Below are 55,330 nucleotides of genomic sequence, written 5' to 3'. Positions count from 1 at the left end.
CACGATCGCGGAACTGCACGCTGGATGCGCGGCGGTTACGGTGTCGCCGAACTTCGGTGTGATTCAGCGGATGCCCGGTGTGCGCGGATCCGGACCGAGGCAGGCCAGGATTGCGCAGCCGGGTGCGGTGTCGGCGAACGGCGGGTCGAGTGGATAGTTCAGGCAGCTGAAGACATCGCAGCCCGGGTAGGCCGCGGGTCCGATGCCGAAGACCGCGATCAGCAGATTCGTATCCACGAACCGACGCGGATCCAGCCGCAGCGGCGGCTCGACATATGGACCCGGGTCGGGCACCGGGTGGTCTTCGAATGCTGCGAACAACCGGCGGAAGAATTCATGTGGTAGCTCTGCGGTGTTCTGCACGGTTCCGGAAATGCCCTCATTGCTGATGTCGCCGAAGAATCCGGTCCACATCACCGTCAAATCCAGGCTCGGCACGATGAAGATATTCTGCATGCCTAGTCCCGACATAAAGTACACATCGGCGGGCAGGAAGTCGGCGGCCTCGGCGCATCCCGGCCCGAGCCAGAACAGATATCCGTAGCACGCGTTCGTCGGTGACGGTTGGCGTGCCTTGTACAGATATGTCTGCGAGACGATTTGCTGCTCGCCCCAGCGCCCGTTATTGCTCACCAATAGACCGAGCTTGGCGAAATCGTTCGGCGGGATCATCAGATGGGCGTATCCGTAGGTGTGCCCGGCGCGATCGCGTGCCCAGTAATAATCGCCACGTTCGATGCCGAGCGGATCGAACAGTTCACGCTGCGCGAACTGCTGCAGCGGTTCCGCGACGGCTAATTCGATGACATAGGCGAGCAGATCGACGTTGCGCTGGCTGTAGCTGAATGCCGTGCCCGGCGGATTATCCAATGGCACTCCGAGCGCCTGCACGGCACTATTCGGATCGATCGGAATCACCCCGGTGGCCCCCTCGGTCAGCACGCCCACTTTCATGCCCGACGATTCGGTCAGTAGATTCTCCACGGTGATCGACCGATGCTGCGTATCACCGAGTCCGGGTGGCAGATACCGATCGATCGGCGCTGCTATATCGAGTTTCCCCTGATCCCAGGCTATTCCGGCGAGCAGGGAGACAACGCTCTTGGTCGCACTCCAGATATTCCAGGCGACATTGCCGGTCTGATCGTTCGTCGGACCCTCACCGATCAGGCAGTTGTGCCGGAACACTTGCACATTCAACCGATTACGCCCACCCGCGAAAGTCAAAGCCTGCGCGAGCAGTCCCGAATCCAGTCCGACCTGTTCCGGCGCCGCCCGTTCCGGCACCCGGCCGGACGACACTCGACACGACAGTTGCTCAGTAGGCGCGGCTTGCGCGCCCCCGGCGAAAACGCTCCCCACAACCAGCGATACGGCCGCGACTCCGGCCAGGAATCCGTAGATGCGCCCCATGCAATGAGGCTATCGCCACCGACCGCGCCAGGCGGGTCAACAGGCTGAATGCGGTTCAGTCGACTGTCGGTCGGGCGTGCCGCTCGACGTCATACATTCCGAGGTGCCTCTCCGAGGGCGTCAGCGGCGTGTTCGTATCGCGAACCATCCAGCGCCCAAGGCCAGGACCGCAAGCCCGGTCACCACCGACATCGTGGGCAATGAAAACCCAACGACCACACACCCGGCCGCGCCCACGAGCGGCACCCACCGCGGCGGGCGGTCCTGCGCCGCAGTCAATGTCGCCGCCGAAGCATTGGCGATCAGGTAGTACACCAGCACCGTGAACGACGAAAACCCGATGGTCGCACGCAGGTCGAAGGTTCCCGCGACCACCGCGACCACCGCGCCGACCGCCAACTCCGCCCGATGCGGCACGCCGAAGCGTGGATGCACCGTGGCCAGCGCCCCTGGCAGATATTTGTCGCGCCCCATCGCAAGCACCGTGCGCGAAACCCCGAGTATCAGCGCGAGCAGCGATCCGGCCGCCGCGAGCACCGCCCCCACCCGGACCAGCGGTGCCAGCCCCGAAGCCCCGGCCGTCGAGACGACTCTGGCCAGCGGATCAATCGCATGCGCGAGCCCCGCCGACCCGAGCACCGCCAGCGATGCGATCGCCACCAGCGCGTAGACCGCCAGCGCGAGTCCGAGCGCGATCATGATGGCCCGTGGAATCGTGCGTCGCGGCTCGCGCACCTCCTCGCCGAGGGTCGCGATGCGGGCATATCCCGCGAAGGCGAAGAACAGTAATCCGGCCGCCTGCAAGACCGCGCGCGGCCCGATCCGATCCGGCAAAGCTGTTGCGGTGGAATGGTTTCCGAATAATCCGACGCCGACGACCACCGCCAGCACCGCCAACACGACCCCCACGATGATCCGGGTGGCCAATGCTGATTTCTGCACGCCGGTGTAGTTGATCGCGGTGATCGCGACAACCGCCGCGACCGCGACGATCCGCGAATGGTCCGGCCACGCGTAGTCGCCGACCGTCAGCGCCATCGCCGCGCACGATGCGGTTTTACCAGCGACGAATCCCCACCCGGCGAGATATCCCCAAAACGCACCCAGGCGCTCACGCCCATACACATACGTCCCGCCCGATACCGGATACTGCGCCGCCAGCCGCGCCGAGGAGGTCGCATTGCAATACGCGAGCAGTGCGGCCACTGCCAAGGCCAGTAGCAGCCAACTACCCGCCGCCGTCGCTGCGGGCGTGAGCGCGGCGAAGATACCCGCGCCGATCATCGACCCGAGCCCGATGACCACCGAGTCGGTGAGTCCGAGCCTGCGCCGCAGCGCGTCGCCATGCGTTGCCATGGTTGCATCATCGACCACACCGCCGTCGACCACGAGTCGAGCCGCCCCGGAAATGCAAAACGCCGCCAGGTCGGTGAACCTGGCGGCGCTGAGCCGCCGGACGCCACGCCAACGTCACGACTCGGGTGCCGACGTCCCACAAGCGCCTCTCGGCGAGTGGTCGCTCGAAGCGACGAATGGGGTGAGGCCCGGGGCTGTCCGGACGCCGACTGCGGTGGTCAACGGTCTGTCGCCCCGATCTATTCCACGAAGCCCGATGTGATGTACGCGACGGTTGACCGCACACTGTTGTTTTCTTGACTAATTCCAGAAAACGCGCAAACATCGGATGTATGCACACCAACGTCACCGACCCCCGCGAGCAATTGCGCGCGGCCGGCCTGCGGGTCACCGCGCCGCGGGTCGCGGTACTGAATGCGGTCGCGTACCGGCCGCATTCGGACGCCGATCGACTGGCCGCTGCTGTCCGCGAATCCCTGGGCTCGGTGTCCACGCAGGCCGTCTACGACGTGCTTCGGGCCTGCGTAAACGCCGGAATCCTGCGGCGCATCGAACCGGCCGGTTCGCCCGCGCTGTATGAGACCAGGACCTCGGACAACCACCACCACCTGGTGTGCCGAAGCTGCGACACGGTCGTCGATATCGACTGTGTCGTGGGCGCAGCCCCCTGCCTGGAACCCGAGGACGCGCATGGGTTCGTGGTCGACGAGGCAGAAGTCGTCTTCTGGGGTCTGTGCCCGATCTGCCGTACGTCCGAGCCGGGACGTAGCCACTCAGAAGGAGGCCGCCGATGACCAACCCGACCACCACCAACACCGGAACGCCGGTACCGAGCGATAACGAATCGCTCACCGCGGGTACTCAGGGCCCGATCCTGCTGCACGACCACTACCTCATCGAAAAGCTCGCCCAGTTCAACCGGGAGCGGGTACCGGAGCGGATCGTGCACGCCAAGGGCGCGGGTGCCTACGGCGAGCTGGTGGTGACCAATGACGTGAGTCGCTACACCAAGGCCAAGCTGTTCCAGCCGGGTGCGCGCACCGAATCGCTGGCTCGGTTCTCCACCGTCGCGGGCGAACAGGGCAGCCCCGACACCTGGCGCGACCCGCGTGGTTTCGCGGTGAAGTTCTATACCGAGGACGGCAACTACGACCTCGTCGGCAACAACACCCCGATCTTCTTCATCAAGGACCCGATCAAGTTCCCGGACTTCATCCGCTCACAGAAGCGCCTGCCGGGTAGCGGACTGCGCGATCACAATATGCAGTGGGATTTCTGGACCCTGCGTCCGGAGACCGCCCACCAGGTCACCTGGCTGATGGGTGACCGAGGCATCCCGAAGACCTACCGGCACATGAACGGCTACGGCTCGCACACCTACCAGTGGATCAATGCCACGGGCGAGCGCTTCTGGGTGAAGTACCACTTCAAGACCGATCAAGGCATCGACTATCTGACCCAGGCCGAGGCGGATCGGCTCGCCGGCGCGGACGCCGACTACCACCGCCGTGACCTGTACGCGGCGATCGAGCGCGGCGAGTCGCCGAGCTGGACGCTGTACGTGCAGGTCATGCCCGTCGCCGAGGCCGAGGGCTACCGCTTCAACCCGTTCGACCTGACCAAGGTGTGGTCGCATCGGGATTACCCGCTGATCGAGGTCGGCAAGTGGACCCTGAACCGCAATCCGGCCAACTACTTCGTCGATATCGAACAGGCCGCCTTCGAACCCTCGAATGTCGTTCCCGGCATCGGCTTTTCGCCCGACAAGATGTTGCTCGGCCGGGTCTTCGCCTACGCGGACGCGCACCGCTACCGCATCGGCACCAACTACGCGCAGCTGCCGCCGAACCGCGCAAGGGCCGCGGCGGTGAACTCCTATTCCAAGGAGGGGGCGATGCGCTTCGACTACAACGACGCGAATGTGCCTGTCTACGCACCGAATTCGTTCGGCGGTCCGCATGCGGATCCCGAGCGGGCACCCGATGGCGGCAGCTGGGAATTCGATCCCGTCTTCGTACGCGCGGGCTATATCGAGCACGCCGAGGATGGCGACTTCACCCAGGCGGGCACCCTGGTCCGTGAGGTCTTCGACGACGAGCAGCGAGATCGCCTGGTGGACAACATCATCGGCCATATACTCGGCGGTGTGCGTGAGCCGGTGCTGTCCCGTGTCTTCGAGTACTGGAAGAACGTGGACGCCGAACTCGGCAAGCGCGTCGAGGAAGGTGTCCGCACCGGACTGGCAGGCTGAAAGCTCAGGTCCGAAAAAAGCTCCGCCCCTGACCATTTCGGTCGGAGGCGGAGTTTTTTTGTTTATGGGGGCTGGAATCCACGCCGCCCCGGGGCTCGGAACTACAGCAGGCCCCACCAGTAGAGCAGGCAAGCCAGCACCCAGACAACCACGGTTTCCATCGCCGCTCCCATTCTTCTTGGCGCCCTCATCCTCCATCATCCGCTGATTCGCGCCAGCGCGCCGCAAACTTGTCGGGATCTTCCGCAAAATGACCCGACTACCTGCGGTTTTTCTCCTGCAAGGTCTTCTTAAGTGCCCAACAAGCCCGTGACGGCATTGTTTGTGTCAACACCGCGAAACAAGCCACCACCTGGGGTGGGGAACCGGACTCGACCTGTTCACGAGGGGTAACAGGTCGCGTCACGGGGGTAGTGCCAGCCGGACCGGTCCACGAGGGGTGACCGGCCCGGCTGGCGCTTAATCGGGGGCGACCACTTCGGATGGCTCTTCCCGGAGCTGACCGGCGCATATAGTCGCCGCTGCCGAAGGTAACCATTGGGTGCGCGCCGACGATCCCATCCAAGGGTGTATGTGGCCGGGCCGGTTCACGAGGGGTGACCGGCCCGGCCGGGCCTGGAGCGGTCGGGCGATCGTCTCGAGCGAGTAGTCGGGCAGTTCGTAGCTCTCGGTCTTGGTGGGCATCTTCATCACGAGGGGTGGTGTCGAGTGCGTTCAGACGGGGGACATCGGTGGTGCGGATTTCGCCGGTGAACCGCGCCGATCTCTTCCAGTTGCCCGTGCAGCGGCTGCTCACAACGCTTTGGACCGCGTATTTCGTCGAGATGACCGCACGTTGACAAGCGGATAAGAGTCTGCTTACCACGCATTTGGGACGACCGGGGACATATCGGAACGGTCGCGCGTCGCCTCGGCGCGCCGCCTTCCGGAATTTCGCAGCGGCGGTGCACAGTGAGCAGGAGCAGACAGCAACACTTGGCAACGTCGCCGCACCACCGCAGGACACATCGCCGCGTCAGGTTGATGGCGGCCGGGCACCAGGTTGCGGATGTGGAGCGATCCGCCGACCGCCCTTCGCGCCGCCGGTCGGTGCCGATCCGTCGCGACGCCGGGTGCACCTACGAGAAGTCTCGGGAGGTACGGATGGATGCGTTTGTGATCGTTGGCTTGCTCGCCCTGGTCTGCGGGCTACTAGCGGTCATTGCCTGCGCGGTGTGGTGGCCGACCCCGGACCGCCAGGCCAAACAGCGCAAACGGTTCCGCCCCCGACCTATGCGGGCCGGGGGCGGAACCGTTCGTCTCAACCACGAGTCGGGGTGACAGGATTTGAACCTGCGACCTCTTCGTCCCGAACGAAGCGCGCTACCAAGCTGCGCCACACCCCGTGAAGCGAACCTGCAGTAGCTTACAACAGCTCACGTCCAGACGTTAAACCCGCAGGTCAATTAGCCTCCATGGGGTCTAATGCTGGTAAAGATGCGCATCGCGGTGGCCGCGTCGACGGCATTGGGGACACCGGTGTCGGCCGCGATCACCATGACGAAATTGCCGCTGTCGGTGGGGGTGGCGAAGGTATAGACCGAATACTCCGTCGCGCAGCCCGGATTGACCTTGGTCGCGGTCCCCTTGGTCTCCACGAACATGCCCTGTTGGGAGCCGTCGAGCGAGCGGAGCGGCTGCGCGGCGCCCGGAGTGCCACCCGGTGAGTTGGTGTAGGCGATCTTGGCGGTCCGGGTGCCGAGTTCGGTTGCCGCGGTTGCCGAGTCGGTGTCCTTGGAGCCGGTCAGGAAGGCCACGGTGCGGGTCGAGCCGGGGCAGTAGCTTTTACCCTCGGTGGCCAGCCCTTTGCCGGTGACGGCATTGGGTGGTTCCCCGAAGCCGCCGACCTTGCCGTCGGGCGCCACCGTCCAGTCGGCCGGTACGTCATAGGCGGCACCGAGATCCGAGGCCACCACGACCTGGTAGCCGGGCACCACCGGGGTCTCATGATTGGCGGGGGCGTGCTTGGTGGTGGTCGGCTGCGTCGAGGTGTGCGAATTCGTGGGGGTGAGTGCGCTCACCATCGACGGAACCGGATTCTGCGCGGTGGTGTCGACCGATCCGCGGTCGGCCGTGACGACCGCCGCTGTCGCCCCGCCCGCGACCACGAGCATCGCGGCCGCGGCGGCGATCCATGCGGTGCGCCGACTGCGGTTCGGTCGGTTCGTGCTAGACATGGCGGCCGGATCCGAGGCGAAACGATCACTGAAGAACGCATTCGAGCCACCGCCATGGGGTGCCCGCATCCCGCTGCTTGGTCCGAAGGGGGTTGCACCGGGCTGGAATTGCGTCGTCGAGCCCGCCTGCCATGACGAAACGGGTTGCTGCGGCTGCGGCATCCATTGCAACGTCGGATCGAATTGGCCCGGCGCATTTGCCGTTTGCCGTTCGGGCCGCCACGGTATCGGCAAATCCGGTGCCACACCGCCGTTCCACGGTATGGCCCTTGGTTCGGGGCCGAACGGCGACAGCACGGCCGGATCGACCTGGACCGGCGCGCCGAATGTGCCCTGCGACGCGTCGATCCCCGACTCAGTGGGATCGGGCGGCCCGAATGCGGGCTGTCCTAGCGCAGGGCCGAATTGCTCTGCGCCATAAGGCTGTTGCTGATATGGCGTACGAGCTTCGCGCCGGTCGTCGGAATCACTCACGACTGGGCCTCGTCGGCGCTCGCCGCCGTCGTGCACGATTGCGCGCTGTGTTTATGGTTCACTCGCTGGCGCTCGCTCACACTCTCCCCTGCCTGACGTCAGTCTCGGCAAAGGACCTTAGCGGAACTCAGCGGGCGATGGCTTCCGAGGGTGAAACGCCCTGTCCGCTATCGGTATTGGGACGCTTCGGCGGTGCGGCGACCAGGGTCAGCAGCGTCGCCTCGGGGCGGCAGCAGAAACGGTACGGCGCCCACGGCGAGGTGCCCAGACCCGCGGAGACGTGCAACTGGGTGTGCGCGCCCCACTTGGACGAGCCCTTCACCCGCGAGCGATCGATACCGCAGTTGGTGACCAGCGCACCGTATCCGGGCAGGCACAGTTGGCCGCCGTGTGTATGTCCGGCCATGACCAGGTCGTAGCCGTCCTCGGCGAAACGGTCCAGCACCCGGGGTTCCGGGGAGTGGGTCAGGCCGATGCTCAGCACGGCGAGCGGGTTGGGCGCACCCGCGACGGTCTCATACCGGTCGCGCTGTAGATGCGGATCGTCGACGCCCGCGCTCGCGATGCGAATGCCCGCGACCTCGACGTCGCGGCGGACGTGGGTCAGATCGAGCCAGCCGCGCTCGGTGAAGGCCGCGCGCAGATCCTTCCACGGCAGCGGCGCACCGTACACGCGGCGGTGATCCTTCTTGAAGTATTTCGCCGGATTCTTCGGTACCGGCGCGAAGTAGTCATTGCTGCCGAAAACGAAAAGGCCCGGACGGGAAAGCAATCCGCCGAGGGCCTGGACCACCGCGGGCACCGACTTCTGGTGCGAAAGATTGTCACCGGTATTGATGACCAGATCCGGCTCCAGCCGATCCAGCTCCCGCAGCCACTGCTGCTTGAGCTTCTGACCAGGCATCATGTGCAAATCGCTGATGTGCAGCACCCGTAGTGACGACGAGCCCGGCTGCAGGACGGGCATCGTGGACTCGCGCAGTATGAAGGCGTTTCGTTCGATCAGCGAGGCGTAGCCGATACCGGCCACCGCGGCCCCGGCGGCTCCCAATGCGGTTCGTCGGATGGCGGAGGTCCAGATTACGGGCATTTGCCCAGCATAGGTGACCCCGGTGCGGAACGCCGAGTGTGTTTCCGCACAAGCGGGCAGGTTATTCGAGCGACCTGCAAGCAATCGCCGGCGGCGAGCGTGCCGAATGCGGGTCGAACGCAGAATGTAGTGGGCCGGGAACGGGGAAACGGCTACCGTGTGGCACATGTCGGAACTCAAATCGCAGCTGCGTGCGGATATGACCGCCGCGATGAAAGCCAAGGACACGCTGCGCCTCGCCACCCTCAGGATGCTGCTCGCCGCCATCCAGACCGCGGAGGTCGCGGGCTCGCAGGCACGTGAGCTCTCCGACGCCGAGCTCATTGCCGTACTGCAGAAAGAGGCGAAGAAGCGCAGCGAGTCGGCCGAGGTCTACGCCCAGGCCGGGCGTGGTGAACTGGCCGCCAACGAACATGCCGAGGCGCGCATCATCGATGAATATCTGCCGACGCAGCTGACCGATGCGGAGGTGGCCGATGTCGCGGATACCGCGATCGCGCAGATCGCTCAGGAACTCGGCGAGCGGCCGGGTATGCGGCAGATGGGCCAGGTCATGAAGGCCGCCACCGCGATCGCCGCCGGTAAGGCCGATGGCTCCCGGCTCTCGGCCGCCGTGAAGTCGCGCCTGTAGCCGTCGCAATAACAAAGGCCGCCGATCCGGGATGCCGGGTCGGCGGCCTTCGTATTGTCGAGGTGCTGGGTTACCGAGGTGCTGGGAATCCCGGAATATTCGGCAATCCCGGAATACCAGGAATGCCCGGAATCGGAAGTCCGGGTGCCGGCGCGGGACCGGGTGGCGGTGCCGGCGCTCGTTCCGTCCCATCGCTGATATAGATCGTGATCACCGACCCGGGAATCGCCGAACCATTCGGCGCGGTCCCCATCACGGTTCCCTTCGGTGGCGCACCCGCGCCGTTCACCGCCGAGACCTGGAAGCCCGCGGACGCCAGCGCGGCGGTTGCCTGACCTTGCGTCATGCCCGCGACATCGGGGACCTGAGCCTGATTGGATCCACGCACATACTTGTCGTCCAGCGGTGGCAGCGCGGGCGGCGGGAAGTTCCCGATCACCGGCTTGACCGCATTGAACCAGGTGCGGGCGGGTTCATTACCACCGAAGAGATTGCCGTCGCCGCAACCACGCAGCGGGAACGAGCAGATTTCACCGGGTGTCGGGCTGTCGCCGTAGATGTAGGCCGCGGCCGCGAGCGCATTGGTGAAGCCGAGAAACGCCGAGGAGCGGTGGCTCTCGGTGGTTCCCGTCTTGGCCGACAGCGGCAGATTCCATCCGGTGGACTGTGCCGCACCGGCGGCCGTACCGCTGACGTCGTCCTTACTCAGGGCGTTGGCCAGGGTGTTCGCCAGTCCGGGATCGACGACCTGCTCGCACGCCTGCTGAGTGAGCGGCACCGTCTTACCGGTGCGGTCGATCACCTCTTTGATCGGCGAGGGCGGGCACCACCGGCCGCCGGAACCCAAGGTGGCGGCCACATTCGACAGCTCCAGCGGGTTGATCGCGACCGGGCCCAGAGTGAACGAGCCGAGGTTCTGGTCCTTGATCATGTCCGCCAGGCTCTGGTTGCCGTGGCCCGAGCTGCCTGCCTCGGTGTAGGAGCGCATGCCGAGGCGCACTGCCATATCGACGGTCGGGGTGACCCCGACGGCCTGGATCAGCTTGACGAACGCGGTATTCGGTGAGGTGGCCAGCGCCTCGGTCACCGACATCGGCGACTTGTAGTTACCCGCGTTCTGCACGCAGTAGGTCGCCGGCGGGCAGCCGCGCGCACCACCGTTACCCATGCCCTTTGCCTCGAACCGGCCGGGCACATCGAGTTGGGCGTTGATACCGAGGCCCTTTTCCATGGCCGCGGCCGTGGTGAAGATCTTGAAAATCGAGCCCGCGCCGTCACCGACCATCGAATACGGCTGTGGCTGCACCGTTTCGTTGGCATCGCGGTTCAGGCCGTAGGTGCGGCTGCTGGCCATGGCGAGCACCGGATGCGAATCCTGGCCGGGGCCGACCACCGACATCACCTGTGCGACGTCGTCGAGGTTCGGGTTCGCGGCTTCGGTCACCGAGCGCTTCACCGAATCCTGCAGCGCCGGATCGAGCGTGGTCTTGATCGTGAAGCCACCGGTATTGATCTGCTCGCGGCTGATACCGGCATTGGCCAGATATTGCAGCGCGTAATCGCAGAAGAAGCCGCGATCGTTGGCGGCGATACAGCCGCGTGGCAGCCCCTTCGGCTCGGGCAGCACGCCGAGCGGTTCGGACTTGGCCTTGCGGAACTCCTCGGCCCGGCTGGGGATGTTCTGGATCAGCGTGTCCAACACGGTATTGCGGCGCTGCAGCACACCCTCGGGATTGGTGTAGGGATTCAGCTTGGAGCTGGACTGCACCATGCCCGCGAGCATCGCCGACTGCGGCACATTCAGATTTGCGGCGTCGACGCCGAAGTAGGTCTGCGCCGCGTCTTGGATGCCATAGGAGGAGTTGCCGAACGGGACGAGATTCAAGTATCGGGTGAGGATCTCATCCTTGGTCAGCTCCCGGTCCAGGGTGAGCGCCATCCGGATCTCGCGCAGCTTACGCGCGGGCGTGGTCTCGATGGCGGCCCGGCGCTCGGCGTCGGTTTTGGCGACGACGAGAAGTTGAAAGTTCTTCACGTACTGCTGATCGAGGGTGGACGCACCCTGTTGCACCTCGCCGCTGCTCGTATTGGTGACGAAGGCGCGCATGGTGCCTGTCCAGTCCACCCCCGCGTGCTCAGCGAAGCGCCGGTCCTCGATGGAGACGATCGCCAACTTCATATCGTTGGAGATCTTGTCGCTGGGGACCTCGAAGCGGCGTTGCTCGTACAGCCAGGCGATGGGCGTTCCGTTCGCGTCGACCATGGTCGAGACGGCGGGGACGGTGCCCTCCACCAACTCCGCGGACACATTGTCGACGGCGTCGGCGGCGCGGTTGGAAACGAACCCGAAACCGCCTGCGAGAGGGAACAGCAACCCGGCGACGAGCACGGCGGCCAGCGCGCAGCTGCCGGACAGCCGCGCGAGCGTATGTGTGATCGGCACGAGCCCAGACTACGGGGTCCCGATTCGGCGCTCTCGGGTGTGTTTGCGAGTAACGGCGGATCCTGGAGTTCTCGCGCGACCGCGGCGAGTGAGCAATAGATACAGCCCGCATGGGGGCTGGCGGAGCCGAGTGCCGGCGAGGCGCAGCCTGGCCCGATCGGGCGTGTCGCGAGATGAATTCCGGCGTGTCGCGAAGGAGCGAGCGGCGGGGTCGAGTCGACCGCCCGGTTCTAGATCACGGTTGCAGGGACGGACGTACCAAAAAGTCTCGGGACGGTCTTGCGCAGAGCCCATACCTTTACCTAGATTGAGAACCCAGTGTGATAGAGCTAACACTCAAAGTGGAATGTGGTGCAGTTCGCAGTGGGGTTTGGGTTGCTGCGAGACTGACACGCGATTCTGGAGCGCCGTTGACCCGGTGTTCGGACTGCAAAGGGGCACACCAAATGCACATGACAACCCCCATCGCTCGATTGGACGTAGAGCAGGCCGAAGCAAGGATCGCCTGGGTAGCCCAGGCTCGATGCAAGGAAGTAGACCCTGATCAACTGTTCGTTCGCGGCGCGGCGCAGCGCAAGGCGGCGACGATTTGCAGGCACTGCCCGGTATTGATGCAGTGTGGGGCCGATGCGCTCGACAATCGAGTCGAATTCGGCGTGTGGGGTGGTATGACCGAGCGGCAGCGTCGTGCGCTGCTCAAGCAGCACCCGGAGGTGACGTCCTGGGCGGACTTTTTCCAAGCTCAGCGTCAACATCAGATCGCAATTTAATCCTGGAAATCAAACCGAGCCCGCGATTGCGGGCTCGGCTCAATTAACGGGTCTATATCAAACCGGCATCAGAATGATACGGCGGCACAGTCGATTTCGCCGCCGAGCACGCCTCAGACGGTCACCTCGGCCGGGTGCGCATCGGTGAGTTGCGCACCGACGGCACGTAGCGCCTCCAAATCGGAAACCTCGAAGGGCAGCGCGGTCACCGAGGTGATCGGCACCCGCGGATGTGCACCGGTGAACCGGTGCAGCAAATGCTGTTCGCGCTTCGCGGTGGCGACCCGCTGGGCGTGGATGCGCAGTACCGCGGCGGTCTGCGGATCGGATTCGGCGAGTTGATCGGCGGCGGTCACCGCGTGATCGGCGGACAGCGCGCTGAGCACCGGATGGGTCCGGTTCAAGATCAGTCCGGCCAGCGGCATGCGTTCGGTTGAAAGGCGGTCGACAAAGAAGGACGCCTCGCGCAAAGCATCCGGTTCGGCGGCCGCGACCACAAGAAAGTGCGTGCCCGGGTTGGACAGCATCGCGTAGGTGCGGTCCGCGCGATCTTGGAAACCACCGAACAGCGATTCCAGTGACTGCAGGAAATACGACGCGTCCTTGAGCATCTGGCCGCCGACAATGGTCGATACAGCGCGCACGGCCAGGCTCATCGCACCGGTGACGAGCCGAGTGACGCCGCGTCCGGGAGCCATGATTACCCGGATCATCCTGCCGTTCAAGAAGTTTCCGAGCCGCTTGGGCGCATCGAGGAAATCGAGGGCATTGCGCGAGGGCGGAGTGTCGACCACGATCAGGTCCCACTCCTTGCGTCCGGCCAACTGACCGAGCTTCTCCATCGCCATGTACTCCTGCGTACCGCTGAAGGAGGAGGCGACCGTCTGATAGAAGGGGTTGGCGAAAATCTGCTCCGCCTTCTCCGGACTGGTGTGTTCGAGCACCATATCGTCGAAGGTGCGCCGCATATTGAGCATCATCGCGTGCAATTCGCCCTTGGCCTCCGGGCCGAGCGCTACGCGCTGCGGAGCGTTGTCCAGATCGGCGACGCCGAGTGACTGGGCCAGCCGACGTGCCGGGTCGATGGTGAGCACCACAACCTTGCGACCCTGCTCGGCCGCGCGCAACCCGATTGCCGCCGCGGTAGTGGTCTTACCGACGCCGCCCGAACCGCAGCACACCACAACCCGCGCGCTGCGGTCGCCGATAATGCTCGAAATATCCAACGGCGCGGGCACATTCGGATTACTCATCGGACCCCCTGCTTGCTCAGATGTTCGGCGAGTTCATAGATGCCACCGAGGTCCATGCCGTCGGTGAGCGCGGGCAGATACATCCGCGACACATTCACCTTCGCGAGTTCGGCGGCGCTTTCGTCCTGCGCTCGCAAAGTGGCCGAATGCTCGACGGTTTCGGTGATCAGGCCCTGGAAGTCCTGGTCCGACAGGGAAATTCCGGCCTCGGTGAGTCCCGAGCGAATGGCGTCACGGTCGATATCGCCCCGCGCCGCCTTATTACGCACTTCGGCGGGGAGTTGGCCCTTGGCCGCCCGGTTCACGATGACGGTCCCGATCCGCAGGTCATTTGCGGTGAGTTCGGCGACCGCGTCGGCGGTTTCCTGTACCGGCAGCGCCTCGAGCAGTGTGACCAGGTGGATCATCGTCTGATCGGAGTGCAGCAGATTCGAGACGCCCTCGGCCTGCGAGGCGATCGGCCCGCCCTTCGCCACCTCGACCATGGCCTGGGTGACATCGAGGAAGCTGGCGATCCGTCCGGTAGGCGGTGCGTCGACGACGATTTCGTCGAATACGGGTTTGCCCTGCTTATCCACCCGGACCGCGCATTCCTTGATCTTGCCGGTCAGAATCACATCGCGCAGACCGGGTGCGATCGTGGTGACGAATTCGATGGCGCCGACCCGGCGCATCGCCCGCCCGGCGAAGCCCAAGTTATAGAACATATCGAGGTATTCGAGAAAGGCGTGCTCGATATCGAGCGCGAGCGCGACCACTTCACCGCCGCCGTCCGCGGTGGCGATCCTGGTCTCGGTGGGCGGCAGCGGCGGCAGATCGAACAGCTGGGCAATGGACTGTCTGCTCTCCACCTCGACCAACAGCACCCGCCGTCCGCCCGCGGCGAGCGCGAGTGCCAGCGCTGCGGCGACCGTCGACTTGCCGGTTCCCCCTTTGCCGGAGACATAGTGCAAGCGGGCCTTATCCGCGCGCTCCGGCCAGCCCGTTTCCAGCCCCGGCTCCGCCGAAAAGGGCACTGCTGTTGGTACTCCCACGATCGCGAGCCTATAACCCGTTGTGGGAGCGCGCCCCGGCGATATGGTCAGTGCCTCATTTTCAGCGGATTCTGCCTCAGACAGTTCGAGCGGAACTGGCCGCAAGGTGAGATACCTGACCACAACGGGGCGAGATGACCTGTTCGCGGACGCGAGTCTCGACGACACCCGCTACCGACTGCTTGCAGGTCGCTCGACGAAAGGGCCGGACGCGGGACAGAAGGGGGCCGCGAACACGCAGCGCCGAAGACGCTGCCAAAGTTAGAGGTATGAGTGATTCGAAGGTGTGGGAGTACGCCACCGTTCCGCTGCTGACGCATGCGACCAAGCAGATTCTGGACCAGTGGGGCGCCGACGGCTGGGAGCTGGTGACCGTGCTGCCTGGTCCGACCGGTGAACAGCACGTCGCCTACCTCAAGCGCCCCAAGTAACCGAAAGGACTTGCACCTATGACCCAGTGGGAGAAGAACCTCGCCCAGCTCGGCCTGACCCTGCCGCCGGTCGTCACCCCGGTCGCCGCCTACATTCCGGCGATACGCACCGGTTCGCTCGTCTACACCTCCGGCCAGCTGCCGTTCGTGGACGGGCAGCTCGCGGCGACCGGCAAGGTCGGTGCCGAGGTCTCGCTCGAACAGGCCAAGGAGGCGGCAAAGCTCTGCGCGCTGAACGCGATCGCCGCGGTGCACGAGCTGGTCGGGCTCGACGCGGTGGTGCGCATTGTGAAGGTCGTCGGATTCGTCGCCTCCGCACCGGGATTCACCGATCAGCCGCAGGTCATCAATGGTGCCTCGGAACTGCTCGGTGCGGTCTTCGGTGATGCGGGCGTGCACGCGCGCTCTGCGGTCGGCGTTGCCGAACTGCCCCGCAGCACCCCGGTCGAGGTCGAATTGATCGCCGAAGTGCGCTAGACAGGTTCGATGACGCTCACCCATCCCGCATACGGCCAGCTGCGGCAGGTCACGCCGACCGCGGCGGTCGTGCTCGCGGACAATCCCGGCCAGATGACACTGGAGGGCACCAATACCTGGCTGCTGCGCGCGCCGGGGCAATCGGAATACGTCGTCATCGATCCGGGACCGAAGGACAAGGCGCATAGCGAGACGATCGCCCGCGCCACCGACGGCAATATCGCGCTCACCTTGATCACCCACCGGCATCACGACCACACTGGCGGGATCGACCGGTTGGTCGAGCTGACGGGCACGCCCGTGCGGGCCAGGACCACCGAATTCTTGCGCGGTTCGGCTGCGCCGCTGGTCGACGGCGAGGTGATCGAGGCCGCCGGACTGCGGATCACCGTCCTGGACACCCCCGGCCACACCAAGGATTCGGTCAGTTTCGTCCTCGACGACGCGGTGTTGACCGGTGACACCGTCCTCGGCTTCGGCACCACGGTGCTCGATGCCAGCGACGGCACCCTCGCCGATTACCTGTCATCGCTGGACAAACTGGTCGAGGTGGGCGCGGGACGCGCCCTGCTGCCCGCACACGGTCCGGATCATCCCGATCTGGAACCGATCGCGCGGTACTACATCGCACACCGACAGGAGCGGCTCGATCAGGTGCGGGAGGCCTTGCGCGAACTCGGTCCGAATGCGGGTGCGATGTCGGTGGTGCGCAAGGTCTACGCCGATGTCGACAAGCGCCTGTGGCCGGCCGCGCGTAGTTCGGTGCAGGCACAGTTGGCGTATCTGCGCGGCGCGCAGAACTAGCGATACGGGAGAGCACCGAAGCGCGCTGAGTTCATTCGGTAGATGAACTCAGCGCGCTTTTGCGCTTCAGATGTCGCGGCGTCCATCTGCCAGGACACGTCTGTACGGCGGCCGGGCGTCCCGGTCGCCGATGGGTGCGAACGTCAGCGCGCGCGGCGGGCCAGGCGCTCGGAGTCGGAGATCAGCACGCTCTTGCCCTCGAGCCGGAGCCAGCCGCGATGCGCGAAGTCGGCAAGTGCCTTGTTCACGGTCTCGCGGGAGGCGCCGACCAGCTGCGCGATCTCTTCCTGAGTGAGGTCGTGGGTGACCCGCAGCGCACCCGCCTCCTGAGTACCGAACCGCTGCGCCAGCTGCAGCAACGCCTTGGCGACCCGGCCGGGGACGTCGGTGAAGATCAGATCGGCCAGGTTGTTGTTGGTGCGGCGCAGGCGACGGGCGAGGACGCGGAGCAGTTGCTCGGCGATCTCGGGCCGCTGGTCGATCCACGACTTGAGTGCGTCACGGTCCATGGTGACCGCACGGACCTCGGTCACGGTAGTAGCGGTCGAGGTGCGTGGACCGGGGTCGAAGATCGACAGTTCACCGAACATATCCGACGGGCCCATGATGGTCAGCAGGTTTTCCCTGCCGTCCGGGGAACGCCGTCCGATCTTCACCTTTCCGGAGGTGATGATGTACAACCGGTCGCCGGGCTCGCCCTCGTTGAAGATGACATGGCCGCGCGGAAAATCCACGGGCTGCAGTTGTTTGGCTAGAGCCGCCACTGCGGTGGGCTCTACGCCTTGGAAGATGCCTGCTCTGGCGAGGGCCTCGTCCACGAATGTGCTCCTTATGGGAAATGGCTCTGTCCTGGACCGAAGCAAATCGGCCAACAGCGCAGTCTACGCGGCATTACGGCAGCGTAGTGACAGACACCACGTTAACAAGCGAATGCGAATTCAGCTGGCGCGGGCGACGTCCATTTCTTCGCCACGGGAACGGCGCCTGCGCATCCGTGCCACCGCGGCGGGCAGTCCGAGCTTCGTCAGCTCCTTCACTTCGGCGTTGCTTGCCTTGTCCAGGTACTGCTGAACCTCTTCGTCGGGTTCGAGAAGTTTACGGAGCCGATTCTCGACCCGCTCCATGCCCAGTGCAAACAGCATCAGCACCACTGGGAAGAGCACCACAGCGAGTCCTTGCATGACGAGCAGTAAACACGGTCCAGGTCTCAGATGGAACACGGCAGGAGATCTAGGAGGGCACCGTTGTGGGGTGGTTCCGTATGGTGGACGCGTGCGTGTCTCCCCCTCCACTGCTGCCGTGAGCGGGCCTGCGCCTGCCGTCGAGGCGACCGATGCGCAACCCGCCGCGGTCCCCGTTCCCAAGCGCAAATCCCGAGTGCGACAAGCGGAAACCCGGCTCGGCCTGACGCGAAGGGCCCGTCGGATGAACCGCGCTCTCGCGGTTGCTTTTCCGGACGCGCACTGTGAGCTCGATTTCACGACACCGCTCGAATTGGCGGTTGCGACAATACTTTCCGCGCAGTGCACCGATGAGCGGGTGAATCTGACTACACCCGCGCTCTTCGCCAAGTACCGGGACGCCCGTGCGTACGCCGAGGCAAACCGCGCCGAGCTGGAGGAATACCTCCGGCCGACCGGGTTCTTCCGCAACAAGACCAGTTCACTGATCGGCCTCGGACAGGCACTCGTCGAACGCTTCGATGGTGAATTACCTCACACCCTCGACGAACTGGTGCAGTTGCCCGGCATCGGCCGCAAGACTGCCAATGTCATCCTCGGCAACGCCTTCGGAGTGCCCGGCATAACGGTCGACACTCATTTCGGTCGGCTGGTGCGCCGCTGGGCGTGGACTACCGAGGAAGATCCGGTGAAGGTGGAGCACGCCATCGGCGTGCTGATCGAACGCAAGGAATGGACAATGCTGTCCCACCGCGTGATTTTCCACGGACGTCGGGTCTGTCATGCCCGCAAACCCGCATGCGGTGTCTGCATTCTGGCCAAGGACTGCCCATCGTTCGGGGTCGGGCCGTCCGATCCCGAAACCGCGGCCAAGCTGGTGAAGGGTCCGGAGGCGGAGCATCTGCTCGAGCTGGTGGGCCGGTGAGACGAATACCTGTCACGGCGCGCTTGGCGCTGGCAGGGTTGATCACCGTAGTGGCCTTGGCGGTCGCGCTGTGGCCCCGCGATAACGACGACACCACGACCAGCGGCGACCATCCGACGAATTCCCTCGCGAGCGCCTCGGTCCAGGCGCGCACCGCCGCTGGGCTCGCGAATTGCCCGGCGCCCGCGGCGGATGCGGTGGGACGCGGGCCGCTTGCCGGACTCGCCCTGACCTGTCTGTCCGACGGCAAACCGGTCGATCTGGCGGCCGCGCTCGAGGGCAAACCGGCACTACTGAACCTGTGGGCGTACTGGTGTGCACCGTGCGCCAAAGAGTTGCCGGATGTGCAGGAGTACGCTCGACGCGCCGGAAACGCGATTACCGTGCTGACCGTGCACAGCGATCCGGATGAGGCGAGGGCGCTCGCATTGCTGACCGACCTGAAGGTGACGTTACCCGGCGTTCTCGACCCGCGTGCCAAGGTGCGTATCGCGGTCGGTGCGCCCGCCGTGCTGCCGGTATCGGTGCTGTTGCGCGCGGATGGTTCGGTTGCCGAGGTGGTGGTGCGCGCCTTCGACGGCGTCAACGACATCGCCGATACGGTCGCGAATAAATTGGGAGTTGCGGCATGACCGAGATCCCCATGCCGGACAGCATCCCGCAATGGCTGCGCCGAGCGGCGGACCCGCATACCAATTCCACCGATACGCGGTCCTTGGCGAGCGTGATGCGGCGGGCCATGACGGTCAGCACCACGCCGCGGCAGGCGGCTGTGCTCGTGCTGTTCAGCGGTTCGCCGCAAGCCGATCCCGAGGCAGCGGGCGGACTGCCCGCCGACGCGGATGTGCTGCTCACCCAGCGCGCGTCCACTATGCGCCAACACCGCGGTCAGGTCGCCTTTCCCGGCGGTGCGGTCGATCCCGGCGACTCCGGTCCGATCGATACCGCCCTGCGCGAAGCCTGTGAGGAGACCGGGCTGGCGCGTGCGGGTGTAGAACCCTTCGCCATACTGCCCAAGCTGTTCGTGCCCCCGTCCCGATTCGATGTGACCCCGGTACTGGCCTACTGGCACACCCCTCGGCCGGTCCAGGTGGTCAACCACACCGAGACCGAACGCGTCGTGCGGGTGCCGCTCACCGATCTGCTCGAACCGGCGAATCGCTTCATGGTGCGCGGCAGCCTCGGCTATCAGAGTCCGGCATTCCAGGTGGACGGAATGCTGGTGTGGGGCTTGACCGGCGGCATTCTGGCGGGCATCTGCACAGCCGCCGGCTGGGAACGGGCTTGGGACCACAGCGACGTTCGGGATCTGGAGTCCGCGCTGGCGGCCGTAGGGATGACGTTATGAGCTCATCGGCATGGCTCGATATCGCGGTGCTGCTGCTCGCGCTGCTTGCCGCCTCCTCCGGTTGGCGACAGGGTGCGGTGGCGTCCGCGCTGGCCTTCCTCGGCGTCGTACTCGGCGCGGTCGCGGGCATTCTCATCGCGCCGCACATTCTGACCCACGTCGACGAGGGCAGACCGCGGGTGCTCACCGGCGTGCTGTTGATCGTGCTGCTGGTCATTGTCGGTGAGGTCGCGGGCATGGTGCTCGGCCGGGCAGCGCGCGGCGGTATGCGACATCCGTTCACCCGCAGTGTGGACAGCGCCGTCGGCGCGGTGTTGCAGGCGGTCGCGGTGCTGGTCACGGCGTGGCTGCTTGCGCTGCCGCTGGCCACCTCGTCCCAACCGGCCATCGCCGCGGCGATCAACGGTTCGAAGGTGCTCGCCGATGTCAACGAAGTCTCCCCGAATTGGCTGCGGCGGCTGCCGAACGAATTCTCCAAGCTGCTCAATACTTCCGGGCTGCCGGATGTCATCGGTCCGTTCGGCCGCGCGCCGATCGCGGCCGTCGAGCCACCGGATCCCAGTGTGCTCGCCACTCCGGTCGCGGCCTCGTTGCAACAGAGTGTGCTGCGCATCCGCGGCGTCGCGCCGAGCTGCCAGCGGGCGCTGGAGGGCTCCGGCTTCGTGATCGCGCCGCAACGGATTGTTACCAACGCTCACGTCGTCGCGGGGACCACCAGCATCACCGTTGACGCCACCAACGGACCGCTGAATGCCACGGTTGTCTTGTTCGATCCGTCCAAGGATGTCGCGGTGCTCGCGGTACCGGGGCTTACCGCGCCGGTGATCCCAACCGCGGCTATGCCGGCGCACTCCGGAGACAGCGCTATTGTGCTGGGCTACCCTGGCGGCGGTCGGTACACGGCCAGTGCCGCCCGAGTTCGCGAGACGCTGGACTTGACCGGCCCGACGATCTATCGAAACGGCACCGTCGAACGTGAGGTTTACACGGTTCGTGGCCAAGTGCGGGCAGGCAATTCGGGTGGACCGCTTGTGGATACGGATGGACAGGTACTCGGCATCGTATTCGGTGCGGCGGTAACCGACGATGACACGGGATATGTGCTGACGCTGTCCGAGGTCCATGCGCAACTGGATGCTGCTCCCAAAGCGGTCGCGCCAGTCGAGACCGGCGCCTGTGTGCTGAGCTGAAACCGGTGTGCGCCGGAGGCGGCCCATACACCGAATCACATTCGGTTACTGATTGTCGGTCCGAGCCGGCAGGTTGTTGTCGCAGCGGCTGCCTGCCCGGCGGATGTGATACCAGCTATCCGAGCAGCTTGGCCAACTCCATCGTGACGGCCTCCGGATTCTCCTGATGCGCAAAGTGACCCGCGCCCGGAATCACGACCTGGCGTCGCTGCGGTGACAAGCGGCGGCCCCGCTGGAAGGTCGCGGGCAGGATGTAGTTGTCGAGTTCACCGCGCACGGCGAGTACCGGAATGTGGATCGGTACCCGCATCGTGGCCATGAACCGCCGACCGTCCGGACGCCACTGACTGCGGAAGGCCCAGCGCTGATATTCCAGCGCACAGTGCGCCGCACCCGGAATCTGGATGGCCGAGCGCATCCGATCGGCCGTCTCGATGAATTCTGCGGTACCCGACCAGATTCGGCTCACCCGCTGCCGCAGCAGCCGTTCGACCTCGAAGCCGTCACTGGTGGTCAGCAGATGTTCGCCGTAGCGCGGCAGCTGATAGCGCAGGAAATTCGGCAGCCAGGTGCGCCGCTGGCGCCGGTCCCGCAGCACCGCGCTTTTCAGCGCGGCCGGATGCGGGGAACTCACCAGCGCGATCGAGCGCACCAGTCGTGGATGCAGCACCGCGGTCGTCCAGCACACCAATCCGCCGTCGGCATGTCCGACCAGCGTGGCCTCGGAATAGCCCATGGCGCGGATGAGTCCGGCGATATCGCCGGCCAGCGTCCAACCGTCGTAGCCACGCGGCGGTTTGTCGCTGTCGCCGTAGCCGCGCAGATCCACCGCGACCGCGCGGTAGCCGAGTTCGGCGAGTCCGGTCAACTGATGCCGCCAGGACCACCAGAGGTCGGCGAAGCCGTGCAGCAGGACGACAAGCGGTGCGTCCGGGCGCTGCGGTGCGGCCTCGACGACATGGAAGCGAATGCCGTTTGCGTGCACGTCCCGATGCGTCCACGGACCGTCGTAACGGACGCTGGACGGATCGGGAAACGAGTTCGACGACACGCCGACCGAGCCTAGTAGGGGTCTGGCCCGCCGCCTAGTCGACGTTGCCGCGCCGCCGGGATGCTACTTCGACGGATGGTCGAGCGACGTCGACGCCTCCGCGAGCGCGAGGTGCTCCTCATGCGAGCCGAATCCGCTCGGCAGCACCGTGCGCGCCTGCTTGAGCGAATCGATCGTCTTCTCCGGCGCCCGGAGTTTCTTGACCCGCAGATAGCCGAGCAGGGCCAATGTCACGGTCGCGACGATCATCAGCAGGAACACGATCAGGAACGCCACCCAGCGCACCAGCCAGACATCGAGCAGTTCGGCGAGGAAGAAGAAAAAGAAGAAGGTGCTGAACAGCAGGACGGTCAGCGCGAGGATGAAGTAGACGCTGCCCTGCAGCGCCTTCTTGATTTCCCCGGTCACCTCGGCCTTGGCCAGCTCGACCTCGGCCCGGACCAGCGTCGACATCTGCTCGGTGGCATCGCGGACCAGGGTGCCGAAGCTCGCCGACCCGACCGGGTTGGCATCCGAGAGGGGAATCGAGGTGACAGTGCGGTCGCGACGCGACTCGTCCCCGTTACCGCCGTTTGCGAAACTCACTTGGTCGACCCTTCTCCCTGTCCCGGCACTGCTTGCGCCTCTGTCTGTCGTTGTAGCGCACGCGCGTCCCGCCGCGCCTGGTGGACACGCCCACGCCGCAACAGTAGCGCCGAACCCGCGAGCGACGCCGCCATTGACGTCACCAACACCGCGGCCTTCGCCAATTCGACGGACGAGCCGTCGCCGACGTCCGCGAGCGCGAGTTCTGCCACCAGAAGGCTAACGGTGAAGCCGATCGCACCGAGCACCGAGAGGGCGAACATGTCTCGGTAGCCCAGGCTGGCCGGTCGCTTCGCGATGCCCAATCGGATTGCCACGCAGCTGATTCCGAAGATCCCCAAGGTCTTGCCCAGCAGTAATCCGACGATTATGGCCAGTGCCAACCGGTCGCTGAACAGCTGGTGGAAAACCTTGCCGTCCAACGGAACTCCGGCGGCGAACAGCGCGAACAGCGGTACACAGAGCCCGGCCGAGATCGGCTGGATCATATGCTCGAGTCGCATTGCCGGGGCCTCGGTCTCGCCCGGGTCCTTGCGCACCCTGGTGAGCAGGCCGAGCACGACACCGGCCAGGGTGGGGTGGATACCGGCCTCGTGCAGCGCGTACCAGGAGACCAGCGCCAGCGGCACATAGAGCAGCGGTGTGGAGATTCGCCGGTGCTGGGCCAGCGCCCACACCGCGAAACAAGCCCCAGCGGCCGATAGCCACAACGCCGAGATTGTCGTGGTGAACAGCACCGCGATCAGGATGATGGCGAGCAGATCGTCGACCACCGCGAGGCTCAGCAGGAAGACCCGCGCACTGGCCGGGATCCGTGATCCGGTCATGGCCAGTACCGCCAGTGCGAACGCGATATCGGTCGCCACGGGAATCGCCCAGCCCCGGTCCATCCCGTCGACGCCGAATCCGACCGCGAATGCGATCAGCGCCGGGGTGAGCACGCCGCCGACCGCCGCGATGATCGGCAGCACCGCCCGCTTCGGATCGGCGAGCTCGCCGACCACCAGCTCCCGTTTGAGCTCCAACCCGGCGACGAAGAAGAAGACCGCGAGCAGACCGTCCTTGGTCCAGTCGGCGACGGTCAGATCCAGATGCAGTGCCTTGATCGGCAGGGCGTACTCGGTGACGGTGAAGTAGGTCTGGCCCCACGGCGAATTCACCCACAGCAATGCGCTGGCAGCCGCGATCAGCAGTATCGCGCCACCAACGGTTTCGGTACGTAGGTAGCGCGTCAACTCCGAGCGCATTTGGGTGATCACGGGAACCTTCCGCCAGCGTGGACTCCGACCGCGACCGCGTAATCCCACCGATCCGGTTCTCGGGTACACGACCACGTGCCGACCAGGCTTCCCGGCACACCTTACGCAATTCTAACGGGTATGGCCGGTGACGGATTGGCGTCACCGGCCTTGAGATGCGCCGTTTCGGTGCGGTCTCAGGCGCGACTGGCCCGGATCGCCTCGAAGACATTCGGATCGACCAGGGTCGAGGTGTCGCCCAGGTCGCGGCCCTCCGCGACATCGCGCAGCAGTCGCCGCATGATCTTGCCACTGCGGGTCTTGGGCAGCTCGGGCACCACGTGGATCTCACGTGGCCGGGCGATCGGGCTGATCTCCCGGGACACCTCCGCTTTCAGTTCGTCGATCAGCGCGTTGCCGGTGTTCTTGGCCTCGGTCGTCAGGATCACGAATGCGACGATGCCCTGTCCGGTGGTCGCATCGCTGGCGCCGACCACGGCGGCCTCGGCCACCCCGGAGTGCCCGACCAGTGCGGATTCGACCTCGGCGGTGGAGATGCGGTGACCCGATACATTCATCACATCGTCGACGCGGCCCAGCACCCACAGATCGCCGTCGGCATCGAGTTTGGCGCCGTCACCGGCGAAGTACCAGCCCTGTTCGGCGTAGCGCTCCCAGTAGGTGGCCCGGTAGCGGTCCATATCGCCCCAGATGCCGCGCAGCATCGACGGCCATGGCTGATCGAGCACCAGATAGCCATTGGCCTCGGTCTCGCCGAGTTCGACCGCCTTGCCCTCTTCGTCGACGACCTTCGCCGAAATCCCGGGCAGCGGGGTCATCGCGGCGCCCGGCTTGGCGGCGGTGACGGCTGGCAGCGGGGAGATCATGATCGACCCCGTCTCGGTCTGCCACCAGGTGTCCACGATGGGTGCGGAGTTCGCGCCGATCACCTCGCGGAACCAGCGCCAGGCCTCCGGATTGATCGGTTCGCCGACGCTGCCCAGCACCCGGATGCTGGAAAGATCGTGGGCGGCCGGAATCTCTTTGCCCCACTTCATGAATGTGCGCACCAGTGTCGGCGCGGTGTAATAGATCGTTACGCCGTACTTTTCGACGATATTCCAGTGCCGGTGCTCATCGGGGAAGTTCGGCGTGCCCTCGTAGACGACCTGCGTAGCGCGGTTCGACAGCGGTCCGTAGACGATGTAGCTGTGTCCGGTGACCCAGCCGATATCGGCGGTGCACCAGTAGATGTCCTGTCCGGCCTTGTGATCGAAGACATTGTGGTGGGTGTAGGACGTCTGGGTCAGATATCCGCCGCTCGTGTGCAGGATGCCCTTGGGTTTACCGGTGGTGCCGGAGGTGTAGAGGATGAACAGCGGATGTTCGGCGTCGAAGGCCTGTGCCTGGTGCTCGGGGGAGGCCTGCGCGACGGTCTCGTGCCACCACAGGTCACGGCCCTCGGTCCAGGGCACCTCGATATCGGTGCGGCGCACCACCAGAACGTGCTCGACACTGTGCGGCACATCACCATTGGCGTAGAGCGCCTCGTCGACAGCCTGCTTGAGTGGTGCGGCCTTACCGCGACGCCACTGACCGTCGGTGGTGATGATCAACCGGGCGCTGGCGTCGTCGACGCGCTGGCGCAGTGCGGTCGGGGAGAATCCCGCGAATACCACCGAATGGGTCAGTCCGAGCCGGGCGCAGGCCAGCATCGATACGATCGCTTCGGGAACCATCGGCATATAGATGGCGACCCGGTCGCCCGCTTCCAGCCCGAGTTCGGTCAGATAGTTTGCGGCGCGGGAAACTTCGGCGAGGAGGTCGGCGTAGGTGATGTCGCGGGAGTCGCCCGGTTCCCCCTCCCAATGGATGGCGACCTGATCGCCGTGCCCGTCGAGCACATGGCGATCCACGCAGTTGAAGGCGACATTGAGCTTGCCGTCGACGAACCATTTCGCGACGGGGGCGTCACTCCAGTCGAGTACCCGCGTCCAGGGCTGCTCCCAATGCAGCCGGTCGGCCTGTTCGGCCCAGAACGCGTCGCGATCCGCTGCAGCCCGCTGGTACAACGACGCGTCGGCATTCGCCGCCGCGACGAACTTCGCGGTCGGCGGATACGAGTCCAGGTGGTCGGTGGTTTCGGTCATCTCGTCTCTTCCTCACATAGCCCCGTGGTGCTGGCAGTCGCAGTCGATTTCGACAGTAACGAATTGTGAATCGCCATGAGCGACCGCTTGCAGGTCGCGCGAAAGGATCTGCCCGCGCACGGTGTGTCCAACGGGTTTCCATCCCGTCATCGCGGCGGGCTTCCTGCCCGATCCGCTGACAGACCGGGCCTGCGGTAGCTATCCTCGATAAACCAGCAGCTCCGGGTACCGGAAGCCCCAACGGAGGCAAACTTCCGGCGGATGCTCGTTCTCTCCTTAATTTTTAGCGTGTTTCGGTGATGTTGCCGGATTGATAACGAGTGGAACGAACCTCTGTCGATCCGGTGACAACGCTGCTTCGAATAGCTAACGTCCCAGGCATTCCAAGGCGGATCGAGTCGAGGCGCGCTGGGCAGATCTCATGCGTCGTCGCGGATCCCCTTCGCCTGTCTCGAAATCGGGAGAACGCGTTGAGATTCAACAGAGCTACAGCGTTGACCGCGGCAGTCCTGCTGGCCACAAGCCTGGGATTGTCCGCATGTTCGTCGAGCGATGGTGCCGACGCCGACATTGTCACCACCAACGGTGCCGAGCCGCAGAATCCGTTGGTGCCGACCGATACCAACGAGAATATGGGCGGCCGCGTCGTCGACCGGCTGTTCGCGGGTCTGAAGTACTACGACGGCAAGGGCGTCGCGCACGACGAGATGGCCGAGTCCATCAAGACGACCGACCGCAAGACCTACACGATCACCATCAAGCCGGACTGGAAGTTCACCGATGGCACCACGGTGACCGCGAAGTCGTTCGTCGACGCCTGGAATTACGGTGCGCTCGGTACCAACGGCCAGTTGCAGAGTTACGCGTTCACCCCGATCGTCGGATTCGACGAGGTGTCGGCGCAAAAGCCTACGGCACAAACGATGTCGGGGCTCGCGGTGGTCGACGACCGGACCTTCACCGTCGAGCTGAAGTACCCGTCCATCGACTTCGAGACCGAACTCGGTTTCGCACCGTTCTATCCGCTGCCCGACGCCGCATTCAAGGATATGAAGGCCTTTGGTGAGAACCCGATCGGCAACGGCCCGTACAAGTTCCGGACCTGGGAGCACAACGTCAAGATCGATCTGGCGCCCAACCCGGACTACAAGGGCGGACGTCCAGCCAAGAACAAGGGTCTGCGGTTCGTCATGTACCAGTCGTTCGATACCGCCTACTCGGATCTGCAGGCGGGCAATCTCGATACCCTCGACACGATTCCGGACAGCGCGCTGACTTCCTATAAGAAGGACCTCGGCGACCGCGCGATCCTGGAGCCGTCCGCGCAGAACCAGCACATCGGTGTCCAAGCCAATGTTGCGCATTTCGCTGGTGCGGAAGGGCTGCTGCGGCGCCGGGCCATTTCGATGGCGATCAACCGCCAGCAGATCTGCGACACCATCTTCAACGGCACCAAGATTCCGGCGCGCGATTTCACTTCGAGCACCCTGCCCGGATTCAACGGCAACCTGCCCGGCTCGGAGGTCTTGAAGTACAACCCCGACGAGGCCAAGAAGCTATGGGCGCAGGCCGATGCCATATCGCCGTGGTCGGGTCGCTACGAAATCGCCTACAACTCCGATGGCGGCCATCAGGCGTGGATCGAGGCCGTGGCCAACAGCATCAAGAACACCCTCGGCATCGATGCCGTCGGCACACCATATCCGACGTTCAAGAACATCCGAGATCTGGTGAACCAGAAGACGATCGGTAAGGCGTTCCGCTACGGCTGGCAGGGTGACTACCCGACCATGCTGGAGTTTCTCACCTCGCAGTACTACAGCTACTCCGAGACCAATAATGTCGACTACAAGAACCCCGAATTCGACCACCTGCTCGACGCCGCGCTGGCCGCGCCGACGCTGGACGAGTCGTACAAGATCGTGGCGCAGGCGCAGGCGTTGCTGATCAGGGATATGGCCGATATCCCGGTGCTCGATTACCTCGCCGCGGCAGGACGTTCGGACAAGGTGAAGAAGGCCGACCTGGCCTGGAATGGTCTGTTCGACTTCGAAAACATCGAGAAGTAGCCGCTCACCCAGGAGATGAAATGGCCTGGTATGTCGTGCGGCGTCTGCTCCAGATGATCCCCGTCTTCCTCGGGGCGACGCTGCTCATCTATGCACTGGTCTTTTTGGTTCCGGGCGATCCGATCCACGCGCTGGCCGGCGACAAGCCGATGACGCCTGCCGTCGAGGCCCAGCTGCGTGCGCGCTATCACCTGGATCGTCCGTTCATCGTGCAGTATCTGCTATATCTGAAGGGCATTTTCACCCTCGACTTCGGGACAGCCTTCTCCGGCCGCCCGGTGCGTGACGAACTTGCCCGCGCTTTCCCGATCACCATCAAACTGGCAGTGATGGCGGTGCTCATCGAGGGTGTCTTCGGCGTCGTCTTCGGTCTGATCGCCGGACTGCGCAAGGGCAAGTTGTTCGACTCGACACTGCTGGTCGTCAGCCTGATCATCATCGCGGTGCCGATCTTCGTGATCGGCTTCCTCGCCCAGTTCGTCCTGGGGGTGAAATGGGGTATCGCGCCGGTGACCGTCACCGGTCGGGCGAGCGTCGGTGAATTGCTCGTGCCCGCATTCGTACTCGGGTCGCTGTCGTTCGCCTATGTGCTGCGACTGACCCGAAATTCGGTGGCGGAGAACATGTCCGCCGATTACGTGCGCACCGCGACCGCGAAGGGGCTGCGCCGCCCGCGCGTGGTCACCGTGCATATTCTGCGTAATTCGATGATTCCGGTGATCACTTTCCTCGGCGCCGACCTCGGTGCGCTGATCGGTGGCGCGGTTGTCACCGAGGGCATCTTCAATATTCCGGGCGTGGGTGGGACCCTGTACCAGGCGATTACCCGCGGTGAGCCACCGACGGTGGTGTCGTTCGTGACCGTGCTCATCGTGATCTTCCTGATCTCGAATCTGATCATCGATCTGCTCTATGCCGCGCTCGACCCGAGGATCCGATATGCCTGAGCTCGAGAAGAAAATTCCGGACAGGCAGCGGCATTTCGTGGCACCGCCCGATGAGATCGAGGTGCTGGCCACGGATCAGGTCGTCGATACCGGTTCGCCGACCAGCATCTGGCAGGACGCGTGGCGACAGTTGCGCCGCAATCCGATCTTCATCGTGGCCGCGGTGCTGATCGCGTTCATCGCCATCGTGGTGCTGTGGCCCGGCCTGTTCACCGATCAGGATCCGCGTTACTGCAATGGCGATTTCAGCCTGGATCCGCGCGGCCCCGGACACCCCTTCGGTTTCGATAAACAGGGTTGCGATGTCTACACCCGAACCGTTTACGGCGCGCGGGCTTCGGTAACGGCCGGGTTGGGCGCCACCACGGTATTCCTGCTCGTCGGCGGCACGCTCGGGGCGCTCGCGGGCTTCTATGGTGGGCTGCTCGATTCGGTGGTCTCGCGCATCGCGGAGATCTTCTATGCGATTCCGCTGATGCTGGCCGCGATCGTCATCATGCAGCTGCTCGAATCGCGCACGATTTGGACCGTCATTCTGATCCTGGCCGCATTCACCTGGCCACAGGCGGCACGTATCGCGCGCGGTGCGGTGATCGAGGCGAAGAACAGCGAATATGTCACGGCGGCGAAGGCCTTGGGGGTATCCCGATTACGCACACTGCTGCGCCATGTGCTGCCGAATGCGGCTGGACCGTTGATCGTGGTCACCACGATCTGGCTCGGCGCGTTCATCGTCACCGAGGCGACGCTGTCCTATCTCGGCGTCGGCCTGCCGCGCACGATCGTGTCCTGGGGCTCGGATATCAATACCAACCAGCACGAACTGCGCGGCGGATCGCCGATATTGTTCTATCCCGCGACGGCTTTGGCGCTCACCGTGTTGAGTTTCATCCTCCTCGGTGACGCACTGCGCGATGCGCTCGATCCGAAGGCGAGGAAGAGGTGACCGCGGCCATGTCCGATAAACCACTGCTCGAGATCGAGGATCTCAACGTCTGCTTCTGGTCCGAAGGCAAGAAGATTCCAGCGGTGCGCGACGTCGGTCTGACGGTTTATCCGGGCCAGACCGTCGCCATCGTCGGCGAATCCGGATCCGGGAAGTCCACCACCGCACACAGCATTATCGATCTGTTGCCCGGTACCGGAAAGGTGACTTCCGGCTCGATCAGGTTCGACGGCAAGGATCTGGCGACGGCGTCGAAGAAGGAGGTCGTCGCGGTACGCGGCAGCGGTATCGGTTTGGTGCCGCAGGATCCGATGTCGAATCTGAATCCGGTATGGAAGATCGGATTCCAGATCCGAGAGACATTGGCGGCCAACGGTATTGCCAAGGGCAAGGCGGCCCGGCAGCGTGCCATCGAACTACTCGAGGAAGCCGGGATGTCCGATGCGGCGCGTCGGGTGAACCAGTATCCGCACGAATTCTCCGGCGGCATGCGCCAGCGTGCGCTCATCGCCATCGCATTGGCCTGTCGGCCCAAACTGCTGATCGCCGACGAGCCGACCTCGGCCCTCGACGTGACGGTGCAGCGGCAGATCCTCGACCACCTCGACGGACTCACCAGTGAACTGGGCACCGCGGTCCTGCTCATCACCCACGACCTCGGCCTCGCCGCGGAGCGCGCCGAACACCTGGTGGTGATGTATCGCGGCAAGGTGGTGGAATCCGGTCCGGCACTGCAGATTCTGCGCGAACCGCGGCATCAGTACACCAAGAAGCTGGTGAATTCGGCGCCCTCTCTGGCCTCGCAGCGGCTGTCCTCGGTTCGTGAGCGCATCGAGGTGCGCAAACAGGCCGTACAGGTCGCCGAGGACGTCGCGGCGGCCGATGCCGAAATCGCCGCCGTCTCCGACGACGTGGTGGTCGCACGGAATCTGTCCAAGGCGTTCAAGATTCGCGGCACTGCACCGTGGAAGTCGACGGATTTCGTCGCGGTCGACGATGTGTCGTTCCGGCTGAAGCGCGGTACTACCACCGCCATTGTCGGGGAGTCCGGTTCGGGCAAATCCACAGTGGCGCAGATGGTTCTGGGCCTGCTCGAACCGACATCGGGGTCGGTGACCTTCGACGGTCGCGAAGTGGCGAAGTTGGATCGTAAGGGCGCGTTCGCTTTTCGACGTCGGGTGCAGCCGATCTTCCAGGACCCCTACGGTTCGCTGGATCCGATGTACTCGATCTACCGCACCATCGAGGAGCCGCTGCGTACCCACAAGATCGGCACCGCCAAGGAACGCGAGGCAACGGTGCGCGATCTGCTGGACAAGGTGTCGCTGCCGTCGTCGATAATGCGTCGCTACCCCAATGAGCTCTCCGGTGGCCAGCGCCAGCGCGTCGCGGTGGCCCGTGCGCTCGCGCTCTCCCCGGAGGTCGTGGTGTGCGACGAGGCGGTCTCCGCACTCGATGTCCTCGTCCAGGCACAGATCCTCGAACTGCTCAACGATTTACAAGCCGAACTGGGGCTGTCCTATCTGTTCATCACCCATGACCTGGCTGTCGTCCGGCAAATCGCCGACGACGTCCTGGTCATGCAGACCGGCAGGATCGTCGAGGCCGCCACCACCGACGCGGTCTTCCAGAACCCTGGGCAGGAGTACACCCGCCGTCTGCTCGACGCCATCCCGGGACGAGACCTGCTGGCAGACTGACCAGGGGGTCGTGGATCGGTCGTGGTGCGGGCGCGGCACAATCGGCACGGTGACCGATCCGCTACAGCCCCTCGTCGATCTGCCCGGTGTCCGCGAAGCCGCCGATAAGGCGCGTAACGCGCTCGCCGCGGTGCATCGGCACCAGGCGAACCGGCGGGGCTGGGCGACCACGGCCGCCGAGGCGGCGGTGCGTGCCGCGCGCTCATCCGCCGCGATCGACGGCGGCGGCACCGAGCTGCCGGCCGACGGCAGGGTCGCAGATCCGATCTTGGCCGGGTCGCTGCGGGTCGGGCAGGCACTCGACGGTGACGCGCTGCGGAACCTCGCCGGCACCTGGCAGCGCGCACCGCTGCAGGCACTGGCCCGGCTGCATCTGCTGGCCGCGGCCGATCTGGTGACCGACGAGGCGCTGCTCGGGCGGCCGCGCGCGGACGGCGGCGTGGCCGAACGACTCGATCTGCTGGCGCAGACGGTCCTCGGATCCACGGCGCCCGCACCGGTCATCGCGGCGGTCGTGCACGGTGAACTGCTGACTCTGCGGCCGTTCGGTACGGCCGATGGCATCGTGGCGCGCGCCGCCTCTCGACTGGTCGCCGCGTCCAGCGGGCTGGACCCGCACAGCCTCGGTGTGCCGGAGGTGTTCTGGTTGCGGCGGCGTCAGCAGTATCTGGATGCGGCGGCCGGATTCGGCTCCGGCGCTCCGGATGCGGTGGCGGGCTGGGTGATTCTGTGCTGTGGCGCCTTCGAGGACGGTGCGCGGGAGGCGACATCAATCGCCGACGCGGCATCCGGATAGGGGCCCATACACATCGAAGCGGGCGGCGTTGTCGTTGAGACCTCACCGCCCGCTAGCACGGATACCCGGTTACCAAGCGTGCTGGGTGGGTTGTGTTCTGCGGCCTCGGCGATGATCCGAACTCCGGCGGTTCATCCCCGCAACCTGTGCGAGGCCCTCGCCGTCGAAACCCCGGATCTCGCAGGCCCACAACGCTTCTGCCCTTGTCGCGGCGCGCTCCGCGTGGGTGCCTGGTGCCCGTGCTGGGAAGGGTGGGTCGGGGAGCTGAACCTTCTCTTCCGGCTCCGCTCAGGCCTTCCGTCCTTCCGTAGTTACCTTTCTACACCTGTGACTGCTCCCACATCAAGGCTTGAGAAAACATTCAATAATCGGCGTTTTTACCGGCGTTTCGTGATTAAATGCCTGGTCGCGGCAGTCTCTTAGTTATGCCGGAAACCTGGTCGGCAAGCCGCCCGCAGCGCCTCCGAACAGCCCGTGCGCACGGCCCCAGCGGGGGCAGCTATCGCTCAGCGGCGTCGGCGCAGCAGCCGGTAACTTATCGCCCCGGCCACCACAGCACTCAGCCCTACCGCCGCCGTCGCGGCAAGGGTGGTCGACGACGGGCTCTGGAAACGCGCCCACAACGACACCGGGTTGGAGAAGGTCAGAATCGGCCATCCCTTGGCCACCGCCTCCCGCCGCAGATTGCGGTCGGGGTTCACCGCCGTCGGATGTCCCACCGCGCTCAGCATCGGTAGATCGGTCACCGAGTCGGAGTAGGCGTAACAGCGCGAGAGGTCGTAACCCTCAGCAGCGGAGAGCTTTTCGATCGCGGTCACCTTACCCACGCCGTAGCAATAGAATTCGACCGCGCCGGTGTAGCGGCCGTCCTCGACCACCATCCGGGTCGCCGCGGTATGCGAGGCGCCGAGCACCGCGGCGATCGGGGCGACGATCTCCTCGCCCGAGGCCGAGACGATCACCACGTCGTGCCCCCGGATCTTGTGGTCGGCAATGAGATCCGCGGCCTCGGCGTAGATCAGCGGGTCGACGACGTCGTGAAGTGTTTCGGCCACAATGGATTTCACCTGATCGACATCCCAGCCCGCGACCATATTCGTCAAATTGGCGCGCATGCGCTCCATCTGATCGTGGTCGGCCCCGGAGAGCATGAACAGGAAGTGGGCATAACTGCTCTCCAGCACCGCGCGCCGGTTCAGCAGACCCTGCGCGTAGAAGGGCTTACTGAACACGTAGGTGCTCGATTTCGCGATCACCGTCTTGTCGAGATCGAAGAAGGCGGCCACGCGCGTGCCTGCGGCGCTCGGTCGCTTCGTTACCGTCGCGTCCCGTGCCGTCTGGTCCGCAAGCTCTGTCTGGTCGCCATCGGCCGTCACCCGTTCAGAATATGCATGCCGCGGCGGCCGTGTCGGACGGGTCGGATCTCCGGTGCGCTCGAAGGGTTTGCCCCGGAGACGCCGGACCGGTGGTGGCCACAAAGTTCTCCCCCGACAGACTTGCGTCGTGGCCCGGGCTTGGGTGTAGTATTGCTGGCACCTGGACATAGTCCAGGCGCGTTCAGCCCGACCCCCCGGGGCTGAACCCGACGGCCCCAGCCTCCTCCCCCCCCGGCTGGGGCCGTCCTCTATTTCGGGGTAGATTTCGCCGGTTTCGGGTCTCCGGATTTATCCACACCCCCCGAGTTATCCACATTCGGCAAATCGCATCTTCTGCCCTTTCTCGTCTTCGAACATGCTGACCTGCATGAATCTCGAAGTCTCCCCGGCACCGCCACCCGCGCTCGTGCTCACCCAGGACACTCGGCTGCGCGACGAGGTGCGCCGAATCGCGGCGGCCGCGGAGCGCGAGCTCGACGAGCGCACGCTCCCCGTCGGTCGGCATGCCTGGTCGGCGGCGCCTTTGGTGATCCTCGATACAACGGCGGCCGAGAGCTGTGCGCGAGCCGGCTATCTCCGCCGGATCGGCATCGTGCTGGTGACCGATGGGGAACCCGGATTGACGGATTGGCGGGCCGCTGCGGCCGTCGGCGCCGAGCGCGTCATCGCGCTGCCCGGTGCGGCGGTCGGACTTATCGAGAAGTTTGCTGAGCACGGCGAATACCACATGGGCGATGGTGTTGTCGTCGCGATCGCCGGTGCCGGCGGCGGTGCGGGCGCCTCCACATTGGCCGCGGCGACCGGACTGCGCTCCGCCGCCGAGCGGTTCCGGCGCGACACCGTATTGGTCGATGGCGCACCCCTCGGCGGCGGTCTCGACCTGCTGCTCGGCATCGAAACCGGGGCCGGGCTGCGCTGGCCGGATCTGGTGATCGAAGACGGCCGGGTGTCGGCCACCGCACTGCACAGCGCACTGCCGGCAGCCGCGCCGGGACTGGCGGTACTGTCCTGCGGCCGCAGCGGTGCCGGGCGCTTACCCGTCGAAATCGGCCCAGCCGCCGTCCGCGCCGTCATCGAAGCGGGTCGCGCCGCAGGCGATTTGGTGATATGCGATATCTCGGGCGAGCGCGGACCACACGCCGACCAGATACTCGACGTGGCCGATCTCGTGGTCCTGGTCGTCCCCGCCCGGCTGCGCGCGGTCGCCGCCGCCGAATCGGTCGCCGCCCACATTGGTAAGCGAAATCCCAACCAGGGCTTGATAGTCCGCGGCCCCGCCCCCGGCGGGCTCCGCGGCCCCGAGGTCGCCGAGGTTCTCGACCTCCCCCTGCTCGCCGCCGTCCGAGCCCAACCCGGCCTCGCCGCCCGCCTCGAACGCGGCGGCCTCACCCTCCGCCGCGGCCCGCTCCGCGACGCCGCAGACGCTGTACTCGGCGTCCTCAGCGTCCCGACCGGACAGGGCTTGCGGTGAGTACGTTGACGTCTGAGTCGCTACCTCGAGTCCGTGCGGCAGTTGCGGTGCACGGAATTTCGGTGCGGTTTGGTCGATACGAACTTCCGCAGTGGTGTCGGAATGGGGTGCGCGGCGTCCATGGGAGGGGGCGGTCTGCGGCTCCGAGTGCGCGGGCGACTCACGCGATGCCGCGGCGGGGCCTTGCAGTGTGTACCGGCGCTTCGGTGGGGAGGGGTCCGCGGTGAGCGCGTTGGTTACGTCGGAGTTGTTGGATCGGGTACGGGAGCGGTTGTCCGGTGCGTCCGGGGACCCGGATCCGGCACATGTTGCGGCGGCCATTCGTGCAGAGGCCGGCGGCGTGCTCGGTGATACCGATCTGCTGCGGGCATTGCGGCTGCTGCAGACCGAGATGACCGGGGCCGGGCTTTTGGAGCCGCTGCTGCAGGATCCTCGGGTCGCCGATGTGCTCGTGACCGGGCCCGACGCGGTGTGGATCGACCGCGGTCGTGGGCTGGAGCGAACCCCTGTCATCTTCCCGGATGAGGCGGCGGTGCGCCGCTTGGCGCAGCGGTTGGCACTATCGGCAGGGCGACGACTCGACGATGCGCAGCCATGGGTCGACGGCAGGCTGTCCGGAACGGAAGCGGCACTGGGGGATTCGTTCGGAGTGCGGCTGCACGCGGTCTTGGCGCCGGTGGCACACGGCGGCACGTGCCTGTCGCTGCGGGTGCTGCGTCCGGCGACACAGGGACTGGATGCGCTCGCCGCGGCAGGCGCGGTACCCGCCGACGCGAAACTGATACTGGAGCGGATTATTCGGGCCAGACTCGCCTTCCTGGTGGTCGGCGGGACCGGCGCAGGCAAGACAACGTTGCTGTCCGGTCTACTGGCCAAGGTCGCCGCCGACGAACGCATCATCTGCGTCGAAGACGCCGCCGAACTGGCACCCCCACATCCCCACATCGTGCGCCTTGTCGCGCGCACCGCGAACGTCGAAGGCGTTGGCGCGGTGACCGTGCGCGACCTCGTCCGGCAAGCCCTGCGGATGCGCCCCGACCGAATCGTCGTCGGCGAAGTCCGCGGCGCCGAGGTCATCGACCTCCTGACCGCCCTGAACACCGGCCACGACGGCGGCGCGGGCACCGTTCACGCGAACTCCCCGCGTGAGGTCCCTGCCCGCCTGGAAGCCCTCGCCGCACTGGGCGGTATGGACCGGGCCGCCCTCCACAGTCAACTAGCCGCAGCCGTCCAGGTAGTGCTGCACGTTCACCGCCGAGCCGACGGCTCCCGCGTCCTACGCGAAATCGGCATCGTAGACCGTGACCCCCAAGGCCACGTCACCATATCCGCCGCTTGGCATGCAGACCGAGCCCCAACCCCGGCCGCTCCCACCCTCACCCGCCTGCTCGCGGAGCGGCTCGACCGATGATCGTGGCATTGGCGCGCTCGGCGCGCGCAGTTCGGATGGCTTCGGCGCGTAACGTGCTCGTGGCTCTGTCGCCGGGGGCGATGGATGGTGTGCTCGATGGCGACGACTCCGGCAGTGCCGCGATCCTTTCTGGTCGCGGCACCGAAGACTTCGGCGCTCTCAGCACCAGCGGCACTGTCGCTGTGTCTGTTTCGCGAATGGCTCGACCAGTGATTGCGGTAGCGGTGCGCTCAGGAACTGCGAGCCGGATGGCGCTGTCGCGGTTCCTGGCCGGCGAAGGGCCCCATCGATGATCGCGGCATTGGTATGCCTGGCGATCGGGGTTTTGCTGGCACCGTCGTCTAGTTCCCGGCGTCGGTTCGTCAGGCTGTTCACAGCATCGCGAGATGTTCGAAAGTTTCGGCGGAGCAGTTGGTTTCGGGTTCTATTCGGTGTCGCCGTCGTGGGGGCGTCGGCTGTTGGTGTCGGTCCGTTGATTGCGGTGGTATTGGTCGGGGGAACGGTCGGCATTCGGGTGCGGCGGGCGAGCTGGGATCGGCGGCGCAGTACGGAGTGCGCCTACCTATTGGACGCACTCGAGGCGGTAATCGGGGAGCTGCGGGTGGGTGCGCATCCGAGTGCAGCGGCGGAGATTGCCGCGCAGGAAGCGCGTGGGGCGGCCGCACGTGCCTTCGCGGTCAGTGCCGCACGCAGCAGACTCGGTGGGTCCGGTGCGGATGGGTTGCGCGATCCCGACTCCATCGTCGACACCGAACTCGCCAGGATCGCCGACGCTTGGCAGGTCGCCGAGCATCACGGACTCGCTCTCGCGGAACTACTCGCCGCCGCTCGAGCGGACTTACTGGGGCGCATCCGGTTTCGCACACGCACCACTGCCGCGCTGGCCGGTGCTCGCGCCACCGCGGCGGTCCTGGCAGGCCTGCCGCTCTTGGGTATCGGCCTCGGTCAACTGATGGGTGCCGCGCCACTGCACGTACTGCTGAGCCCCGGCGCCGGAACCGTACTGCTGCCGCTCGGCGCGGCCTTGGCGTGCCTCGGCTTGCTGTGGACCGACGCGATCACGCGAAAGGTCTTCGTATGAAACAAATGTGCCGGTTTCGTACACGTGCGAAGGGGTTTGCGATGACTGAAAATGTCGGTGTTCCAGTGCTTTTGATTGCGGTGTCATTGGTCGTGCTGCCCGCGCGAGTCGCGATGAATCGGCGATTGCGCTCGCTGCGAGAGCTGAGCCGGCCGCCGGCCGCTCCGACTCCTTCGCGCGGCACCAACAGCGATCCGCTGGCCGTAGCTTCGATATTCGACCTATTGGCCGCCTGCCTGCGAGCCGGGTTGCCGATGGCCTCCGCGGCTCGAGCGGTGGCATCCAGCGCGCCACCAGCCCTCGGGACGGCATTGCGCAAGGCAGCCGACCTCTTGGCACTGGGCGCGGACGCGGCAACCGCCTGGGACCAGGTGGCCCGCGACGGCGCAGGCCAACCTGGCGCCGCGGAGGTCGACTCACTGGCACGCATGGCCAGGCGCTCCGCTCGCTCCGGTGCCTCACTCGCCACTGCCGTCGGCGAACTGGCCGAACAGTGCCGCAGCGGAGTTGAAGACGCGGCCGCCGCCCGCGCCGAACGCGCCGGAGTCTTGATCGGCGGCCCTCTTGGCCTCTGCTTCCTCCCAGCCTTCGTGTGCCTCGGCATCGTCCCGGTAGTAATCGGCCTCGCCGGTCGCGTCCTCGGAGGTGGACTGCTGTGAGAACCGTGTGGCAGGGATTTACCGCATCACGAGCGCCGGGTTCGCGAACGACTGAGCGGGGCGCCGGGCCGGATACTGCAGCAGCTACGGACATAGGGCCGTGCGCTACCGATTTGAGCTTCGCCGAGCTGAGCACCGCTGTGCTACCTCGCGCCCGCCGTCCGCATCTTGGGACCTGGACTCCCGCAGGCACACCGCAGCCGAGCACTGCCGAGCCGGAAACCGCCGACCGGAACAACGCCGAATCAGGGCCGTCTCCGCAGGTAATGGGCGACTTGCGGACGCTTGCAAGAATCAGCCCGGAACTGCGGACGATCGCGCATAGTGCTGTCGATCGCTGTGTTGCTGAGCCGGCGAGCGCTGCGCTGGGGAACGTTGAGCCGGGTAGCGCGATGCCGAGGTGCACACGGCAGGGAAAGGCGTATCGGCGCGGTGTAGCCGCGCGGCACAAGGACGAGCCGGTTCGGGGCGCGCAAGGTGTTGTTGATCGCGGTGTCGCTGAGCTACTGCGTGCTGCGCTGGGGAGCGTCGGGGTGTGTGACGCGCTGGTGGGGCGCGCGCGGTGGGGAAGAGCGTGTCGGCGCGGAGTGGCCGCGCGGGCGGGAATGAGAGGGGAAAACAGTGCGAATGGGAACGGTGCGGGATCGGGCGGTGCGGCGCCTTGGGGCCATTGCCCTGGAGTTGCGAGCGCGGGTGCTGCGGGTACTGGTCGCGGACGACGGGATGAGTACGGCGGAGTATGCGATCGGCACTATCGCGGCCGCGGCGTTCGGGGCCGTGCTCTACGGGGTGGTCACCGGGGACAGCATTGTGAACGCGCTGACGAAGATCATCGACAAGGCATTGAACACCGCTGTGTAGCCGAGCGCAGCTGTCGATTAAACTATTGCGGTACAACGCATCTCGGTGACGACCGGGGTGCGGTGACGGTTGAGGCGGCGATCGCGCTCGCTGCCATCGTGGTTGCGGTGGTGCTGTGCGTAGGTGCCTTGCTCGCGGCGTCGACGCAGGTGCGCTGTGTCGACGCCGCTCGCGAAGCGGCCCGGCTGGCTGCCCGCGGTGATCAAGCGAATGCGGTGTCGGCGGCCCGGCGGGTAGCTCCGCCGACCGCCGACATTTCGCTGCGCAGTGAGGGCGATCGGGTGGTCGCGGCGGTCTCCGCCCGTGCACCCCTGCTGCCCTTACTGATCCTGCAAGCCGAGGCCGTCGCCGCCCGCGAGCCAGGAGCCGAGCCGTGACCCACGACGGCCGACCAACGGACCGCGACGTGCCACCGGGCACAGCACAGAAGGACAACGACATGCCGGGCCATCGGCACGGCGTCACGGTGAGATCGGTTCGGGTGGACGATCGAATCGGTCGTGGGTGCGGCGCGAGTACCTCGGGAGGCAGGTTGCGGCGTCGTGGTGGCGCATGGCGCCCCCAGGCGGACGACTCGAGCGCACAGCGAGTCCGGCCGCGCAACCGGGTTGGTTGCGGGGGCCGGGCAGTCGAGTCCGGTGGCGAGCACTGGCTCGACAGAGCAGGGCAGGCGCTCGAGGCGGACGCGGTCGGGGCGGGACGGCGAGACGAGGGCATTGCGACGGTGTTCGCCTGTCTGGCGCTGGCGGCGCTGATCGGCGCGACACTATTGATCGCTCAGGTCGGAGTGGTCGTTGTGGCGCGGCATCGAGCGCAGGCTGCGGCGGATTTGGCGGCATTGGCGGCGGCGGGAGAACTTACGCGCGGGGCCGATGTCGGATGTGCGCAAGCGGAAGAGATCGCGCGACGGATGGGACTGAGGATTCAGCGGTGTGAAGTCGTGCATTGGGATGCGACCGTCACTGTTGAAGGAAATGTACCAATGGGTCTGTTAGGAAAGCGGACTGTTCGCGCCGTTGCTCGTGCCGGACCCGTAGAAGTTGGAGAGTGACCGATACGTACATGCACTCGCCAGTGGTACTTAGCGGTGCCGGAATTCGGTAATTGCCATGGTCGGATGGTCGGAATAAATGCGCTGTTGCCTATATTTACTTGGTAACCGCAGAGTGCAATCGAATGGATCTGCACGTCGGGCGCTAATGGTCTTGGCAATAATTCAGTTAACATGAATCTAATCCTCTTTATTCGGTGGCCCGACAGGTCTGGCGCCGCCGAGGCGCGCCACGCTGACCTGCGCCCCACAAGCCCTGGTGACCACCTGACCCGATGGACCGGTGATCACACTCGGAGGTCGCCGGCGTCACGAATCGAATGCGGAGCCTTTCAGTTGTCCATATCGGTGGCCAATTCACCGAGAACCGCGGTCAGTAGGCGGGCCGCGCCCGCCTTGTCCAGCGGATGGTTGCCACTGCCGCACTTGGGTGACTGCACGCAGGACGGGCACCCGACCGCGCAGGTGCACGTCTCGATCACCGCGAGCGTCGCCGACAACCAGCGACGTAGCTGTGCGTATCCCCGTTCGGCGAAGCCGGCACCACCCGGCTGCCCGTCGTAGACGAATACTGTCGGCAGTCCGGTATCTGGATGCTCGGCGGTCGAAACGCCGCCGATATCCCACCGGTCACAGGTCGCGACCAGCGGTAATAGGCCGATCGCCGCATGTTCGGCGGCATGCAGCGCACCCGGTACCCGCGCCTTATCCAGGTCTGCCGCGGCCAGCAGTTCGGGCGTCACCGTGTAGAGCACCGCGCGCGTCCGCAGCGTCTGCTCCGGCATATCCAGCTCGACCAGGTCCAGCACCTCGCCCGTGCGCAACGTGCGCAGATAGCCGATCACCTGGCTGGTGACGCTGACCTGAGCCAATGCGGTTGTCACCCGGCCGTGGCGACGCTGTTCGGTGACCGCGTCGACGGCGATGGAGGTGACCTGTCTGGCGCTGGTGGTCCAGCCTGGATCGGTACCGCGCACGAAGGCGACACCGCCCTCGAGATCCAGCTCTTCGACCAGGTAGATATCGCCTTGATGCAGGTGAACAGCCCCTTCGTGCAGCGTCGCCCGCGCTCGCCCGGCATCGGCGGTCCCCAGCAATCTGCCGGTCTCGCCATCCACGATGGCAATGGGTTTACCGATGCCACCGCGCACATCGACCACATCGTGCGGCTGTGCCTCGGCCGTCGCGAACCAGCGCGCGCTGCCGTCCCGCACCGCGCCGTTCCGGCGTCGAATCAACCCCTGACCTGCAAGATCTGTCAGCACCTCACGTGCGCCGAGCGCATCGACCTCAGCATCGGTGAGCGGCAGTTCCAGCGCCGCGCACAACAATTGCGGGCCCAATACATAGGGGTTGTGCGGATCGGTGATAGTGGCTTCGATCGGCTTGTCCAGCAGCGCCTCCGGATGATGGACCAGGAAGGTATCCAGCGGATCGTCCCTGGCCACCAGAAGCACCAGCGATCCCTGCGTGCGCCGACCGGCGCGCCCGGCCTGCTGCCAGAACGAGGCGACTGTGCCCGGAAAACCTGAGATCACGACCGCGTCCAAACCCGCGATATCGACCCCGAGCTCCAGCGCATTCGTCGTGGCGGCCCCCAGTAGCGACCCATCCGAGAGCGCCGCCTCCAGATCGCGCCGATCTTCGGCGAGATAACCCGCCCGATAGGCGGCGACCCGTTCGCTGAGCGCCGGATCGACATCGGCGAGCAGCCTGCGTGTCTCGATCGCGGTCAGCTCAGCGGCCCGCCGTGACCTGACGAAGGCGAGCGTGCGCGCGCCCTCGACCACCAGATCGGCCATGATCCGGGCCGCCTCCGAGGTCGCGGAGCGCCGAATCGGCGCACCGTTTTCGCCGGTCAGAGTGGTCAACAGCGGCGGCTCCCATAGCGCGATAGTGCGCGCGCCCTGCGGCGATCCGTCTTCGGTGACCGCCACGCACGGTGCGCCGATCAGCCGGGACGCCGCGGCTGCCGGCTCGGCCGTGGTCGCCGAGCACAGTATGAATACGGGGTCCGCGCCGTAATGGGCCGCGATGCGTCGCAGCCTGCGCAGCACCAGCGCCACGTGCGAGCCGAATACACCCCGGTAGGCGTGGCATTCGTCGACTACCACATAGCGCAGCCTGCGCAGCACCCTGGCCCAGCGCTGATGCGAGCGCAGCATGCCGACGTGCAGCATGTCCGGATTGGTGAGGATCAAGCGGGCATTCGCGCGCACCCACTGCCTGACCTCGGCCGGGGTGTCGCCGTCATAAGTGGCCGGATGGACATCCCGCAATGGGCCCTCGTGCGTCAATTCCGCCATTGCCCGTAGTTGATCGGCACCCAATGCCTTGGTGGGTGCCAGATAAAGGGCGGTCGCGAGTGGATCTTCGCGCAATGCGGTGAGCACCGGCAGTTGATACCCGAGCGACTTACCGGATGCTGTGCCGGTGCTGACGACGACGTGTCGGCCGCTCGCGGCGAGGTCCGCGGTCCTGGTCTGATGCGTCCACGGTGCTTCGACTCCGGCGGACCGCAGCGCGGCGACGACATCGGGTGCAACCCAATCAGGCCAGGTAGTGGTGGTGGCGGGCCGTGCGGCGAGCTCGACGACATGGGTGAGGCGGTCATCGTCATCGGGGTCCCCATTCAGGACACGATTCAGCAACGATCGCCCGTAGCTTCGGCCGTTGCCGGCGCGTGGCCGAGTCGCCGGTTCGGTCGGATTCACGACTCGGGCTCCGCGACACGCGCAGAAAGTGTGAAACGTGTGCGCTTGGGAAGCCCTACCTGCCATTTCGATACCAAATAGCGACCTGGGTCACAGCTTGTTTGCCAGATGCTGGCGCGGTTATCACGAAGCAAACGAACCACAAGTCTGGATTCCGGCATTGTGTCCCTCACCTGCGCATTCGCAAGATCAACTTTTTTGCGAATTGTCGGTAACTCGACTGTTGAATTGCTCGAAGACATGGTTCACTAGTTCCTGGTCGCAAGCTTCTGTGTTCGAGGGACGGATCCAAAGTCCAAACCGTCAGCAGGATCGATGTTGCGAACGGTGTGCTTGGTGCTTTCCTGCAGGGGGAACCAACAGTACAGCGGTCGGAACGGACCCGGTGGGCGAACCTACTTGTCCGCCGTTCCGGTAAGAAAAGAGAAGGAACAGAATGGCACAGGGAACTGTGAAGTGGTTCAACGCGGAGAAGGGGTTCGGCTTCATCGCGCCCGAGGACGGCTCCGCTGACGTCTTCGTCCACTACTCCGAGATCCAAGGGTCGGGCTTCCGCACCCTCGAGGAGAACCAGAAGGTCGAGTTCGAGGTCGGCCAGGGCACCAAGGGCCCGCAGGCCACCGGAGTTCGTGCGCTCAGCTGAGCGACGAAACAATTCGCTCGTCCCTCACCGCCGGTAACGGAGGTGAGGGACGAGCTATATCTGGGGTAAGGCACAAAAACCGGCGCGTACCTGCGGTGCGGCTGGATCGCGACGGGCACTGCATACTGATCACCAGTGACGCAGGTACGCTCTGTGGTTCGAGTCGCAAGCGCTCGGCCACACGTCGCGTCAAGGTATAAACGTGTCTGGTGGCAACGTCCTCCTCGTCGCCGCCGCTTGCCCCAGCCGCGCACAGCGCGAAGAAGCGCCGCGCGGGTCGATAAGGAAAGGTGTATTCGCCGGTGGCAACACGAGACCGCGGTGCAGCCGACCAGGGCCGTCCCCTGCGTCGTCTCGTGATCGTCGAGTCCCCGACCAAGGCCCGCAAGATAGCGCCCTATCTGGGCCGCAATTACACGGTCGAGGCCTCGGTCGGTCATATTCGGGACCTGCCGCGCGGGGCGGCCGACGTGCCCGCCAAGTACAAAGGACAGTCCTGGGCGCGCCTCGGCGTCGACGTCGACAACGACTTCGAGCCCATCTATGTGGTGAGCCCGGATAAAAAGGCCAAGGTCTCCGAGCTCAAGAGCCTGCTGGCCGACGCCGACGAGCTCTACCTCGCCACCGACCCCGACCGCGAGGGTGAGGCCATCGCCTGGCACCTGCTGGAGACGTTGAAGCCCAAGGTGCCGGTGCGGCGAATGGTGTTCCACGAGATCACCGAGCCCGCCATTCTGGCCGCCGCGGCCGATACCCGCGATCTCGATAACGATCTGGTCGACGCGCAGGAAACCCGGCGCATCCTGGACCGGTTGTACGGCTACGAGGTCAGTCCGGTGCTGTGGAAGAAGGTCATGCCGCGGTTGTCGGCGGGCCGAGTCCAGTCGGTCGCGACCAGGGTGATCGTGCAGCGTGAGCGTGAGCGCATGGCTTTCCGCTCGGCGGAGTACTGGGATATCGCGGCGAAGCTGGATGCGGGCGGGGATAACGGCGACGCCACCAATCCGCGGACCTTCGGGGCACGACTGGTCACCGTCGATGGCACCAGGGTTGCCACCGGTCGGGACTTCGGACCGGACGGGCAGCTCAAGGGCAATGGCGTGGTCGTCCTCGACGAGCCCTATGCCCGCCGCCTCGCCGAGGCGCTCGAGGGCGCCGATCTGGTGGTTTCCTCCGCGGAGGCCAAGCCGTATACGCGCAAGCCGTACGCGCCGTTCATGACCTCGACGTTGCAGCAGGAGGCGGGCCGCAAATTGCGGTTCAATGCCGAGCGCACCATGCGGGTCGCGCAACGGTTGTACGAGAACGGCTACATCACCTATATGCGTACCGACTCGACCACGCTGTCGGAGTCGGCGATCGCCGCGGCCAGATCGCAGGCGACTCAGCTGTACGGCGCGGAGTATGTGCATCCGTCGCCGCGGCAGTACACCCGGAAGGTGAAGAATGCGCAGGAGGCGCATGAGGCGATCCGTCCGGCGGGCGATACCTTCGCGACCCCGGGCCAGTTGCACGCGCGGTTGGACAATGACGAGTTCCGGCTCTACGAGCTGATCTGGCAGCGCACAGTCGCCTCGCAGATGGCCGATGCCCGGGGCACCACGCTGACGCTGCGGATCACCGGTGTCGCGGGTACCGGCGAGGAATGCGTCTTCTCGGCTTCCGGTCGGACCATAACCTTCCCGGGCTTCCTCAAGGCCTATGTCGAGAGTGTGGATGAGGAGGCGGGTGGTCAGTCCGATGACGCCGAATCCCGGCTGCCCGCACTCGACGAGGGGGAGCGCGTCACCGCGGTGGAGCTGAATCCCGATGGGCACAGCACGAATCCGCCCGCGCGATACACCGAGGCCTCGCTGATCAAGACGCTGGAAGATCTGGGCATCGGTCGGCCTTCGACGTATTCGTCGATCATCAAGACGATTCTCGACCGCGGCTATGTGTACAAGCGCGGCAGTGCGCTCGTGCCGTCGTGGGTCGCCTTCGCGGTTGTCGGTTTGCTGGAGGCCTACTTCGGTCGGCTGGTCGACTTCGACTTCACCGCCGCGATGGAAGACGACCTCGATGCCATCGCCGGCGGGCGTGAGCAGCGCGGAAATTGGTTGTCCAGCTTCTATTTCGGTGGCGATCACGGTGTCGAGGGTTCGGTCGCGCGCTCCGGCGGTCTGAAGCGGATGGTCGGTGAGCGGCTCGATGATATCGATGCCCGCGAGGTCAATTCGATCAAGCTGTTCGTCGACGACGCGGGCCGCGACGTCGTGGTTCGGGTCGGCCGGTTCGGGCCGTATCTGGAGCGCATGGTCGCCAATCCCGATGACCCGGAAGGGAATTCGATCTCACAGCGGGCGAATCTGCCCGATGATCTGCCGCCGGACGAGCTGACCGCCGAGGTTGCCGAGAAGCTTTTCGCGACACCGCAGGAGGGGCGTGCGCTGGGTGTCGATCCGGCGACCGGACACGAAATCGTCGCCAAGGAAGGACGTTTCGGTCCGTATGTCACCGAAATCCTGCCCGAGCCCGCGGCCGAGGACGAGCCCGCGCCAGCGAAGAAGACCGCGAAAAAGGCCGCGGCGCCCAAGCCGCGGACCGGATCGCTGTTCAAAGGTATGGATCTGGCGACGATTACGCTCGACGATGCGCTGAAGTTGTTATCGCTGCCACGCGTTGTCGGTGCCGATCCGGCCTCCGGTGAGGAAATCACCGCGCAGAACGGGCGCTACGGCCCCTATCTGAAGAAGGGCACCGATTCTCGTTCGCTGCTCAACGAGGATCAGATCTTCACCGTGACGCTGGATGAGGCGCTCGAGATCTATGCCGAGCCCAAGCGGCGCGGACGGCAGGCCGCCAGTACCGCGGCGCTGCGTGAGCTCGGGAACGATTCGGCCACCGGTAAGCCAATGGTGATCAAGGACGGGCGTTTCGGTCCATATGTCACCGACGGCGAGACCAATGCCAGCCTGCGCAAGGGCGACGAGGTCGATTCGATCACCGATGAGCGGGCCTCAGAACTGCTCGCCGATCGGCGCGCACGTGGTCCGGTGAAGAAGGCCGCCAAGAAGACCGCGGCGAAGAAGACTCCGGCCAAGAAGACGACGGCCGCGAAGAAGACCGCGGCCAAGAAGACCACCGCCAAGAAGACGGCGACGAAGAAGTCCTGATATGCCGTCAGCCGCGCTCGACGGTGCCGTATCACCTACCAGCAGTCTGACCTGAATCAGACCAGCTGAAAGCCGGCCCAGGGCTGTCGGTGGGGGAGGCTAGGGTGTACGGCGTGGCGGGTGTCTTCGATCGGCTGGTTGGGCAGGATGCGGTCGAGTCCGAATTGCGGGCGGCGGCGGTCGCCGCGCGCGGGGGGACCGGCAATGCGGCGATGACGCATTCGTGGCTGTTCACCGGGCCGCCCGGATCGGGGAGATCCGTTGCGGCGCTGTGTTTTGCGGCTGCGCTGCAGTGCACGGACGAAGGGGCGCCCGGATGCGGTCGGTGCCACGCGTGCACTACCACGATGGCCGGAACGCACGGCGATGTGCGGCGAGTGATCCCGGAGGGGCTGAGCATCAGCACCAAGGAGATGCGCGAAATCGTGCAGATCGCCGCACGGCGGCCGAGCACCGGTCGATGGCAGGTGGTGCTGATCGAGGACGCCGATCGGCTGACCGAGGCGGCTGGCAATGTGCTGTTGAAGGTGGTTGAGGAGCCGCCGGATCGGACGGTATTCCTGCTGTGCGCGCCATCGGTTGATCCGGAAGACATCTCCGTGACGCTGCGGTCGCGCTGTCGGCATGTGCATCTGGTGACGCCGTCGGTGCCCGCCATCGCGCAGGTACTGCGGGAGCGCGACAAGCTCGACGAGAAGACCGCCGCCTGGGCGGCGTCGGTGAGCGGCGGTCATGTCGGGCGGGCGCGACGGTTGGCCACCGATGAGCAGGCACGTGCTCGTCGGCAGCGGGCGTTGGCGTTGGTGGGCGCGGTTTCGCGACCCGGTGCCGCCTATGCGGCCGCCGATGAATTGGTGAAATCGGCCGACGACGAGGCCAAGCAGATGAGTGCGGCCCGCGACGAACGTGAGCGCGAGGAATTGGCGACCGCACTCGGTGCCGGCGGCACCGGCAAAGGCGCTGCGGGTGCGACCCGAGGTTCGGCCGGTGTGCTCAAGGACCTGGAGCGCAGGCAGAAATCCCGCGCCACCCGCACCGGCCGCGACGCGCTCGACCGGGCACTCATCGATGTCGCGGGCGTCTACCGCGACGCGCTGGCCATCCGCTTCGGCGCTGCCCGCAACGGTTCCGGTGTCACCCTCACCCACCCCGATATGTCTGATCAGATCCACGACTTGGCCGACCGCGTCCGCCCCGAGGGGCTGCTCCGCTCCATCGAAGCCGTCCTCGCCTGCCGCGAGGCCCTCGACCTCAATGTCAAACCCCGCTTCGCCCTAGCCGCCATGGTCGCCACCCTCATCTCCGCCCAGTCCGCTTAGCCGATCGCACCCGGCGGACGACCCTTCACCTATAGAAAGATCGGGTTTCGATCCGCGCCGATGTTCGACCGGCGGATCATGCAGCGAACCTGGACCGGCCGGACACCGTCAGGTCTGCCTATCGCGCTGCGATGACCACCCGTTTTCGCGATATGACCACGGAGACGATAGACTCGCCAGGCCGAAAGGCACGCCGCCTTAGCTCAGTCGGTAGAGCGCTTCACTCGTAATGAAAAGGTCGGGGGTTCGATTCCCCCAGGCGGCTCCAGGTCAGAGGGTATGGGCGCCTGCCACCCTCGACGGATCGTCGCGCGGTGTCACTCGATACCTGAAGAATCCACCATCCCGATCATGCATCGTTTGCCTCTGAGGCGAGGTGACAACCTCACATTCGGAGAGGCTGTTTTGTCGCTGAGACGAATGCAGCTGCGACGCAAGGAAGTCATGACCACCGAACCCGTACCGGCCGAAGGGCCGACTCGATCCGAGCCTGAACGCGATCATGAGTGAGCCCTGCGCCACCGGCCGTGCCTGTGCGGCGTCCGGAACTTCGCCGAGCTGTCACGGTTCGAGGTCGACCACTCCTTTGCCGCTCGGGATGTCCAGCGGCACCGAGACCTGGTCGTGCGCGATCATCCAGGTGCCCTGGATCTTGCGGAGGCCGTAGGTAACTCTGACCCACATGCCGCTGACCTCGGTCCCGTCCCTCAGTGTGCCGCTGAGGCGTGCGAAGGCATGCCCGAATGCCACGTCCTCACCCACGGTGAGTGTCAGGTCGCGAACCTCATAGGTCACGGTCTCGAAGAAGGCGAACACGTTGACCCAGTTCTCGAGTTTCGCCGCAATCCCCACATGCTGGAGTGGGGGTTCGACATCGAAGGACACGACGTCGGTTGTGTAGAGCTGCTTCAGGGCCTCGAGATCCTTGGCTCGCAGTCCGTCGATTATCCTGTCGATTTGCTGGCGAATCTCGGTTTCATCTGCCTCGCGTTGCGGCTCGATACGGTCGGCGAGTGACTGAAAGTCGTTGGATGTGGTCATGTTCGGCTCCTCAGGAAGCGGTGAGTGTGGTCGCGGTGTCGGTCTGTCGGAGCGGCGCGAGTGCGGCGCTCCATGCGATGAGCTGATCCAGCAGCGTGCTCAGGGCTGTGACGTGCCGGTCGCCCGGTGTGAAGGTGGTGAAGCTCTTGAAATCGTGGTGCAGCGAGATCGTGACCTGGGGGCCGACACCAGCCATGTTGAGCGTGCCGCAGATCAGCCGCAGCTGGTCCACCGCATGGACGCCGCCGCCCGCGCCGTAGGAGACGAAGCCGACCGCCTTGCCGGTCCACTCCCGGAACAGGTGGTCGATGGCGTTCTTCAGCACACCGGGCAGGCCGTGGTTGTACTCGGGGGTCACCATGACGAACCCGTCGAATGGAGCGATCCGCTCGGCCCACGCGCGGGTGTGTTCATGGACCGATGGGCCGAACATGGGCGCCACCGGCTCGTCCAGATGCGGTAGCGGATGGTCGCGTAGGTCGATCAGTTCGAACTCGGCGTCGTCGCGACGTGATGCCAGGTCCAGAACCCACTGCGCGACCTGCGGACCGTTGCGGTTGGGCCGGGTACTGCCGAGGATGATGCCGATCTTGATCATTTCTGGAGCTCCTGCTCTGTTGAAGGTGTCTCGACCTACCGACGACGCAGTCGGCCGGAATGTCAGGCCTCACAATTCGAGTCGCTGTTTCGTCGGGTTCGGTGAGGGATATATCGATCGAAGGAGCCGAACACCATGACCGATCCGCAACTGTGCTCGGTGATCAGTGAACGCCGGCAGCTGCTCAATCTCGCCTATCGGCTGCTCGGCTCGCTCGCCGAAGCCGAGGATGTGGTGCAGGAGACCTATGTGCGCTGGTACGCGCTATCCGAGCAGCAGCGCGAGGATGTGGCGGTGCCCGGCGCGTGGTTGACGACGGTCGCCGGCCGCATCTGTCTCGATCTGCTGGGCTCGGCGCGCGCGAGGCGGGAACGTTATGTGGGCGAATGGATTCCGGAGCCGATTCCCGGCTATTCGGAATGGTTCGGCGGTCCCGCGCCTGCCGATCCGGCCGACCGGGTCACCCTCGACGAGTCGATCAGTATGGCCTTCCTCGTCGTGCTCGATTCCATGACACCGGCCGAGCGGGTGGCGTTCGTCTTGCACGATGTCTTCCGCTACTCCTTCGCCGAGGTCGCCGACGTTGTCGGGCGCACACCCGCGGCCTGCCGCCAGCTCGCCTCATCTGCCCGCCGCCGCATCCACGCATCGCCGGGCCCGTCGAGCGCCGAGCGCTCCGAGGTAATCAGGGACTTCAAACGGGCTTGGGAGACAAGCGATATCGAGGCCCTGATCGGTTTGCTCGATCCCACCGCGACCGCGACCGCAGACAGCGGCGGCCTGGCTCCGGCCTTCCGAGACCCGATCACCGGCGGCGAACACATCGCCCGTGCGTGGATCGAGATCGCGGCCCGCGGCCCCAAGGTGACGCTGCTCGAGCGCATAGTGAACGGCCAACCCGGCCTGGTGGCGCGGCTCGGCGACACCATCGTGTCGGTCTACGCCTTCGATATCGCCGAGGGCCGGATCACTCGCATCTGGGCGATCCGGAATCCGGAGAAACTGCGCCCCTGGACAACCGACTGAACTGCGATTGCCGGAACGCCGTCCGCCGGTCGGCGTGACTACGGCTTCGATCAATGCAAGCGCCGTAGGGTTTCGATTGCCCGGTCCCTTTCGCCATTCGTCATCGGCGGCAGAGTTCCCTGATTTGCGGCCACATCATGATCATGTGGCACATCCTGCTGATGGCGGCAGGACTATTGGCCGTCGCTGTTGTAGATGCGAGGCGTGCCGACCGATTTCCGCTCCACCCGAAAGGTCCAACCGGGTGCGAGCTGCTCGACATGGCCTCGGCATTCGATTTCGATCGGCGGTAGGCCGCCCGGCTCCGATCGGACTTCCACGCCGTCGCCGCTGATCCGAATGGTCAGCCGGTGACCGCGGTAGCTGATCGGGAACTCCAGCGAACCCAGGGAGTCCGGCCAGTGCGGCGCGAATATCAAACGCCCGTTACGGGTCTCCAGCCCAGTCAGACAGCGCTGCACCAGATCGATGCTGCCCGCCATCGCACCCAGATGGATACCTTCCGCGGCCGTTCCGCCCTGGATGTCCCCGATATCGGATGCCAGGACACTGTCGAAGAACTCCATGGCGCGGTCACGGTTGGCACGGGCCAGCACCCAGCTGTGTACGACGCTGCTCAAGGTCGACCCGTGTGAGGTGCGGGCAAGGTAATAGTCGATGGTGCGCGGGATCATCTCACCGGGCAGGTCGTATCCCAGTCGTTTCAGCAGCTCCCGGAGTTCGTCCGAGGACAGCAGATAGAACAGCATCAGCACATCGGCCTGCTTCGCCGCCTGGTACCGGTTGATGTCGTCGCCTTCGGCGTCGAGGATCCGGTCCAGCCGCTGGATGTCACCGTAGCGCTCCCGGTAGCGCTCCCAATCCAGTTCGGCCAGTTGGCCGTAACCTTCGAATTGGCTGATGACGCCGTCGTGGAACGGCACATACATGCGGCGGCTGACCTCCGCCCAGTGCGCCGGCTCCGATGGTGCGACGCCGAGGGTCTCCATCAGTTCGGCGCGATCGCGCGGTGTGAGCAGCTCCAGCGCGTCGAGCGCCCGCAAAATCACCCAGACCGCCATGACATTGGTGTAGGCATTGTCATCGATGCCATCGTGCGGAGTTGCCGGATAGCCGGAATGGAATTCGTCCGGGCCGATCACGCCACGAATCCGGTAGCGGTCGCGGTTGGCGTCGTAGGTGGCTGTGCTCGCCCAGAACCGGGCGATCTCTACCAGCATTTCGGTGCCGTATTCGGTGAGGAATTCGCGGTCGCCGGTCGCCTGATAGTAGTGCCAGACGTTGTACGCGATCGCGATGCCGATGTGCCTGGCCCGATTACTGGGATCGGGGTTCCAACGTCCGGACCGGGGGTTGAGATGCATCTGCTGGCTTTCCTCGCGGCCGTCGCTGCCGGACTGCCATGGGAACATCGCACCTGCACACCCGTTTTCACTTGCGGCGCGGCGTGCTTCCGCCAAACGCCGGTAGCGGTACCGCAACAGCGATCGAGTCAGGGCAGGAAAGCGCAGATTCAACACCGGGAATACGAACAGCTCATCCCAGAACACATGTCCTCGATACGCCTCGCCATGCAGGCCCCGCGCCGGGACACCCACGTCGAGGTCAGCCGTGTTGGGTGAGAGCGTCTGCAGCAGATGCAGCACGTGCAGACGCAGTATGCGCACCGCATTCTCACGGCCTTCGAGATCGATACGCAACCTGTCCCACAGGTGTTCCCACGCCGCTGTGTGCCCGTCCAGCAGATCCGCGAACCCGGGCTGGCAGCTCAGCCAGCGTACGACCTCCTCCTCCGGAATGGAGGTCGCGTGGTCGCGGCCGGTGTAGACGGTGACGACCTTCTCCAGGGTCACCGCCGACCCGGCGGTCATCGGAACGTCGATGTCGTGCCCGATCATGCCGTCCTGGTCGACGAGTTGTCCTGTGCCGGTTGTCGTTTCCCCGTCCTGGAGAATTCTGCTGCGGGCCGCCATCGCCACCGGAATCCGGGATCGGCTGGTCTGTACGGCCAGCAGCACCGAATCCGTGGACAGTTTCGCAGCCCGCACCGGAGTGAGGTGGTCACCGGACAGAGCCCGGTAGCGTTCCACCAGCGAGTTCCGTACATCGCCGTCGAGCGCCGAGCGGATCAGCAGATGTCCCGACCAGTTTTCGGCGACGATCGTCGTCTCCAGGGCGCATACGTGCGGCCGGTGCATGGCGGCGAATCGCCGCTGGGTGACCTGCGTGATCCGGTCTGCGGTGTCGCGGAATCGGAACCGGCGGGTGAGCACCGCTCGGCGCAGATCGAGTTCCTGCCGGTAGGCCAGCAATTCTGCGGTGTCGACGTCGAACCATTCGCCGTCCTCGATCCGGAACGACACCGGCAGCCAGTTCGGCAAGTTCACCAGGCTCTCGTTGTCCACCGTGCGCCCCGAGAGCTTGTCGCTGCGACGGTCGTAGATTCCGGCGACGTAGGTGCCGGGATAGTGGTACTCGGCGGCCCGCGATTCGGGTGCGGCACCGCGAGTGGCGAAGTAGCCGTTGCCCACCGTGCACAGTGCTTCGCGCAGTTTCTCGGTGTGCGGGTCGTACCCGTCGAAGACCAGTGTCCAGGCATCGGCCGCCGCCGAATCGGATTCGCGGCTCAGAGTCCCCGCCATCCGGTCGAGAAGGTCGCGGACGCGACCGGGACTGTCTACCGCGAATCGCGCCGCGGTGCACCGGTCCCCGTTTTCGGTGTGACGCACCACGATTCCGACGCCGTGCGGTGCGACGGCATCGAAGGCATCCTCGTCGGTGAGATCGTCGCCGAGGTAAATCGGCAGTTTCGGGCCCGCTAGATGGTCCAGGATCCAGTCCAGGGCTCGGCCTTTGTCCCAGTCCACATCCGGGCGTAATTCGGTGACCTTACGACCGTTCGTCACTCGCAGCCCGCCCTGCTGCGCGACCGCGTGCACCGCACTGATCGCCCGGGCGACGACGTCGGGCGTGGCGTTGCGATAGTGCATCGCGACGGCGAATCGCTTGTGTTCCACCCGAACGCCGGGAATACCGCCGACCCGGCGGCCGAGTTCTTCGGCCGCGGCGGCGATCGCCTCTTCGGCGGCCGGTGCCGCATCGTGTACGTGATAGCTGCCGTCGGGAGCGACCAGTTCGAAGCCGTGGCTTCCCGCATACCAGATTCCGGACAGCCCCACCCGCTTTTGCAGATCGGTCAGATCGCGGCCGCTGATGATAGCGACCGGGCATACTCTTGCGAGTTCGGTGATCGCCGCGGCGGCTCCGCCGACCATCGCGGCGGTATCGGGGTCCGGGACGATCTCCGCGAGCGTACCGTCGAAATCCATCAGTACGGTCACGTTCTCGGTGTCGAGCAGAACAGAGATCCGAGGCCAGGACTCCAGCGCACCCGGTACCTCCGACATGTGCCGGAATCCGGCACGTACGCGGACCTCCGCCAGATCGGTAACCACCATATCGGCGCCATGGGAACGCAACTGGTCGGCGCGCCCGGTCCGGTCGATGCCGATCACCGAGGCGAATCCGCCCCGCCGACCGGCGGTGACTCCCGCTTCGGCGTCCTCGATGACGACGGTCCGGCTCGGATCCGCACCCAGCCGACGCGCGGCCTCGATCAGCATCGCCGGGTCGGGTTTTCCGGCCAGCCGCAGATCCTCTGCGACGGTCCCGTCGACGCGCACCGCGAACAGGTCGCCGATACCGGCCGCCTCCAGTACTTGGGCACAATGACAGCTGGCCGAGAAGATCGCCGTACCGAACCCCGCGTCACGCAGCTCGTGCACCAGTGCGACCGTCGACTCGAAAACCGGGATTCCATTGCGGGCCAGTCGATCCTGGAACAGATGATCCTTACTATTGCCGAGACCGCAGATGGTGGCCGCATTCTCCGGGTCGGACGGATCGCCCCAGGGCAGCGAAATTCCGCGCGACGCAAGAAAATCGGCCACACCGCTGTTACGGGGTTTACCATCCACGAAACGCTGGTAATCCGCCGCGGTGAACGGTGAGCGGTCCTGGCCCGGCCCGGCGGCATGTTCGGCGAGAAACGCGTCGAATAGTTCGGTCCATGCAGCGGCATGTATCGTCGCGGTGTCGGTGACCACCCCGTCCATATCGAAGATCACCGCGTCGTGCTGACGTACATCGATCATC

At 65.5% G+C, this 55,330-nt stretch carries 45 protein-coding genes and 2 tRNA genes; 28 read left to right on the top strand and 19 right to left on the bottom strand.

The window, feature by feature from the left end:
- Positions 1-63: 63 nt before the first annotated feature.
- On the bottom strand, positions 64-1,413 hold the full coding sequence (locus ACW2Q0_RS12685) for a serine hydrolase domain-containing protein (protein WP_457189470.1): 1,350 nt from the start codon (positions 1,411-1,413) through the stop codon (positions 64-66).
- A gap of 120 nt (positions 1,414-1,533) precedes the next feature.
- Positions 1,534-2,769 (bottom strand): APC family permease, encoded by a 1,236-nt coding sequence (locus tag ACW2Q0_RS12680; RefSeq protein ID WP_457189468.1) that lies wholly within the window; start codon positions 2,767-2,769, stop codon positions 1,534-1,536.
- A 332-nt stretch (positions 2,770-3,101) separates the two neighbouring features.
- Between ACW2Q0_RS12680 and ACW2Q0_RS12675 the strand changes: the two genes are divergently transcribed.
- Together ACW2Q0_RS12675 and ACW2Q0_RS12670 are read left to right on the top strand one after the other, a co-directional pair.
- Complete coding sequence (locus tag ACW2Q0_RS12675) at positions 3,102-3,563, top strand: Fur family transcriptional regulator (RefSeq protein WP_457189466.1); 462 nt, start codon at positions 3,102-3,104, stop codon at positions 3,561-3,563.
- The gene (locus ACW2Q0_RS12670) at positions 3,560-5,020 is read left to right on the top strand and encodes a catalase (RefSeq protein ID WP_457189464.1); all 1,461 of its coding nucleotides are present in this window, start codon (positions 3,560-3,562) and stop codon (positions 5,018-5,020) included. The genes ACW2Q0_RS12675 and ACW2Q0_RS12670 overlap by 4 nt, the downstream gene beginning before the upstream one ends.
- Positions 5,021-6,331: 1,311 nt before the next feature.
- Here the strand turns inward: ACW2Q0_RS12670 and ACW2Q0_RS12665 are convergent.
- From ACW2Q0_RS12665 to ACW2Q0_RS12655, 3 genes are all read right to left on the bottom strand, one after another.
- Positions 6,332-6,405, bottom strand: a tRNA-Pro gene (locus tag ACW2Q0_RS12665).
- A 60-nt stretch (positions 6,406-6,465) separates the two neighbouring features.
- Positions 6,466-7,710, bottom strand: coding sequence for a hypothetical protein (locus ACW2Q0_RS12660; RefSeq protein ID WP_457189462.1), 1,245 nt, complete (start codon positions 7,708-7,710; stop codon positions 6,466-6,468).
- A gap of 127 nt (positions 7,711-7,837) precedes the next feature.
- A complete protein-coding gene (locus ACW2Q0_RS12655) occupies positions 7,838-8,800 on the bottom strand; it encodes a metallophosphoesterase (RefSeq protein ID WP_457189460.1) in 963 nt (320 codons plus the stop codon).
- A gap of 166 nt (positions 8,801-8,966) precedes the next feature.
- Between ACW2Q0_RS12655 and ACW2Q0_RS12650 the strand changes: the two genes are divergently transcribed.
- The gene (locus tag ACW2Q0_RS12650) at positions 8,967-9,431 is read left to right on the top strand and encodes a GatB/YqeY domain-containing protein (protein WP_457189458.1); all 465 of its coding nucleotides are present in this window, start codon (positions 8,967-8,969) and stop codon (positions 9,429-9,431) included.
- Between the two features lie 70 nt (positions 9,432-9,501).
- On the opposite strand, the gene ACW2Q0_RS12645 is transcribed toward ACW2Q0_RS12650, so the two are convergent.
- Positions 9,502-11,874, bottom strand: coding sequence for a penicillin-binding protein (locus ACW2Q0_RS12645; protein WP_457189456.1), 2,373 nt, complete (start codon positions 11,872-11,874; stop codon positions 9,502-9,504).
- Positions 11,875-12,320: 446 nt separating this feature from the next.
- On the opposite strand from ACW2Q0_RS12645, the gene ACW2Q0_RS12640 reads away from it, so the two are divergent.
- Positions 12,321-12,644 (top strand): WhiB family transcriptional regulator, encoded by a 324-nt coding sequence (locus ACW2Q0_RS12640; RefSeq protein ID WP_040686051.1) that lies wholly within the window; start codon positions 12,321-12,323, stop codon positions 12,642-12,644.
- 113 nt (positions 12,645-12,757) lie between these two features.
- Here ACW2Q0_RS12640 and ACW2Q0_RS12635 read toward each other — a convergent pair whose 3' ends face one another.
- Entirely contained in the window at positions 12,758-13,897 is a 1,140-nt protein-coding gene (locus tag ACW2Q0_RS12635; protein WP_457189453.1) for an ArsA family ATPase, read from the bottom strand.
- On the bottom strand, positions 13,894-14,913 hold the full coding sequence (locus tag ACW2Q0_RS12630; RefSeq protein ID WP_457189531.1) for an ArsA-related P-loop ATPase: 1,020 nt from the start codon (positions 14,911-14,913) through the stop codon (positions 13,894-13,896). Before ACW2Q0_RS12630 ends, ACW2Q0_RS12635 begins: the two co-directional genes overlap by 4 nt.
- Before the next feature lie 287 nt (positions 14,914-15,200).
- Between ACW2Q0_RS12630 and ACW2Q0_RS12625 the strand changes: the two genes are divergently transcribed.
- Genes ACW2Q0_RS12625 through ACW2Q0_RS12615 form a run of 3 tightly spaced genes read left to right on the top strand, consistent with a single transcriptional unit; the run spans position 15,201 to position 16,643 of the window.
- A complete protein-coding gene (locus tag ACW2Q0_RS12625) occupies positions 15,201-15,362 on the top strand; it encodes a DUF4177 domain-containing protein (protein ID WP_085998464.1) in 162 nt (53 codons plus the stop codon).
- Positions 15,363-15,380: 18 nt separating this feature from the next.
- Positions 15,381-15,839 carry a RidA family protein gene (locus ACW2Q0_RS12620; protein WP_457189451.1) on the top strand — a complete coding sequence of 153 codons (459 nt, stop codon included), beginning with the start codon at positions 15,381-15,383 and terminating at the stop codon, positions 15,837-15,839.
- Between the two features lie 9 nt (positions 15,840-15,848).
- The gene (locus ACW2Q0_RS12615) at positions 15,849-16,643 is read left to right on the top strand and encodes an MBL fold metallo-hydrolase (RefSeq protein ID WP_457189449.1); all 795 of its coding nucleotides are present in this window, start codon (positions 15,849-15,851) and stop codon (positions 16,641-16,643) included.
- A gap of 143 nt (positions 16,644-16,786) precedes the next feature.
- Here the strand turns inward: ACW2Q0_RS12615 and ACW2Q0_RS12610 are convergent, their stop codons facing one another.
- Together ACW2Q0_RS12610 and ACW2Q0_RS12605 are read right to left on the bottom strand one after the other, a co-directional pair.
- Complete coding sequence (locus ACW2Q0_RS12610; protein ID WP_011206875.1) at positions 16,787-17,461, bottom strand: Crp/Fnr family transcriptional regulator; 675 nt, start codon at positions 17,459-17,461, stop codon at positions 16,787-16,789.
- A gap of 120 nt (positions 17,462-17,581) precedes the next feature.
- A complete protein-coding gene (locus ACW2Q0_RS12605) occupies positions 17,582-17,809 on the bottom strand; it encodes a hypothetical protein (protein WP_159844797.1) in 228 nt (75 codons plus the stop codon).
- 259 nt (positions 17,810-18,068) lie between these two features.
- On the opposite strand from ACW2Q0_RS12605, the gene nth reads away from it, so the two are divergent.
- The 4 genes from nth to ACW2Q0_RS12585 are packed head-to-tail and all read left to right on the top strand — an operon-like array spanning position 18,069 to position 21,287.
- A complete protein-coding gene (gene nth / locus ACW2Q0_RS12600; protein ID WP_457189446.1) occupies positions 18,069-18,749 on the top strand; it encodes an endonuclease III in 681 nt (226 codons plus the stop codon).
- Positions 18,746-19,381, top strand: coding sequence for a TlpA family protein disulfide reductase (locus tag ACW2Q0_RS12595; RefSeq protein ID WP_457189444.1), 636 nt, complete (start codon positions 18,746-18,748; stop codon positions 19,379-19,381). Before nth ends, ACW2Q0_RS12595 begins: the two co-directional genes overlap by 4 nt.
- The gene (locus tag ACW2Q0_RS12590) at positions 19,378-20,097 is read left to right on the top strand and encodes an NUDIX hydrolase (protein ID WP_457189442.1); all 720 of its coding nucleotides are present in this window, start codon (positions 19,378-19,380) and stop codon (positions 20,095-20,097) included. Before ACW2Q0_RS12595 ends, ACW2Q0_RS12590 begins: the two co-directional genes overlap by 4 nt.
- A complete protein-coding gene (locus ACW2Q0_RS12585; RefSeq protein ID WP_457189440.1) occupies positions 20,094-21,287 on the top strand; it encodes a MarP family serine protease in 1,194 nt (397 codons plus the stop codon). The genes ACW2Q0_RS12590 and ACW2Q0_RS12585 overlap by 4 nt, the downstream gene beginning before the upstream one ends.
- A 115-nt stretch (positions 21,288-21,402) precedes the next feature.
- Here the strand turns inward: ACW2Q0_RS12585 and ACW2Q0_RS12580 are convergent, their stop codons facing one another.
- The 4 genes from ACW2Q0_RS12580 to acs form a co-directional block, all read right to left on the bottom strand.
- Positions 21,403-22,338 carry an alpha/beta fold hydrolase gene (locus ACW2Q0_RS12580; RefSeq protein WP_457189438.1) on the bottom strand — a complete coding sequence of 312 codons (936 nt, stop codon included), beginning with the start codon at positions 22,336-22,338 and terminating at the stop codon, positions 21,403-21,405.
- Between the two features lie 63 nt (positions 22,339-22,401).
- Positions 22,402-22,923 (bottom strand): phage holin family protein, encoded by a 522-nt coding sequence (locus ACW2Q0_RS12575; RefSeq protein ID WP_457189435.1) that lies wholly within the window; start codon positions 22,921-22,923, stop codon positions 22,402-22,404.
- A complete protein-coding gene (nhaA, locus tag ACW2Q0_RS12570; protein WP_457189530.1) occupies positions 22,920-24,179 on the bottom strand; it encodes a Na+/H+ antiporter NhaA in 1,260 nt (419 codons plus the stop codon). The genes ACW2Q0_RS12575 and nhaA overlap by 4 nt, the downstream gene beginning before the upstream one ends.
- A 179-nt stretch (positions 24,180-24,358) precedes the next feature.
- The gene (gene acs / locus ACW2Q0_RS12565) at positions 24,359-26,311 is read right to left on the bottom strand and encodes an acetate--CoA ligase (protein ID WP_457189433.1); all 1,953 of its coding nucleotides are present in this window, start codon (positions 26,309-26,311) and stop codon (positions 24,359-24,361) included.
- Positions 26,312-26,805: 494 nt separating this feature from the next.
- Here acs and ACW2Q0_RS12560 point away from each other — a divergent pair, with 494 nt between their 5' ends.
- Genes ACW2Q0_RS12560 through ACW2Q0_RS12540 form a run of 5 tightly spaced genes read left to right on the top strand, consistent with a single transcriptional unit; the run spans position 26,806 to position 32,769 of the window.
- Complete coding sequence (locus ACW2Q0_RS12560; RefSeq protein WP_457189431.1) at positions 26,806-28,380, top strand: peptide ABC transporter substrate-binding protein; 1,575 nt, start codon at positions 26,806-26,808, stop codon at positions 28,378-28,380.
- 20 nt (positions 28,381-28,400) lie between these two features.
- A complete protein-coding gene (locus tag ACW2Q0_RS12555; protein WP_457189429.1) occupies positions 28,401-29,327 on the top strand; it encodes an ABC transporter permease in 927 nt (308 codons plus the stop codon).
- Positions 29,320-30,273 carry an ABC transporter permease gene (locus tag ACW2Q0_RS12550; protein ID WP_457189427.1) on the top strand — a complete coding sequence of 318 codons (954 nt, stop codon included), beginning with the start codon at positions 29,320-29,322 and terminating at the stop codon, positions 30,271-30,273. The genes ACW2Q0_RS12555 and ACW2Q0_RS12550 overlap by 8 nt, the downstream gene beginning before the upstream one ends.
- An 8-nt stretch (positions 30,274-30,281) precedes the next feature.
- The gene (locus ACW2Q0_RS12545) at positions 30,282-31,973 is read left to right on the top strand and encodes a dipeptide ABC transporter ATP-binding protein (RefSeq protein ID WP_457189425.1); all 1,692 of its coding nucleotides are present in this window, start codon (positions 30,282-30,284) and stop codon (positions 31,971-31,973) included.
- A 49-nt stretch (positions 31,974-32,022) separates the two neighbouring features.
- On the top strand, positions 32,023-32,769 hold the full coding sequence (locus ACW2Q0_RS12540; protein WP_457189423.1) for an oxidoreductase: 747 nt from the start codon (positions 32,023-32,025) through the stop codon (positions 32,767-32,769).
- A 506-nt stretch (positions 32,770-33,275) separates the two neighbouring features.
- Here the strand turns inward: ACW2Q0_RS12540 and ACW2Q0_RS12535 are convergent.
- Complete coding sequence (locus tag ACW2Q0_RS12535) at positions 33,276-34,145, bottom strand: HAD family hydrolase (RefSeq protein ID WP_457189421.1); 870 nt, start codon at positions 34,143-34,145, stop codon at positions 33,276-33,278.
- Positions 34,146-34,512: 367 nt separating this feature from the next.
- On the opposite strand from ACW2Q0_RS12535, the gene ssd reads away from it, so the two are divergent.
- From ssd to ACW2Q0_RS12500, 7 genes are all read left to right on the top strand, one after another.
- Entirely contained in the window at positions 34,513-35,616 is a 1,104-nt protein-coding gene (ssd, locus tag ACW2Q0_RS12530) for a septum site-determining protein Ssd (protein ID WP_457189418.1), read from the top strand.
- Between the two features lie 223 nt (positions 35,617-35,839).
- Positions 35,840-37,027 carry a TadA family conjugal transfer-associated ATPase gene (locus tag ACW2Q0_RS12525; RefSeq protein WP_457189416.1) on the top strand — a complete coding sequence of 396 codons (1,188 nt, stop codon included), beginning with the start codon at positions 35,840-35,842 and terminating at the stop codon, positions 37,025-37,027.
- A gap of 289 nt (positions 37,028-37,316) precedes the next feature.
- Positions 37,317-38,108: a type II secretion system F family protein gene (locus ACW2Q0_RS12520; protein WP_457189414.1), complete on the top strand. Its 792-nt coding sequence runs from the start codon at positions 37,317-37,319 to the stop codon at positions 38,106-38,108.
- A gap of 41 nt (positions 38,109-38,149) precedes the next feature.
- Positions 38,150-38,767, top strand: a complete 618-nt coding sequence (locus ACW2Q0_RS12515; protein WP_457189412.1) for a type II secretion system F family protein — start codon at positions 38,150-38,152, stop codon at positions 38,765-38,767.
- Positions 38,768-39,394: 627 nt separating this feature from the next.
- The gene (locus ACW2Q0_RS12510; RefSeq protein ID WP_457189528.1) at positions 39,395-39,628 is read left to right on the top strand and encodes a DUF4244 domain-containing protein; all 234 of its coding nucleotides are present in this window, start codon (positions 39,395-39,397) and stop codon (positions 39,626-39,628) included.
- 62 nt (positions 39,629-39,690) lie between these two features.
- Positions 39,691-40,005, top strand: coding sequence for a TadE family type IV pilus minor pilin (locus ACW2Q0_RS12505; protein WP_457189410.1), 315 nt, complete (start codon positions 39,691-39,693; stop codon positions 40,003-40,005).
- A gap of 62 nt (positions 40,006-40,067) precedes the next feature.
- Positions 40,068-40,679 (top strand): Rv3654c family TadE-like protein, encoded by a 612-nt coding sequence (locus ACW2Q0_RS12500; RefSeq protein ID WP_457189526.1) that lies wholly within the window; start codon positions 40,068-40,070, stop codon positions 40,677-40,679.
- Between the two features lie 332 nt (positions 40,680-41,011).
- Here ACW2Q0_RS12500 and ACW2Q0_RS12495 read toward each other — a convergent pair whose 3' ends face one another.
- Positions 41,012-43,330 (bottom strand): DEAD/DEAH box helicase, encoded by a 2,319-nt coding sequence (locus tag ACW2Q0_RS12495; protein WP_457189408.1) that lies wholly within the window; start codon positions 43,328-43,330, stop codon positions 41,012-41,014.
- Positions 43,331-43,829: 499 nt separating this feature from the next.
- Between ACW2Q0_RS12495 and ACW2Q0_RS12490 the strand changes: the two genes are divergently transcribed.
- From ACW2Q0_RS12490 to ACW2Q0_RS12475, 4 genes are all read left to right on the top strand, one after another.
- On the top strand, positions 43,830-44,036 hold the full coding sequence (locus tag ACW2Q0_RS12490; protein WP_011206895.1) for a cold-shock protein: 207 nt from the start codon (positions 43,830-43,832) through the stop codon (positions 44,034-44,036).
- Between the two features lie 356 nt (positions 44,037-44,392).
- A complete protein-coding gene (gene topA, locus ACW2Q0_RS12485; RefSeq protein WP_457189524.1) occupies positions 44,393-47,191 on the top strand; it encodes a type I DNA topoisomerase in 2,799 nt (932 codons plus the stop codon).
- A gap of 113 nt (positions 47,192-47,304) precedes the next feature.
- Positions 47,305-48,510, top strand: coding sequence for a DNA polymerase III subunit delta' (locus ACW2Q0_RS12480; protein WP_457189406.1), 1,206 nt, complete (start codon positions 47,305-47,307; stop codon positions 48,508-48,510).
- Positions 48,511-48,702: 192 nt separating this feature from the next.
- Positions 48,703-48,778 (top strand) — tRNA-Thr (locus tag ACW2Q0_RS12475).
- Between the two features lie 293 nt (positions 48,779-49,071).
- Here the strand turns inward: ACW2Q0_RS12475 and ACW2Q0_RS12470 are convergent.
- A complete protein-coding gene (locus ACW2Q0_RS12470) occupies positions 49,072-49,551 on the bottom strand; it encodes a YybH family protein (protein WP_457189404.1) in 480 nt (159 codons plus the stop codon).
- A gap of 10 nt (positions 49,552-49,561) precedes the next feature.
- Positions 49,562-50,149, bottom strand: coding sequence for an NADPH-dependent FMN reductase (locus ACW2Q0_RS12465; RefSeq protein WP_457189402.1), 588 nt, complete (start codon positions 50,147-50,149; stop codon positions 49,562-49,564).
- 135 nt (positions 50,150-50,284) lie between these two features.
- Here ACW2Q0_RS12465 and sigJ point away from each other — a divergent pair, with 135 nt between their 5' ends.
- Positions 50,285-51,175, top strand: coding sequence for an RNA polymerase sigma factor SigJ (sigJ, locus tag ACW2Q0_RS12460; protein WP_457189399.1), 891 nt, complete (start codon positions 50,285-50,287; stop codon positions 51,173-51,175).
- 173 nt (positions 51,176-51,348) lie between these two features.
- Here sigJ and otsB read toward each other — a convergent pair whose 3' ends face one another.
- Positions 51,349-55,329, bottom strand: a complete 3,981-nt coding sequence (otsB, locus tag ACW2Q0_RS12455) for a trehalose-phosphatase (protein WP_457189397.1) — start codon at positions 55,327-55,329, stop codon at positions 51,349-51,351.
- Position 55,330: the final 1 nt, after the last annotated feature.

Source organism: Nocardia citri (genome assembly GCF_054065835.1).
The sequence above is the reverse complement of the archived record's forward strand: the minus strand, read 5'-3'. Positions and strand labels throughout refer to the sequence as shown.

Coding starts and splice junctions, on each gene's coding strand:
- ACW2Q0_RS12685 (WP_457189470.1), bottom strand. CDS start 1,413: ATGGGGCGCATCTACGGATTCCTGGCCGGAGTCGCGGCCGTATCGCTG.
- ACW2Q0_RS12680 (WP_457189468.1), bottom strand. CDS start 2,769: ATGGCAACGCATGGCGACGCGCTGCGGCGCAGGCTCGGACTCACCGAC.
- ACW2Q0_RS12675 (WP_457189466.1), top strand. CDS start 3,102: ATGCACACCAACGTCACCGACCCCCGCGAGCAATTGCGCGCGGCCGGC.
- ACW2Q0_RS12670 (WP_457189464.1), top strand. CDS start 3,560: ATGACCAACCCGACCACCACCAACACCGGAACGCCGGTACCGAGCGAT.
- ACW2Q0_RS12655 (WP_457189460.1), bottom strand. CDS start 8,800: ATGCCCGTAATCTGGACCTCCGCCATCCGACGAACCGCATTGGGAGCC.
- ACW2Q0_RS12650 (WP_457189458.1), top strand. CDS start 8,967: ATGTCGGAACTCAAATCGCAGCTGCGTGCGGATATGACCGCCGCGATG.
- ACW2Q0_RS12640 (WP_040686051.1), top strand. CDS start 12,321: ATGCACATGACAACCCCCATCGCTCGATTGGACGTAGAGCAGGCCGAA.
- ACW2Q0_RS12635 (WP_457189453.1), bottom strand. CDS start 13,897: ATGAGTAATCCGAATGTGCCCGCGCCGTTGGATATTTCGAGCATTATC.
- ACW2Q0_RS12625 (WP_085998464.1), top strand. CDS start 15,201: ATGAGTGATTCGAAGGTGTGGGAGTACGCCACCGTTCCGCTGCTGACG.
- ACW2Q0_RS12620 (WP_457189451.1), top strand. CDS start 15,381: ATGACCCAGTGGGAGAAGAACCTCGCCCAGCTCGGCCTGACCCTGCCG.
- ACW2Q0_RS12615 (WP_457189449.1), top strand. CDS start 15,849: ATGACGCTCACCCATCCCGCATACGGCCAGCTGCGGCAGGTCACGCCG.
- nth (WP_457189446.1), top strand. CDS start 18,069: ATGAACCGCGCTCTCGCGGTTGCTTTTCCGGACGCGCACTGTGAGCTC.
- ACW2Q0_RS12590 (WP_457189442.1), top strand. CDS start 19,378: ATGACCGAGATCCCCATGCCGGACAGCATCCCGCAATGGCTGCGCCGA.
- ACW2Q0_RS12585 (WP_457189440.1), top strand. CDS start 20,094: ATGAGCTCATCGGCATGGCTCGATATCGCGGTGCTGCTGCTCGCGCTG.
- acs (WP_457189433.1), bottom strand. CDS start 26,311: ATGACCGAAACCACCGACCACCTGGACTCGTATCCGCCGACCGCGAAG.
- ACW2Q0_RS12555 (WP_457189429.1), top strand. CDS start 28,401: ATGGCCTGGTATGTCGTGCGGCGTCTGCTCCAGATGATCCCCGTCTTC.
- ACW2Q0_RS12550 (WP_457189427.1), top strand. CDS start 29,320: ATGCCTGAGCTCGAGAAGAAAATTCCGGACAGGCAGCGGCATTTCGTG.
- ACW2Q0_RS12545 (WP_457189425.1), top strand. CDS start 30,282: ATGTCCGATAAACCACTGCTCGAGATCGAGGATCTCAACGTCTGCTTC.
- ssd (WP_457189418.1), top strand. CDS start 34,513: ATGAATCTCGAAGTCTCCCCGGCACCGCCACCCGCGCTCGTGCTCACC.
- ACW2Q0_RS12520 (WP_457189414.1), top strand. CDS start 37,317: ATGATCGCGGCATTGGTATGCCTGGCGATCGGGGTTTTGCTGGCACCG.
- ACW2Q0_RS12515 (WP_457189412.1), top strand. CDS start 38,150: ATGACTGAAAATGTCGGTGTTCCAGTGCTTTTGATTGCGGTGTCATTG.
- ACW2Q0_RS12510 (WP_457189528.1), top strand. CDS start 39,395: ATGGGAACGGTGCGGGATCGGGCGGTGCGGCGCCTTGGGGCCATTGCC.
- ACW2Q0_RS12500 (WP_457189526.1), top strand. CDS start 40,068: ATGCCGGGCCATCGGCACGGCGTCACGGTGAGATCGGTTCGGGTGGAC.
- ACW2Q0_RS12490 (WP_011206895.1), top strand. CDS start 43,830: ATGGCACAGGGAACTGTGAAGTGGTTCAACGCGGAGAAGGGGTTCGGC.
- ACW2Q0_RS12470 (WP_457189404.1), bottom strand. CDS start 49,551: ATGACCACATCCAACGACTTTCAGTCACTCGCCGACCGTATCGAGCCG.
- ACW2Q0_RS12465 (WP_457189402.1), bottom strand. CDS start 50,149: ATGATCAAGATCGGCATCATCCTCGGCAGTACCCGGCCCAACCGCAAC.
- sigJ (WP_457189399.1), top strand. CDS start 50,285: ATGACCGATCCGCAACTGTGCTCGGTGATCAGTGAACGCCGGCAGCTG.
- otsB (WP_457189397.1), bottom strand. CDS start 55,329: ATGATCGATGTACGTCAGCACGACGCGGTGATCTTCGATATGGACGGG.